At 66.1% G+C, this 57,007-nt stretch carries 50 protein-coding genes; 17 read left to right on the top strand and 33 right to left on the bottom strand.

Annotation, left to right across the window (positions count from 1 at the left end):
• Positions 1-334 precede the first annotated feature (334 nt).
• On the top strand, positions 335-2,104 hold the full coding sequence (locus A9J21_RS26340; protein WP_066740886.1) for a bifunctional diguanylate cyclase/phosphodiesterase: 1,770 nt from the start codon (positions 335-337) through the stop codon (positions 2,102-2,104).
• A complete protein-coding gene (locus A9J21_RS26335) occupies positions 2,104-3,552 on the top strand; it encodes an HDOD domain-containing protein (RefSeq protein WP_066740884.1) in 1,449 nt (482 codons plus the stop codon). Before A9J21_RS26340 ends, A9J21_RS26335 begins: the two co-directional genes overlap by 1 nt.
• A 25-nt stretch (positions 3,553-3,577) precedes the next feature.
• Here A9J21_RS26335 and A9J21_RS26330 read toward each other — a convergent pair whose 3' ends face one another.
• Entirely contained in the window at positions 3,578-4,549 is a 972-nt protein-coding gene (locus A9J21_RS26330; protein ID WP_066740882.1) for a diguanylate cyclase, read from the bottom strand.
• Positions 4,550-4,689: 140 nt separating this feature from the next.
• Positions 4,690-5,337 (bottom strand): carbonic anhydrase, encoded by a 648-nt coding sequence (locus tag A9J21_RS26325; protein ID WP_066740880.1) that lies wholly within the window; start codon positions 5,335-5,337, stop codon positions 4,690-4,692.
• A 104-nt stretch (positions 5,338-5,441) separates the two neighbouring features.
• On the opposite strand from A9J21_RS26325, the gene cynR reads away from it, so the two are divergent.
• Positions 5,442-6,347 (top strand): transcriptional regulator CynR, encoded by a 906-nt coding sequence (gene cynR / locus A9J21_RS26320; protein WP_066740878.1) that lies wholly within the window; start codon positions 5,442-5,444, stop codon positions 6,345-6,347.
• Here cynR and A9J21_RS26315 read toward each other — a convergent pair.
• The gene (locus tag A9J21_RS26315; protein ID WP_066740876.1) at positions 6,313-7,635 is read right to left on the bottom strand and encodes an MFS transporter; all 1,323 of its coding nucleotides are present in this window, start codon (positions 7,633-7,635) and stop codon (positions 6,313-6,315) included. The genes cynR and A9J21_RS26315 overlap by 35 nt on opposite strands.
• A 147-nt stretch (positions 7,636-7,782) precedes the next feature.
• Between A9J21_RS26315 and cyoA the strand changes: the two genes are divergently transcribed.
• From cyoA to cyoD, 4 genes are all read left to right on the top strand, one after another.
• Complete coding sequence (gene cyoA / locus A9J21_RS26310; protein ID WP_066740874.1) at positions 7,783-8,841, top strand: ubiquinol oxidase subunit II; 1,059 nt, start codon at positions 7,783-7,785, stop codon at positions 8,839-8,841.
• Between the two features lie 87 nt (positions 8,842-8,928).
• Positions 8,929-10,932: a cytochrome o ubiquinol oxidase subunit I gene (gene cyoB, locus A9J21_RS26305; RefSeq protein ID WP_066740872.1), complete on the top strand. Its 2,004-nt coding sequence runs from the start codon at positions 8,929-8,931 to the stop codon at positions 10,930-10,932.
• Positions 10,925-11,581, top strand: coding sequence for a cytochrome o ubiquinol oxidase subunit III (cyoC, locus tag A9J21_RS26300; protein WP_066740870.1), 657 nt, complete (start codon positions 10,925-10,927; stop codon positions 11,579-11,581). Before cyoB ends, cyoC begins: the two co-directional genes overlap by 8 nt.
• On the top strand, positions 11,578-12,015 hold the full coding sequence (gene cyoD, locus A9J21_RS26295) for a cytochrome o ubiquinol oxidase subunit IV (RefSeq protein WP_066740868.1): 438 nt from the start codon (positions 11,578-11,580) through the stop codon (positions 12,013-12,015). Before cyoC ends, cyoD begins: the two co-directional genes overlap by 4 nt.
• Before the next feature lie 44 nt (positions 12,016-12,059).
• Here cyoD and A9J21_RS26290 read toward each other — a convergent pair whose 3' ends face one another.
• From A9J21_RS26290 to A9J21_RS31180, 4 genes are all read right to left on the bottom strand, one after another.
• Positions 12,060-13,601, bottom strand: coding sequence for a methyl-accepting chemotaxis protein (locus tag A9J21_RS26290; protein WP_066740866.1), 1,542 nt, complete (start codon positions 13,599-13,601; stop codon positions 12,060-12,062).
• A 210-nt stretch (positions 13,602-13,811) separates the two neighbouring features.
• Positions 13,812-15,083, bottom strand: a complete 1,272-nt coding sequence (locus A9J21_RS26285) for an MFS transporter (RefSeq protein ID WP_066740864.1) — start codon at positions 15,081-15,083, stop codon at positions 13,812-13,814.
• Between the two features lie 154 nt (positions 15,084-15,237).
• Entirely contained in the window at positions 15,238-16,005 is a 768-nt protein-coding gene (locus A9J21_RS26280; protein ID WP_066740862.1) for a CDP-diacylglycerol diphosphatase, read from the bottom strand.
• 22 nt (positions 16,006-16,027) lie between these two features.
• Positions 16,028-16,261 carry a CDP-diacylglycerol pyrophosphatase gene (locus A9J21_RS31180; RefSeq protein WP_082926616.1) on the bottom strand — a complete coding sequence of 78 codons (234 nt, stop codon included), beginning with the start codon at positions 16,259-16,261 and terminating at the stop codon, positions 16,028-16,030.
• Positions 16,262-16,468: 207 nt separating this feature from the next.
• On the opposite strand from A9J21_RS31180, the gene A9J21_RS26275 reads away from it, so the two are divergent.
• The 4 genes from A9J21_RS26275 to A9J21_RS26260 all read left to right on the top strand — a co-directional run bounded on the left by A9J21_RS26275 (position 16,469) and on the right by A9J21_RS26260 (position 21,766).
• Positions 16,469-17,170 (top strand): DUF899 family protein, encoded by a 702-nt coding sequence (locus tag A9J21_RS26275; RefSeq protein WP_066740860.1) that lies wholly within the window; start codon positions 16,469-16,471, stop codon positions 17,168-17,170.
• 131 nt (positions 17,171-17,301) lie between these two features.
• Complete coding sequence (locus tag A9J21_RS26270; protein WP_066740858.1) at positions 17,302-18,351, top strand: phytoene/squalene synthase family protein; 1,050 nt, start codon at positions 17,302-17,304, stop codon at positions 18,349-18,351.
• Positions 18,352-18,494: 143 nt separating this feature from the next.
• On the top strand, positions 18,495-20,024 hold the full coding sequence (locus A9J21_RS26265) for an amino acid permease (RefSeq protein ID WP_066740856.1): 1,530 nt from the start codon (positions 18,495-18,497) through the stop codon (positions 20,022-20,024).
• A 62-nt stretch (positions 20,025-20,086) separates the two neighbouring features.
• On the top strand, positions 20,087-21,766 hold the full coding sequence (locus tag A9J21_RS26260) for an amidohydrolase (protein ID WP_066740854.1): 1,680 nt from the start codon (positions 20,087-20,089) through the stop codon (positions 21,764-21,766).
• 196 nt (positions 21,767-21,962) lie between these two features.
• Here A9J21_RS26260 and A9J21_RS26255 read toward each other — a convergent pair whose 3' ends face one another.
• From A9J21_RS26255 to A9J21_RS26235, 6 genes are all read right to left on the bottom strand, one after another.
• Complete coding sequence (locus tag A9J21_RS26255; protein ID WP_066740852.1) at positions 21,963-22,286, bottom strand: hypothetical protein; 324 nt, start codon at positions 22,284-22,286, stop codon at positions 21,963-21,965.
• Between the two features lie 179 nt (positions 22,287-22,465).
• A complete protein-coding gene (locus tag A9J21_RS32085; protein WP_180863029.1) occupies positions 22,466-22,603 on the bottom strand; it encodes a hypothetical protein in 138 nt (45 codons plus the stop codon).
• Between the two features lie 139 nt (positions 22,604-22,742).
• Entirely contained in the window at positions 22,743-23,489 is a 747-nt protein-coding gene (locus A9J21_RS26250) for a sulfite exporter TauE/SafE family protein (protein WP_066740850.1), read from the bottom strand.
• A 150-nt stretch (positions 23,490-23,639) separates the two neighbouring features.
• Positions 23,640-24,038, bottom strand: coding sequence for an FKBP-type peptidyl-prolyl cis-trans isomerase (locus A9J21_RS26245; protein WP_066740848.1), 399 nt, complete (start codon positions 24,036-24,038; stop codon positions 23,640-23,642).
• A 149-nt stretch (positions 24,039-24,187) separates the two neighbouring features.
• Positions 24,188-26,371, bottom strand: coding sequence for a phosphocholine-specific phospholipase C (locus A9J21_RS26240; RefSeq protein ID WP_066740847.1), 2,184 nt, complete (start codon positions 26,369-26,371; stop codon positions 24,188-24,190).
• Between the two features lie 61 nt (positions 26,372-26,432).
• Entirely contained in the window at positions 26,433-26,648 is a 216-nt protein-coding gene (locus tag A9J21_RS26235) for a hypothetical protein (RefSeq protein WP_156546197.1), read from the bottom strand.
• 449 nt (positions 26,649-27,097) lie between these two features.
• Between A9J21_RS26235 and A9J21_RS26230 the strand changes: the two genes are divergently transcribed.
• Positions 27,098-27,715, top strand: a complete 618-nt coding sequence (locus A9J21_RS26230) for a hemolysin III family protein (RefSeq protein WP_066740842.1) — start codon at positions 27,098-27,100, stop codon at positions 27,713-27,715.
• A gap of 24 nt (positions 27,716-27,739) precedes the next feature.
• Here A9J21_RS26230 and A9J21_RS26225 read toward each other — a convergent pair whose 3' ends face one another.
• From A9J21_RS26225 to A9J21_RS26200, 6 genes are all read right to left on the bottom strand, one after another.
• Positions 27,740-28,987 carry a CaiB/BaiF CoA-transferase family protein gene (locus tag A9J21_RS26225; protein WP_066740840.1) on the bottom strand — a complete coding sequence of 416 codons (1,248 nt, stop codon included), beginning with the start codon at positions 28,985-28,987 and terminating at the stop codon, positions 27,740-27,742.
• Between the two features lie 15 nt (positions 28,988-29,002).
• Positions 29,003-29,800, bottom strand: coding sequence for an enoyl-CoA hydratase/isomerase family protein (locus A9J21_RS26220; protein ID WP_066740838.1), 798 nt, complete (start codon positions 29,798-29,800; stop codon positions 29,003-29,005).
• Positions 29,797-31,323: a tripartite tricarboxylate transporter permease gene (locus A9J21_RS26215; RefSeq protein ID WP_066740836.1), complete on the bottom strand. Its 1,527-nt coding sequence runs from the start codon at positions 31,321-31,323 to the stop codon at positions 29,797-29,799. Before A9J21_RS26215 ends, A9J21_RS26220 begins: the two co-directional genes overlap by 4 nt.
• A gap of 10 nt (positions 31,324-31,333) precedes the next feature.
• On the bottom strand, positions 31,334-31,840 hold the full coding sequence (locus tag A9J21_RS26210) for a tripartite tricarboxylate transporter TctB family protein (protein ID WP_066740835.1): 507 nt from the start codon (positions 31,838-31,840) through the stop codon (positions 31,334-31,336).
• Between the two features lie 179 nt (positions 31,841-32,019).
• The gene (locus A9J21_RS26205) at positions 32,020-33,024 is read right to left on the bottom strand and encodes a tripartite tricarboxylate transporter substrate binding protein (RefSeq protein WP_066740833.1); all 1,005 of its coding nucleotides are present in this window, start codon (positions 33,022-33,024) and stop codon (positions 32,020-32,022) included.
• A 116-nt stretch (positions 33,025-33,140) separates the two neighbouring features.
• Positions 33,141-34,349: an alanine--glyoxylate aminotransferase family protein gene (locus A9J21_RS26200; protein WP_066740831.1), complete on the bottom strand. Its 1,209-nt coding sequence runs from the start codon at positions 34,347-34,349 to the stop codon at positions 33,141-33,143.
• A 250-nt stretch (positions 34,350-34,599) separates the two neighbouring features.
• Here A9J21_RS26200 and A9J21_RS26195 point away from each other — a divergent pair, with 250 nt between their 5' ends.
• Both A9J21_RS26195 and A9J21_RS26190 read left to right on the top strand, forming a co-directional pair.
• Positions 34,600-35,292: a GntR family transcriptional regulator gene (locus A9J21_RS26195; RefSeq protein WP_066740829.1), complete on the top strand. Its 693-nt coding sequence runs from the start codon at positions 34,600-34,602 to the stop codon at positions 35,290-35,292.
• Between the two features lie 77 nt (positions 35,293-35,369).
• On the top strand, positions 35,370-38,390 hold the full coding sequence (locus A9J21_RS26190) for an FAD-binding and (Fe-S)-binding domain-containing protein (protein ID WP_066740827.1): 3,021 nt from the start codon (positions 35,370-35,372) through the stop codon (positions 38,388-38,390).
• A gap of 203 nt (positions 38,391-38,593) precedes the next feature.
• Here the strand turns inward: A9J21_RS26190 and A9J21_RS26185 are convergent, their stop codons facing one another.
• The 6 genes from A9J21_RS26185 to A9J21_RS26160 all read right to left on the bottom strand — a co-directional run bounded on the left by A9J21_RS26185 (position 38,594) and on the right by A9J21_RS26160 (position 45,862).
• Positions 38,594-41,032, bottom strand: a complete 2,439-nt coding sequence (locus tag A9J21_RS26185) for a penicillin acylase family protein (RefSeq protein ID WP_066740826.1) — start codon at positions 41,030-41,032, stop codon at positions 38,594-38,596.
• A 99-nt stretch (positions 41,033-41,131) separates the two neighbouring features.
• On the bottom strand, positions 41,132-42,721 hold the full coding sequence (locus A9J21_RS26180; RefSeq protein WP_066740825.1) for a sulfite reductase flavoprotein subunit alpha: 1,590 nt from the start codon (positions 42,719-42,721) through the stop codon (positions 41,132-41,134).
• The gene (locus A9J21_RS26175; protein ID WP_066740823.1) at positions 42,718-43,743 is read right to left on the bottom strand and encodes an FAD:protein FMN transferase; all 1,026 of its coding nucleotides are present in this window, start codon (positions 43,741-43,743) and stop codon (positions 42,718-42,720) included. Before A9J21_RS26175 ends, A9J21_RS26180 begins: the two co-directional genes overlap by 4 nt.
• Positions 43,744-43,783: 40 nt before the next feature.
• Positions 43,784-44,620: a DUF4198 domain-containing protein gene (locus A9J21_RS26170; protein WP_066740821.1), complete on the bottom strand. Its 837-nt coding sequence runs from the start codon at positions 44,618-44,620 to the stop codon at positions 43,784-43,786.
• A 23-nt stretch (positions 44,621-44,643) separates the two neighbouring features.
• Complete coding sequence (locus A9J21_RS26165; protein ID WP_066740819.1) at positions 44,644-45,165, bottom strand: DUF2271 domain-containing protein; 522 nt, start codon at positions 45,163-45,165, stop codon at positions 44,644-44,646.
• Positions 45,166-45,208: 43 nt separating this feature from the next.
• Positions 45,209-45,862 (bottom strand): PepSY-associated TM helix domain-containing protein, encoded by a 654-nt coding sequence (locus A9J21_RS26160; protein WP_066740817.1) that lies wholly within the window; start codon positions 45,860-45,862, stop codon positions 45,209-45,211.
• A 370-nt stretch (positions 45,863-46,232) separates the two neighbouring features.
• Here A9J21_RS26160 and A9J21_RS26155 point away from each other — a divergent pair, with 370 nt between their 5' ends.
• The gene (locus tag A9J21_RS26155; protein ID WP_066740815.1) at positions 46,233-46,787 is read left to right on the top strand and encodes a host attachment protein; all 555 of its coding nucleotides are present in this window, start codon (positions 46,233-46,235) and stop codon (positions 46,785-46,787) included.
• 92 nt (positions 46,788-46,879) lie between these two features.
• On the opposite strand, the gene A9J21_RS26150 is transcribed toward A9J21_RS26155, so the two are convergent.
• Entirely contained in the window at positions 46,880-47,335 is a 456-nt protein-coding gene (locus tag A9J21_RS26150) for a carboxymuconolactone decarboxylase family protein (RefSeq protein ID WP_066740813.1), read from the bottom strand.
• Between the two features lie 21 nt (positions 47,336-47,356).
• Positions 47,357-47,788, bottom strand: coding sequence for a cupin domain-containing protein (locus A9J21_RS26145; protein WP_066740811.1), 432 nt, complete (start codon positions 47,786-47,788; stop codon positions 47,357-47,359).
• A 91-nt stretch (positions 47,789-47,879) separates the two neighbouring features.
• On the opposite strand from A9J21_RS26145, the gene A9J21_RS26140 reads away from it, so the two are divergent.
• Entirely contained in the window at positions 47,880-49,307 is a 1,428-nt protein-coding gene (locus A9J21_RS26140; RefSeq protein ID WP_066740809.1) for a PLP-dependent aminotransferase family protein, read from the top strand.
• A gap of 81 nt (positions 49,308-49,388) precedes the next feature.
• Here the strand turns inward: A9J21_RS26140 and A9J21_RS26135 are convergent, their stop codons facing one another.
• Positions 49,389-49,925 (bottom strand): dihydrofolate reductase family protein, encoded by a 537-nt coding sequence (locus A9J21_RS26135; RefSeq protein ID WP_066740807.1) that lies wholly within the window; start codon positions 49,923-49,925, stop codon positions 49,389-49,391.
• 100 nt (positions 49,926-50,025) lie between these two features.
• Entirely contained in the window at positions 50,026-50,628 is a 603-nt protein-coding gene (locus A9J21_RS26130) for a PAS domain S-box protein (protein WP_066740805.1), read from the bottom strand.
• A 327-nt stretch (positions 50,629-50,955) separates the two neighbouring features.
• On the opposite strand from A9J21_RS26130, the gene A9J21_RS26125 reads away from it, so the two are divergent.
• A complete protein-coding gene (locus tag A9J21_RS26125; protein WP_066740803.1) occupies positions 50,956-52,515 on the top strand; it encodes a methyl-accepting chemotaxis protein in 1,560 nt (519 codons plus the stop codon).
• Between the two features lie 248 nt (positions 52,516-52,763).
• Here A9J21_RS26125 and fliD read toward each other — a convergent pair whose 3' ends face one another.
• The 4 genes from fliD to A9J21_RS26105 all read right to left on the bottom strand — a co-directional run.
• A complete protein-coding gene (fliD, locus tag A9J21_RS26120) occupies positions 52,764-54,221 on the bottom strand; it encodes a flagellar filament capping protein FliD (protein ID WP_066740801.1) in 1,458 nt (485 codons plus the stop codon).
• 182 nt (positions 54,222-54,403) lie between these two features.
• Positions 54,404-55,309: a YkgJ family cysteine cluster protein gene (locus A9J21_RS26115; RefSeq protein WP_066740800.1), complete on the bottom strand. Its 906-nt coding sequence runs from the start codon at positions 55,307-55,309 to the stop codon at positions 54,404-54,406.
• The gene (locus tag A9J21_RS26110; RefSeq protein ID WP_082926615.1) at positions 55,303-56,124 is read right to left on the bottom strand and encodes a MetQ/NlpA family ABC transporter substrate-binding protein; all 822 of its coding nucleotides are present in this window, start codon (positions 56,122-56,124) and stop codon (positions 55,303-55,305) included. The genes A9J21_RS26115 and A9J21_RS26110 overlap by 7 nt, the downstream gene beginning before the upstream one ends.
• The coding region (locus tag A9J21_RS26105; protein WP_066740798.1) for a formylglycine-generating enzyme family protein at positions 56,117-57,007 on the bottom strand (891 nt) is incomplete at its 5' end. The genes A9J21_RS26105 and A9J21_RS26110, both read right to left, overlap by 8 nt.

The following is a 57,007-nucleotide window of genomic DNA, read 5'->3' as shown; positions in this document are numbered from 1 at the left end:
GTTCAGGCCGGAACAGGTCATGGCAGCGAGTGTCACGGATTTATGCATATTGTGTCAATCCCGACGATGTCCGGCCGCACGGCGGCCCCGGCCCCGTGTTGCAGCCGCGCCGATTCCCGCAATCCGTTTCTCCATGCGGTGTTCAGGCGGACGCTAGCTCGTATTAGAATCGCCGTTGTCGTCACGTCCGGTCCCGTTTCAAACCAGAGGTCATGTTCCAGGTTGGATATCCCACCCGGACTGGTTTTGTCCCACGGGCAACCGGCGCTTTAGTTTCACAAGAATCCATCCGATATCTGTCCTGCGTCCACGGGACTTCGGGCATAACAGATACATGACCGCGCTTGCATACGATGTCGCCCTGGCACCCGAGCCCGCCGATCGCCGGCTGGCCGGTGCCACCCCTGCCGGGGACGAGGCCTGGGCGTTGCTGGAGGCTTCCGGCGCGCTGGCCATGCGGGTCGACACCCAGGGCCGCATCCTCGAAGCAACCGAAACCACGGCCGACCTGCTGGTCTATCCGCTGGACTACCTGCTGCACACCTCCGTACTCGACCTGATCGCGCTGGAATCGCGCGAACGCGTGGCGCGCATGCTGCAGGGCTGTGCGCAGGATCACGCCGCCCGGCGCGAGCGTGTGCGGGTGGTGGGCGGCGGCGGCCCGGGCTGGATCGACCTGCGCGTGAGCCATCATCGTGCCGCCGGTGGCGTGGCCAGCCTGCTGCTGTTCGGCCACGACATCACCGACTGGGTGGAGTCCGAGCGGCAACTGACCGAGCGTGCCTTCCTGGATCCGTTGACGGGCGTGGGCAACCGCGCCTTCATCCGCAAGCGGATCGAGGAATACACGTCCGGCCCGGCGTCCCGGCAGTCGTTCGCGCTGGCACTGATGGACCTGGACGGGTTCAAGAACATCAACGACTCCCTGGGCCATGAATTTGGCGACGCGCTGCTCAAGGAAGTGGGCGGGCGGCTGCAGGACACCGTGCGCACGCACCATAGCGTGGCCCGCCTTGGCGGCGACGAGTTCGTGCTGCTGATGGACGGCCTGGAGTCCGAGGCCGACGCCGTGCGTATCCTGGAGCGCGTGATTCACGTATGCCGCCAGCCGTTCCTGCTGGGCGGCTGCCATGTGCGGATCACCACAAGCATCGGCCTGGCGTTCTCGACCGAAGCCCCGCAGAGCGAATCGCAATGGCTGCGCCGCGCCGACCTGGCAATGTACGAGGCCAAGGCGCTGGGCAAGAACCGCTACTGCGTCTATTCGCCCGAACTGGATCGCCGGCTCGACGAGCAGTTCCGGATCGAGCAGAGCATGTTCGAGGCGGTGCAGAACGGCGAATTCCTGCTGCATTACCAGCCCATCGTGTGGCCGGCCTCCGGCGAGATCTGCGCGGTGGAGGCGCTGATGCGCTGGGAGCACGCCGGCGAGTACATCCGTCCCGACGTGTTCATCCCCGTGGCGGAGAAGAACGGCCTGATCAAGCATCTGGGCGCGTGGGCACTGCGCTGCGCCTGCGCGCAGCTGGCCGCCTGGGATGCCCAGGGTATCCGCGTGGGCCATATGTCGGTGAACGTATCGGCCGTGCAGTTCCTGCACCCCAACTTCTACGACAGCGTGCGCGGCGCGATCCAGGACGCCGGCATCAGCGCCGACCGCCTGGTGCTGGAAATCACCGAAAGCGCGCTGATGACCGACCCGCAGGCCGCCGAGCGCCTGCTGCTGTCGCTGCGCGCGCTGGGTATCCGCTTTGCCGTGGACGACTTCGGCACCGGGTATTCGAGCCTGTCCTACCTGCGGCGCTTCCCGCTGTCCGCGCTCAAGGTGGACCGCAGCTTCGTGGCCGACATGCTCGACTCCCCGCACGCGCGCACCATCGTGTCGGCGGTGCTGTCGCTGGCCCGCGAGCTTGGCCTGGTGGCAATTGCCGAGGGCGTCGAGACCGACGCACAGGGCGCGTTGCTGGCCGCGCAGGGCTGCGACTTGGTGCAGGGATGGCGCTATGCGCGCGCCCTGAGCCCGTCCGACTTCGAAAACGCGGTGCTGGACGGCAAGCTCATCATGGGCCACGGCGAAGTGTTCACGCAGCGGGTGGCGTCCTGATGTCCAAGACGGAGTTCTTCGAGACCCTGTGGGCACGGATGGCGCAGCAGGGGGATTTCCCCACGCTGCAGTACTGCGTCGACAACATCTTCAAGACGCTCAACGCCGACCTGACCGTCGGCGAGATGGCAACGAGCGTGCTGTCCGACTTCAGCCTGTCGCAGAAGGTGATCCGGCTGGCCAACTCGGCCATGTACCGGTCTTTCGGCGGCGAGGTCACCACGGTCTCCCGCGCCATCCTGGTGCTGGGCGTGGAAGCCATCAGCCACCTGACGCTCGGCATCCAGCTGCTGGACTACTTCCACGGCGTGGCGCCCAAGCGCCCGCAGGCGCTGAAGGCCTTGCAGCGTGCGCTGGTGGCCGGCGAGATCACGCGTGCGCTGACCCAGGCGCGCGGCATCAACGAGGGCGAGGAAGCGGTGGTCTGCACGCTGATGCACCACATGAGCCGCCTGCTGCTGGTGTTCTACTTCCCGGACGAATGGGAGCGCGTGGAGGCCATGTGCGCCGCGCATCCGATGACCGAGAACGAGGCCGCGCTGGAGGTGCTGGGGGTGTCGCTGGAAGACATCGCCGAGGCGGCAGCGCGCAAATGGCGGCTGCCGGGCCTGATCGCGCACGCCATGAAGCCGCGCACGCTGTCCGCCGACACCGTGCTTGAAACGCATTCGGACTGGCTGTCGGCCATCGCCCATGTGTCGGCGGAAGCCGCCGTCACGATGGTGCGCGAGGGTAACGAGGCGTCCGTGGAGACGCTGCTCAACACGCATGCCAAGATGCTGGGCCTGAATCCCGGCGATGTCAGCGTGGCCGTGCGCCAGGCCGAGGCACTCAGCACGTCGATCACCGAATCGGAAGCCGCCACGCCGACAGACGGCGGTGCCCCGCACGGCCCCCAGCCGGTAAACGTCCTGGAGCGGTTGCAGGCGGGTCTGGCCGAAGTGCGACGCGAAGGCGCCGGCCTGACGGTCTCGCAGCTGGCGCCGATGGTGCTCGAAACCAGCATGCGCGCTCTCGATTTCTCGCGCTGCTTCCTGATGATGCTGAACCCCACCACGCGGCGCTTCCATGCGCGCCTGGGCTTTGGCGACGGCATGCGCGAGGCGCTGCCCGCATTGTCATTCGAGGAAGGCTTCGTGCCCGACGTGTTCCACTTTGCCGGACTGTCGGCAAAGCCGCTGCTGATCGAGGATACGTTCGACGCGGAGATGGCGCACCGCATGCCGCGCTGGTATCGCGATGCACTGCCCGACGCCCGCACGGTGCTGCTGGCTCCGGTGAAGATCCGCAACCGCTGCATCGCCATGATCTATGGCGACTGGGGCGCCGCACGCATGCCGGTGGTGATCGGCGAGGCCGAACTCGAAGCCATCGATGCGCTGACCGGCGAGATCGCCGCCGGCGTCATGCGCGCAGCGCCCGACCGCACCCCGCCGCGCCCGCGCTAATCCTGCGCGCCCACCCTGTCCGCTGTCAGTGGCGCTGTGCCTTGCGCGCGGCCTTGTTGGCATACATGGCCGCGTCCGCCTCGGCCAGCAGGTCTTGGATATTGCCGTGGCGCAGATGGTCGAAGGCAATCGCCCCTGCGCTGAACTGCAATGCATACCCCAGGGGGTTGCGCGCGTTCCAGGCATCGAGCTGCAACTGAAGCCGGGCCAAGGCATCCTGGCAGCCGTTCTCATCGGCATTGGTCAGCAGCACGGCGAATTCGTCGCCGCCGATACGCCCCACGACATCTGATTCCCGAAACGCGGCACGCAGTTCCGCGCCAAACGCGCACAGCGCGCGGTCGCCCTCGGCGTGACCGAAGCGGTCGTTGATCGGCTTGAAGCCATCCATATCGAAGAACACCAGCGTGGCGGGCCGCCCTAGGCGCCGGCACAGCTCGATCGCGTGCTGGCCCAGCACCGTGAAGCCGCGCCGGTTCGACAGCAGCGTCAGCTCGTCCATGGTAGCCATGTGCACGGCCGCCAGTTCCTGCTCGGCCATCTGCGCCAGATCGTGCAGCAACGCGCGGTCTTCGTCGTCGAAACCGCGCGGCTTGCGGTCGATCAGGCACAGCGTGCCGATCTTGGCGCCATTGGGCGCCGATAACGGCCGGCCGGCATAGAAGCGGATATGCGGCTCGCCGGTGACCAGCGGGTTGTCGTGGAAGCGCAGATCCTGCGTGGCATCGGGGATCAGCAGGATGTCGTCGCCACAAATGGCGTGACCGCAGAACGATGTGTCGCGCGACGCTTCCGAATCATCGAGCCCTTCGCAGGACTTGAACCACTGGCGATTGGCATCGACCAGGCTGACCACGGCGATGGGCACGCCAAACAGGCGTTTGGCAAGGCGCGTCAGGCGGTCGAAACGTTCCTCAGGCGGGGTGTCGAGGACGTTGAGCGACCGCAATGTCGCCAGGCGGATCGCTTCGTTGGCGGGAATCGGGGGCAACTGCATAAGCTTGTCGACCGTTTCTGGTTTCTGTCTTCGTTGATGACCACATTAACGGCAAATCCGCGCAATCGTGCACCGTGTACTGTTTGTTTCACTTTTGTGGCCGTTGCGCGAGGCCTGTCATGCAACGATGCGACGGACCTTCATGCGGCCATCTCCGTGGCGTTGGCTTCAGGATGCTCGGCCAGCGGCACGAAGCGGCCAGACTTGCCGTCCAGCGCGTCGATTGCACCGGTGCCGATGTCGTAGTACCAGCCGTGCAGCGCGATGCGCCGCTCCGCCAGCGCCTGGGCCACGCACGGATGGGTGCGCAGATGGCCCAGCTGCTCGATCACGTTCTGGCGCACCATGTCGTCCACGCGCTCGCGATCCGATGCATGGGGCCGTGCCAGGCTGATCTTGCGGGCGCCGCTGGCATGTTCAAGCCATTCCGCCACCGATGGCATGTGGTCCAGGCACTGGCACATGGCCACCGCCGTCATCGCCCCGCAATTCGAATGGCCGCAGACCACGATATCGCGCACCTTGAGACCGGCCACCGCATACTCGACACTGGCCGATACGCCACCTGGCTGCACCGCATGGGCCGGCACGATATTGCCGGCGTTGCGGATCACGAACAGCTTGCCCGGCTCGCTCTGCGTCAGCAGCGCGGGCTCCACGCGGCTGTCGGAACAGGCAATGAACAGCGTGCTGGGACTCTGCTGCGTCGCCAGCTCCTGGAACAGCGCGGAAAGCTTCGGGAACTCCTCGCGCTGGAATTTGAGAATGCCTTGAATCAGGTCTTTCACGGTAATCCCCCCATTTGAACCGTTAGCATGTCGAACCGCGCGCCATTGGTCAAAGACGGGATTATTATGCCAACCATTGGCAACACCAATAGCTGACCCACTCCATGCTGCTGCGCCACGTTCGCTACTTCCTGGCCGTTGCCGACGCCGGCAACTTCACGCGTGCCGCCGAGACGCTGCACGTCTCGCAACCCACGCTGTCGCAACAGATCCGCCAGCTCGAAGACACGCTGGGCGCACCGCTGTTCGACCGCAGCGGCCGGTCGGTGCGGCTGACCGATGCGGGTCAGGCCTACTACGTACATGCGCGCCGCGCACTGCAGGACCTGGAGGCCGGGCAGCGCGCCATCCATGACGTGGGCGAACTCACGCGCGGCAACCTGCGGCTTGCCATGACGCCGACGTTCACACCCTACCTGGTGGCGCCGCTGATCGTGGCATTCAATGCGAAGTACCCGAACATCACGCTCAGCCTGCGCGAGATGCCGCAGGAGCGCGTGGAGCCGCTGCTGGCCGACGACGACATCGACATCGGCATCGCCTTCGACGATATCCACCTGCCGGACCTGGAAGCCACGCCACTGATCGACGAACCGCTGGCCTACATGGTGGGCGCGTCGCACACGCTGGCGCGGCGCCGCACCGCATTGGGCGCGACGGCACTGGCCGGTGAATCGATGGCGATGCTGACGCGGGAATTTGCCACGCGCGGCTATATCGCGCGCTATTTCGGCGGCCTGGGCATCGAGCCGCGCATCACGTTCGAAGCCAACTCGGTGAGCGCGGTGCTGGATGCCGTACGCAGCGGCCGCCACGCCACGGTGCTGCCGGCGGCCATCGCAGCAGGCCAGCCGGACCTGCGCGTCCTGAAGCTGGAGCGCCCGCTGCCGCCGCGCCATGCAGCGCTGCTGCAAAGAAAAGGCGCGTACCGCACAGCCGCGGCTCGCGCCTTTGTGGACTTCGCGCTGAGCGAATTCAAGCGTCGTCGGGCGTCCCCAGCGCGCGATTGATCCGCAGCGCAATCAACGTGCCCACCACCCCAGACAGCAGGTACAGCGTAACGGCCACCAGGCCGAACAGCGACGACAGCCCCAACGCCACCAGCGGCGCAAATGCGGCGCCGAACAGCCAGCCGAAGTCCGTGGTCAGCGCGGCGCCCGTGTAGCGGAACTTGGTGTCGAAGTTGGACGTGACCACGCCTGCCGCCTGCCCGTACGACAGGCCCAGCAGGCCGAATCCCACCAGGATGAATGTGTCCTGGCCCGACGCGCCGCCGTCCAGCAGCCACGGCGCGGCCAGGCTGAACAGGCCGATCAGCACCGCCATCGTCGCCAGCGTGGTGCGCCGGCCGATGCGGTCGGCCAGCCAGCCCGAGATCAGCGTGCCAATGAACGCAATGGCCGCACCGACGATCTGGATCGCCAGCACGTCACTGATCTCCTGCGTCTTGTGCAGGCTGACCCAGGACAGCGGAAATACCGTGACCAGGTGGAACAGCGCATAGCTGGCCAGCGAGGCAAAAGCACCGAGGAAGATGTTGAAGCCCTGCGCATTCACCATCTGGAGCGTGCTGATCGGCTCCAGTTCATCCTCTTCCAGCAGCCGCGTGTACTCGTGCGTAACCACCAGCCGCAGCCGCGCGAACAGCGCCACCACGTTGATGGCAAAGGCCACGTAGAACGGATAGCGCCAGCCCCAGTCGATGAATTCCGCCGGGGTCAGGCTGACGTACAGGAACAGGAACAGCCCGCCCGCCACCAGGAAGCCGGTTGGCGCGCCAAGCTGGCCCACCATCGCGTACCAGCCGCGTTTGTGCTCGGGCGCGTTGAGCGCCAGCAGCGACGGCAGCCCGTCCCACGATCCGCCGAACGCAATGCCCTGCAGGAAGCGGAACAGCGCCAGCAGATAGATTGCCGTACTGCCGATCGACGCGTACGCAGGCAGGAACGCGATGCCCACCGTGGCGGTGCCGAGCAGGAACAGCGACGCCGTCAGCTTGACGCCACGCCCCCAGCGGCGCTGCACTCGCATGAACAACCCCGTTCCAAACGGGCGTCCGATAAACGCAAACGAGAAGATCGTGAAGCTGTAGAGCAGCCCGGTCAGTTCGCTGGCAAACGGGAAGAAGACCGTGGGAAAGACCAGCACCGAGGCGATGCCGTACGTGAAGAAGTCGAAGTACTCGGAAGCCCGGCCGATCACCACGCCAGTGGCGATTTCGGCAGGTGCCACCTCATGGTGGCCGGGCGCCGGAGGTGCAGTCGGCGACGCGCGATGCTGGTGGGACAGACTGGCCATCGTGGAGTCTCCATCGAGTGCGGAAGGAATGTCGTACTGCACTTAAAGTCCCGCAGTAACAAGAATAGCGCCTAAACTGCCATTGGAAATCGAAAGATTGCGGCGTCAGTCAGCCGTCGACGTTAATCAAACGCCACTTCCAACACCATGCCACGCTTCGAAGCTGCAGTGCCTACGTTTCGTGTGACGGGAAAGATGCTTTTGCGAAGTGCCGCAATCGCCATGCTTCTGGGCCTTGCGGGATGTAGCAACGCCGTACTGCTTTCGCCCTCCGGGGACATGGCCGTGCGGCAGCGTGACCTGATCATCATCGCCACCTGCCTGATGCTGCTGATCATCGTGCCGGTGATATGCCTGACACTGCTGTTTGCGTGGCGCTATCGCGAAAGCGCCAAGGACGCGCCCTACAACCCCGAGTGGGACCATTCCACGGTGCTGGAACTGGCAATCTGGGCCGCGCCGCTGCTGATCATCATCGCGCTGGGCGCGGTGACCTGGGTCAGCACCCACCAGCTTGACCCCTACCGCCCCCTGACCCGCATCGACGAACACCGCCCGGTACCGGCCGAAGTGAAACCGCTGACCGTGGAAGTGGTGGCGATGGACTGGAAGTGGCTGTTCCTGTATCCCGAACAAGGCATTGCCACGGTCAACGAACTGGCAGCGCCGGTTGACCGGCCTATCGCATTCCGGATCACCGCCACGTCGGTCATGAACACGTTCTTCGTGCCATCGCTGGCCGGCATGGTCTACGCGATGCCGGGCATGCAGACCCAGCTGCACGCGGTGATCAACAAGCCCGGCGTCTACGAGGGCATGTCGGCCAACTACAGCGGCGCGGGCTTCTCGCACATGCGCTTCAAGTTCCACGGCATGTCGAACGAGGACTTCGACCGCTGGGTGCAGCAGGCGAAATCCTCGGGCACGCCGCTGTCAAAAGACACGTACCTGAAGCTGGCAAAGCCCAGCGAGAGCGACCCGGTGCAGCGCTATGCCAGCGTCGAGCCCAACCTCTACAAGCTGATCCTGAACCGCTGCGTGGAGGGCGGGACATGCATGGCGGACACCATGGCACAGAACCAGAATCGCAACCGTGCCAGGTTCGACCCGTCCGCGGAAATCTGCACCGCGAGCAACACACCGGACGTGGCGCCGGTGTTCGCGCCGGATGCCGCGATCAATGACGCCAGGCAGGTGTTGCGCTGACGCGCAACACGGGTCCACCCCCTTCACGAATCCGATTTCGCCAATCATCATTGGCCAGCATTGGTCAATACAGGCCCAGGTGACAACATGCCCGAGCGCTCAGAACTCGCCAACATGATCTTTGGCCGGCTGTCGTGGGAGTCCATCCCACTGCACGAGCCCATCCTTATCGGCACCTTCGCCGTCGTCATCCTGGGCGGCATCGCCCTGGTGGCATTGCTGACCTACTTCCGCGTATGGGGCTACCTGTGGCACGAGTGGTTCACCAGCATCGACCACAAGAAGATCGGCATCATGTATATCGTGCTGGGCATCGTGATGCTGCTGCGCGGCTTTGCCGACGCGGTGATGATGCGGTTGCAGCAGGCCGTCGCGTTCGGCGACAACCTCGGCTACCTGCCCCCGCACCACTATGACCAGATCTTCACGGCGCACGGCGTGATCATGATCTTCTTCGTCGCCATGCCGCTGGTCACGGGGCTGATGAACTTCGTGGTGCCGCTGCAGATCGGCGCACGCGACGTGGCCTTTCCGTTCCTGAACAACTTCAGCTTCTGGATGACCACCGGCGGCGCCATCCTGGTGATGATGTCGCTGTTCGTGGGCGAATTCGCACGCACGGGCTGGCTCGCCTATCCGCCACTGTCGGGCATCCTGCACAGTCCGGACGTGGGCGTCGACTACTACATATGGGCGTTGCAGGTGGCCGGGGTCGGGACATTGTTATCAGGGATCAACCTGCTCGTCACCATCGTCAAGATGCGCGCGCCAGGCATGACGCTGATGCGCATGCCGATCTTCACCTGGACGTCGCTCTGCACCAACGTGCTGATCATCGCCGCATTCCCGGTGCTGACCGCTGCCCTGGCCCTGCTGTCGATGGATCGCTACGTCGGCACCAACTTCTTCACGGCGGACCAGGGCGGCAGCGCCATGCTCTACGTGAACCTGATCTGGATCTGGGGCCACCCCGAGGTCTACATCCTGGTGCTGCCGGTGTTCGGCATCTATTCCGAAGTCACCGCCACCTTCTGCCGCAAGCGCCTGTTCGGCTACGCGTCGATGGTGTACGCCACCGTGGTGATCACCGTGCTGTCGTACCTGGTGTGGCTGCACCACTTCTTCACCATGGGCTCCGGCGCCAGCGTGAACTCGTTCTTCGGGATCACCACGATGATCATCTCGATACCCACCGGGGCGAAGATCTTCAACTGGCTGTTCACGATGTACCACGGCAAGATCAAGTTCGAGGCCCCCATGCTGTGGACGGTGGGATTCATGGTGACGTTCGTGATCGGCGGCATGACGGGCGTGCTGCTGGCAGTGCCGCCGGCCGACTTCGTGCTGCACAACAGCCTGTTCCTGATCGCCCACTTCCACAACGTGATCATCGGCGGGGTGCTGTTCGGGCTGATGGCCGGCATCTACTACTGGTTCCCGAAGGCGTTCGGCTACCGGCTGGTGGCGTCGTGGGGCAAGGCTTCGTTCTGGTTCTGGCTCACCGGCTTCTACTTCGCGTTCATGCCACTGTACTGGCTGGGCCTGCTGGGCGTGACCCGGCGGGTGAACCATTTCGACGATCCGTCGCTGCAGATCTGGTTCCTGATCGCCGCATTCGGCGCGTTCCTGATCGCGTGCGGCATTGCCTGCTTCATCATCCAGCTCGTGGTCAGCTTCATGCGCCGCGAGGAACTGCGCGACACCACCGGCGACCCCTGGGACGGCCGCACGCTGGAGTGGTCCACATCGTCGCCGCCGCCGCAGTACAACTTCGCGTTCACCCCGGTGGTGCATGACACCGACGCCTGGTGGCAGATGAAGCAGTACGGCTACAAGCGGCCGATGGAGGGCTTCATCCCGATCCACATGCCAAAGAACACGGCGGCGGGCATCGTGCTGGCGGGCCTGTGCACGCTGATGGGCTTCGCGCTGATCTGGCACATCTGGTGGCTCGCGGCGGCATCGTTCGCGGCCACGATCATCGCGGCAATCATCCATACCTTCAACTACAAGCGCGACTACTACATCCCGACCGACGAAGTGGTCCGGACCGAAGCGGCACGCACCCAACTGATGACAGGCCATGGCTGATACGACCATTTCCCTCCAAGCGCACAGCACCGCGGCCGCCGACGACATACCGCCGGGCGGCTACCAGTTCTACCTGACCGAGGAACACCACCCGCAGAACGGCACGCTGCTCGGGTTCTGGCTCTACCTGATGAGCGACTGCCTGATCTTCGCCTGCCTGTTCGCCGCCTATGGCGTACTGGGCCGCGAATACGCGGGCGGGCCTACCGGCGCCGAACTGTTCGAGTTGCCGCTGGTGGCGCTGAACACGTCCTTCCTGCTGCTGTCGTCGATCACGTATGGCTTTGCCATGCTGCAGATGCAGCAGAACCGGGTGGCCGGCACGCAGATCTGGCTTGCCATCACGGGCGTGTTCGGCGCGGCGTTCCTGTTCGTGGAACTGTACGAGTTCGCGCACCTGATCCACGAGGGGGCGGGTCCCACGCGCAGCGCGTTCCTGACGTCGTTCTTCTCGCTGGTCGGTACGCACGGGCTGCACGTGACGTTCGGCATGGTCTGGCTGATCGTGCTGATGCTGCAGGTGGGCCGCCACGGTCTGGTTACCGCCAACAAGCGCCGGCTGATGTGCCTGTCGATGTTCTGGCACTTTCTGGACGTCGTCTGGATCGGCGTCTTTACCTTTGTCTACCTGATGGGAACGCTGCCATGAGCGCGCAAGACCATGCGATGAACGGCCATGGCCACGATCACGAACATGGCCACCACGAAGAAGAAATCGGACCCCACGCCACGCTGGGCGGCTACCTGACGGGCTTCGTGCTATCGGTATTCCTGACGGCGGTGCCGTTCTGGCTGGTGATGGGCAAGGTGTTCGACAAGTCGTCGACCACGGCCGTCGTGATCCTGCTGATCGGCGCGGTGCAGATCGTCGTCCACATGATCTACTTCCTGCACATGAACGCGAAGTCGGAGGGCGGCTGGAACATGCTGTCGCTGATGTTCACGCTGACACTGGTGGTGATCACGCTGTCAGGGTCGCTGTGGGTCATGTTCCATCTGAACAGCAACATGATGCCGCAGATGGAACACGCCCGCGAGGCCGCGCAGTCGGGCGGCACGATCGTGCCGCCCAGAACGAAGTAACGGGCCGGAGCCAGGACTGGAGCAGGGGCCGCAAGGCCCCGGAATCAGGCGGCCAGGCGGAAGGTCGCCACGGCCTCCTTGAGCCGCTGGGCCTGCTCTTCGAGCGAGCCCGCGGCTGCCGCGGCCTGTTCCACCAGCGCAGCGTTCTGCTGCGTCACGGTGTCCATCTGCGTGACAGCCTGGTTCACCTGCTCGATGCCCGAACTCTGCTCGGCCGATGCCGCGCTGATCTCACCCATGATGTCGGTCACGCGCTTCACGGCGCTGACGATCTCTTCCATGGTCTGGCCGGCCTGGGCCACCAGTTCCGAACCACGCTCGACGCGATCCGCCGAATCCCCGATCAGCGACTTGATTTCCTTGGCGGCCGTGGCGCTGCGCTGCGCCAGGCTGCGCACCTCGCCGGCCACCACGGCAAAGCCACGGCCTTGCTCGCCGGCACGGGCGGCTTCCACCGCCGCGTTCAGCGCCAGGATGTTGGTCTGGAACGCGATGCCTTCGATCACCGAGATGATGTCCACGACCTTGCGCGACGACGAATTGATTTCGTCCATCGTATGCACGACCTGGCCCACCACATCGCCGCCCTGCGTGGCTACCTCGGACGCATTCACGGCCAGCGCGCTGGCCTGCTTGGCGCTGTCGGCGTTCTGGCGCACGATGCTGGTCAGCTCTTCCATGCTCGACGCCGTTTCCTGCAGCGACGACGCCTGTTCCTCGGTACGCTGCGACAGGTCGGTGTTGCCGGCGGCAATCTGGCTGGTGCCCGTGGCGATGGCCTCGGTGCCGTTGCGCACTTCCTTGACGATGCCAAGGATGTTGTCGTTCATCTCGCGCAGCGCTTCCAGCAGCTGACCGGTCTCGTCGGTGCTGTCCACCTCGATGCGGCTGGTCAGGTCGCCCGACGCCACGGTGCGGGCAAAGCCCACGGCGCGATGCAGCGGACGCGTAATGCCAATCGTCAGCCACCAGGCAAAGGCCACGCCGATTGCCAGTGCGATCACGCCCAGCGTGATCAGGCCGTTGCGGGCGCTGTCATAGATATTGTTGATCTGCACCGCCGTGGCATCGATCGACGCACGCTGGATATCGAGCAGCTTCTGGATCTCGGCCAGGTAAGCGTCGCCAGCCGGCACGAATTCGGTCTCCAGCACCTTGTTCGCGTCGTCGGTCAGGCCCTCGGCCTTGAGCTTGGTGATCTTGTCGCGCGAATCGTTGTACGGGTTGCGCACCACCTGGATCTTCTTGAACGCGGCCTTTTCTTCGTCCGTGGACAGGCGCGGTTCGATCTTGTCGCGCAGTTCGGCAATCGCCTTGACCGAATAGGCGGTCTCGGCCGCAAAGAATGCGCCCAGCGACGGATCGCCGCTGCGTGCCACGGCCGTGGTACGGCGCACGCTCGCGTACATCAGTCGATACCAGTCGCTGACCAGGCGTTCCTTCGCCAACGGCTCCTGCATCATCGCGTGCGTGCGGCCCGCAACTTCCTGCAGACGCACCACGCCGAGCACGGTCATGAGCGTAGACAACACCAACACCACGCCAAAGCCGATGCCAAGGCGTACACCAATACCAAGATTTTTCATTGCTTCTACCTGATCCATTGGTTAGTGGCAGACCGAGTCGCGTGTTGCCCCCCGGCCGCTCCTCCTGCGTCAGCCGTACATCTACATGTACGCACGGACAGACATTGGGAGTCCTAACGGTCAGTCGTAGTAGAAACTTGAGTGAAAAATAAGGGAAAACGCGAATTGCGGGCGCAGATTCGTGTTGAAAGCCAACTGTAATGTTGGCGTCTATTTGTGGTGCGCGGGCGCCGAGGTCGGGCTGAACCAGTAGGGCAGCAGCGACAACGCCACCACGGCCACGGCCGAGAAGAAAATGGCCGAGTAGGTATTGGCGACGGGCCAGTCGCGCAGATGGCCCACGTTGGCAATCAGCCCAAAGCCCCACGACGTCAAGGCAGAGCCCAGGAACACAAAGGTATTGAGCAGCCCGAGCCCGCGCCCGCGCTTGGCGGGCGGAATCAGTGAGCGGCCCTGCGCCATCACCAGCGGATGAAGCATGCCGATGGTCGACAGCAGCGCCATCAGGCCAACGCCAGGCACCACTCCGGTATCGGGCCAGATCGTCAGCACGATGCCGCCCACCATCGACAGGCAGGCCCAGCCGCCGATGGTGTGCTTGAGCGTGCTACGCCGCACCAGCACCGGCAGCAGGAACGCGGTGGCAAAGCCCGCCAGGCTCAGCAGCGTCAGCGCCACGCCGCGCGTGCCGGCCTGCAGGCCGAACACATCGGCCAGGTACGGCCCGCTCCAGGCATTGCGGAAACCCGTGCCGGCCGCCATGGCGACACACAGCGGAATCAGTGTCCAGAGCGGCCACATGCCGAGCAGCCTGGCGCTTTCGGCCAGCATCGCGCCCATCGGCGCCTGGCGCGCCTGTGCATGACCGCTATCGCGCACGTGGCGCCATACGCCATAGCAGGCACCCACCATGCACAGCGCCGAAATGGCCAGCGCGGGGCGCCAGCCGAAATGCTGCGAAAACCAGCCAAGCGGGGCCGTGGCGCACAGCGCGCCGATCATGCCCATGGCGTTCGAGCGGCTGACCACGCGCATGTACTGCCGATCGGAAAGCTGTTCCGACGCATAGTGCAGCAGCCCCATGAACACGGGCGCGCAGGCCAGGCCGAGCCCGGCCTGCGCCAGCATGGCGAGCGTGCCGCTGGGCGCCAGCACGAAACCCACGGCGGATACCGCGCCCACGCCAAGCAGCCACGCGGTGGGACGCCCCACGCCATAGCGGTCGAAGGCAATGCCAACCGGAATCTGCGCCACCGCGAACGACAGGAAGAAGCACGACGACAATGCACCGAAGCCTGCCGGCGACAGCCCGAAATCGTGCTGCAGCTCGGGGGCGATCACCGCCAGGCAACTGCGATAGAACTGGCTCAGGATGAACGCGAACGTGAGCAACGCAATGCCGCGTGCGGCGGTGCTGTCGTCAATCTCGGAGGTAGTCTGGGGACGCCGGTCTGCTGCCGGTTCTGTTGCCGGGGTATTCATTGATACGCGTCGTGGATGTGGCTCGGGGCCTGTGTTTCGCGATCATTCTACGCGGCCAGGCACGCCGCACCTGCCCGTCGGCGCGGAAAACGCATAAAAGCGGTCGATCACCGCGCAGCGGCACGGAAGGTTCCGCCTGGTGAAATCTGCGAGGCTACTGCCCGGCTGGCAACGCGCGTCCCAGTTTGCAGCCCCGGTCGAGGAAATCGCTGGCGTGGCCGTTGCCGCCGTTGGCCTTGTCCGCCGGCGCGTCGATCACGACAAACCCGGCGGCACCGCCGGCCGGCTTTACGTAGGCGACGAACACGCCACGGTCGCCCATGTCCCCGCCCACGTCCTGCCGCACCAGCGCGAACGGATTGACGGACAGCGCGGGCTGCTCCGCAGGCACCAGCATCGCGCGCACCGGCTTGCCATCGAACTTCAGGTCACGCCATTGCGTGCCGATATCGCTGCTAGCCAGGAATTCGCGTGCGTGTGCGCTGATGCAATCGAGATGGATGTGGAGCTGGTCCTGGCTGCGCGAAGCCCGGGCGTTGATCGCCAGGCCCAGCAGCGTGTCGGGCAGCGGGCGGCCCACGGCCTTGCCGACGATCTCGCGCGCCTGCCATCCGAACGCCCAGGCATTGTGCTGGCCGTCACGCCAGACACGCGGGTCATCGACACCGGCCACGGCCTGGTCGGGAATGACCAGGTAGTGCGACGCGCCGATCATGTCCTTGTAGAGCACGAAGCCCTGCGCGCGATCGACGATCGCGCAGTCTGCATGCGTCGGCGTGGCCGGCACCAGACAGCGTTCCTGCACATTCTTCCAGAGCGAGTCGCGCGAAAAGCCACCGACGATGCGTTCGAGCAGGCCGGCGTCGGCACAGGCGGGCCCCGCCACAACCAGTGCCAGACCACACAACAGCCAATGCTTCATTACGGTGCGCCGACGCTGCGGTTCAGCGCGCGGTGCGACCGCCGTAGTATGTGCCGTTGCGGGGATTCGAAACCATGTAGTGATGATTGCGCGCCCAGCGTTGAGCGGCAAGAAAAGCATCGGGTTCACGCTGACTCCATGCACTGACCATCAGCGGCGAAGCATCTTCCTCGGTATTGAGGTAGACCGCCGCCCGATGCAGTGGGCCCTGGCTGTGGGATCCAGGAATCGTCGTGGTTCGAATCGTCACGCGCATCAGATCAAATCTTGAAGCCCAGATGCCACAGATTATGCATAACCCGGCATGACATGGGAATGACTGCGCATTGACCGGGGTGCGTATGTGGACAGTTCTTTTCCTATGCTGGTCAAACGGCCGCGCCAATCCGGGCTTTCCGGGCAGGTGCGGGTCTTCCCCAGCGTGGCGCGCACGCCACGGATTCGAATTTCAGGAGGCAAGACGATGACGCAATCGTCCACATTGACCCCGGCCAAGGCATTGGCTGAACGCAATCGCGCGCATTTTCCGAATGAAGACGCCGCGTACCGCAAGGCCCGCAATGCGCTGCTGGCCGAGGAAATCGAACTGCGCCGCCACATCGAGCGCGTGGCCGAGATGCGACGCCAACTGCCCCCGGGCGGCGAAGTGAAGCAAACCTATCACTTCACCGGCGAGAAGGGCCCGGTCACATTGGCCGACCTCTTCGGCGACAAGGACACGCTGGTGGTCTACAGCTATATGTTGGGCCCGCAGCGCGAGAAGCCCTGCCCGATGTGTACATCGCTGATGGGGTCGTGGGAAGGCAAGGTCCCCGACATCGAGCAGCGCGTGGCGCTGGCCATGGTGGCGCGCTCGCCCATCGACCGCCTCAAGGCCGCCAAGGCCGCGCGCGGCTGGACGCAGCTGAAGGTGTACGCCGATACCGATGGCACATTTACGCGCAACTATGTCAGCGCCGAAGACGCCGACATCCCCGGCTACACCGTCTTCACGAAACGTGACGGCAAGATCCGCCATTTCTACAGCGGCGAGATGAGTGGCGCCATGGCCGACCCCGGCCAGGACCCACGCGGCGCGCCCGACCCCGATCCGCTCTGGACGCTGCTGGACACCACGCCCGAAGGGCGCGGCGGAAACTGGTATCCGAAGCTTCAGTACGATTGAAACCGCCGCGTGGGTATCCCGGTTTTCTCCCTCGGCCCTCTCCCACTGGCGGAACAGGGGAGCCTCCTGGCGACATTGGCAAGCGCCATCAACGGCTACAATGCGCGGTTCATCGATGTCATGACCGCGCCATGCCAAACCCCAACCGGGCCTTCCTGCTCGGCCCGTTGCTCAAGGGTGTTTCCCGTTCGTTCTACCTGACGCTGCGCGTCCTGCCCGCGGGCATGCGCGACCCTGTCGGGCTGGCCTATCTGCTGGCGCGCGCCGCGGACACCATCGCCGATACATCGCTGATCCCGCCCGCGCAGCGTCTCGACCTGCTGCTGGCGCTGCGCCAGCGCATCAATGGCGATGACGATGGCGGCGCGCTCGCGCGCCGGCTGGCCGTCGAAGTGGCCGGGCAGCAGACGGTGTCCGACGAGAAGGTGCTGCTTGAATCGATCGCCCCCGCGCTGGACGTGCTGGCGCAACTTTCCCTATCCGACCGCATCGCCGTGCAGGGTATCGTCACCACGCTGACAGAAGGCATGGAGTTCGACCTGCAGACCTTCCCCGACGAACGCTCGGGCCAGGTTGCCGCCCTGCCCGGGCTGGCCGACCTGGACCGCTATACCTACCTGGTGGCGGGCTGCGTCGGCGAGTTCTGGACCACGATGACCGACGCGCATCTGCCCGGCACGCTCAAGGACCCGCTCGACGCGATGCTGCGTCGCGGGGTGCGATTCGGCAAGGCGCTGCAGATGGTGAACGTGCTGCGCGACGTCGGCAAGGACCTGCGCATCGGCCGCTGCTACCTGCCCGCCGAAGTGCTCGACCGCCATGGCCTGACCGTGCCGATGCTGCTCGATCCGACGAATTCGCGGCGTGCCCGGCCCATGCTGCATGAACTGGTGCGCCTCGCGCTCGACCACTTTCGCGAGGCCATGGCCTATACGTTCGCACTGCCGCGCACGGCCATCCGGCTGCGGCTGGCGTGCCTGTGGCCGATCCTGATCGGCCTGGAGACACTGGCACTGCTGGTGGAAAACGATGCGTGGCTCGATCCCGACCGTGTGAGCAAGGTCAATCGCAACAGTGTGTATCGCGTGCTGTGGCGCAGCACGGCGCTGGTCATGTCTGACACCGCGCTGCGCAACTGGATGAACGGCCTCGTCGCCCGCATCGACAAAAGCTTGCGCTGAAGCCGCCTGCTCCGGCATTTCCCGCCTTTTCCCGGCCCCTGTTTTCTCTTATGATGCCGCCCACCATGCCGGCCCGTGGAGAGGAGACTGCTGGCCGGCGAACTCCGCCCGGGGCCTCACAAGGGCCCGGACGCATGTCTTATATGTCCAATCAATCGAATACAAAAGAAGGCGCACACGCGCCCGGGCTGCGCCGCACCCTGCGCGCACGCCATCTCACCATGATCGCCATTGGCGGATCGATCGGTACCGGCCTGTTCGTGGCGTCAGGCGCCACCATCGCGCAGGCCGGTCCCGGCGGGGCCCTGGCGGCCTACATCCTGATCGGTGCGATGGTCTACTTCCTGATGACCAGCCTGGGCGAGCTGGCCGCCTACATGCCGGTATCGGGCTCGTTCGCCACCTACGGCGCGAAGTACGTGGACGAAGGCTTCGGCTTCGCGCTGGGCTGGAACTACTGGTACAACTGGGCCGTGACCATCGCCGTAGAGCTGGCAGCCGCGCAGCTCGTCATGCAGTACTGGTTCCCCGATACGCCGGGCGTGCTGTGGAGCGCGTTGTTCCTGGGGCTGATGTTCGCACTCAACGCGATCTCGGTGCGTGGCTTCGGCGAGGCCGAGTACTGGTGCGCGCTGATCAAGGTAGTCACCGTGATCGCGTTTATCGTGATCGGCACGCTGATGATCTTCGGCGTCATGCGCGGCGATTTCGAGCATGTGAACGGCCTGGCCAATCTGACCACCGGCGATGCCCCGTTCGTGGGCGGACTCCCGGCACTGATCGGCGTGGCGATGATTGCCGGGTTCTCGTTCCAGGGTACCGAGCTGATCGGCGTGGCGGCAGGTGAATCGGCCGATCCCGCCAGGAATATCCCGCGCGCCGTGCGCCAGGTGTTCTGGCGCATCCTGCTGTTCTACGTGCTGGCGATCTTCATCATCGGCGTGCTGATTCCGTACACCGACCCAAGCCTGCTCAAGACCGATGTGGAAACCGTGGGCGTCAGCCCGTTCACCCTGGTATTCCGCCATGCCGGGCTGGCGTTCGCCGCCGGCGTGATGAACGCGGTGATCCTGACCGCCGTGCTGTCGGCCGGCAATTCGGGCATGTATGCGTCCACGCGCATGCTCTACAACCTTGCCACCGAAGGCCGCGCACCGCGCGTGTTCGCGCAGCTGACGCGCAATGGCGTGCCGCTGATGGCACTGCTGGCCACCACGGCAGTCGGGGCGCTGTGCTTCCTGACATCGATGTTCGAGAGCAAGTCGGTGTACCTGTGGCTGCTGAACCTGTCGGGCATGACCGGCTTCATCGCCTGGCTGGGCATCGCGGTCAGCCACTACCGATTCCGCAAGGGTTTCGTCGCGCAGGGGCTGGACCTGAACCGGCTGCCCTATCGCTCGCCGTTCTTCCCGTACGGCCCGATCTTCGCGTTCGCGCTGTGCATGATCGTGACGCTGGGCCAGAACTACCAGGCGTTCACCGAAGGCAAGATCGACTGGGTGGCCGTGACCGCCACCTACGTCGGCATTCCGATCTTCCTGCTGATCTGGATCGGCTATCGCATCGCGCGCAAGTCGCATTTCGTGCGCTATGCGGACATGCAATTCCCCGAGCTGCCAGCGGCCGAAGCCGACGCCCCTGCGCGTGGCATGGCCCAGGCATCCGGCGAATAAGGGCGCCATTCCCGGGCGTCTTCTACAACACTAAAAACAGGCACAACGACCAAGGAGTCATCTTGAAGAAGTCCATTCGCACGAGCCTGCTGGCACTGGCCGCCATGGCGGCGCTGCACGCACATGCCGCACCCACGCTGGTGGAATCCGTCCAGGGCTACACGCTGCAGAACGACAAGGTCACGCAGTTCAGCGGCCTCGTGTTCGATCAGGGCAAGGTGCTGGCCACCGGCGACGCCGCCGCGCTGCGCGCCAAGTATCCCGATGCAAAGCGCATCGACGGCCAGGGCAAGACGCTGCTGCCGGGCCTGATCGACGCCCACGGCCACGTGTTCCGCCTGGGCTTCAAGACCACCGAGATCTCGCTGTCGGGCACGAAGGACCTGCAGGAGGCTCAGGGCATCATCCGCGCCTACGGCCAGAAGAACCCGCAGCGCAAGTGGCTGCTCGGCTATGGCTGGAACCAGGTGAACTGGAAGCTGGGCCGATTCCCGACCGCCGCCGAACTCGACGCCGCCGTTTCGGATCGCCCGGCCCGCCTGGTGCGCGTGGATGGTCACGCCGCGTGGCTGAACACCAAGGCGCTGCAGGCGGCCGGCATCACGCGCGACACCAAGGACCCTGCCGGCGGCCGTATCGAGCGCGACGCCAACGGCAACCCGACCGGCGTGCTGGTCGACAAGGCCATGGCGCTGGTCAACGACATCATCCCGCCGTACACCGACGACGACCGCCGTGCCGCGCTGGCCGCCGCCATCGCCCATATGAACGCGCTGGGCCTGACCGCCGTCGGCGATGCCGGCGTCACGGTGACCGACGACCGCATCTATCGCGAATTCGCCGACCAGGGCAAGCTGACCACGCGCATCTACGCAATGATTCGCGACACCGGCGACGACTTCAAGGCGCTGTCCGCCAAGGGCCCCGTGATCGGCTACGGCAACGACCGCTACTACCTGCGCGCCGTCAAGCTGTACGGTGACGGCGCCCTGGGCAGCCGCGGCGCCGCGCTGATGGAGCCGTACACCGACGACCACGCGCACAGCGGCCTGCTGTTCATGAGCGACGCCGCGATGCAGGCCGCCGTGAAGACCGCCATCAAGGCCGGCTACCAGGTCAACGTGCACGCCATCGGCGACAAGACCAACCGCCAGGTGCTGGACGCCATGGAAGTGGCCTACAAGGAAGTGGGCGGCCGTGAACTGCGCAACCGCATCGAGCACGCACAGGTGGTGTCGATGCCGGACATCCCGCGCTTCAAGAAGCTGGACCTGATCGCGTCGATGCAGCCCACGCACGCCACCAGCGACATGAACATGGCCGAAGACCGTATCGGCCATGACCGTATCAAGGGCGCCTATGCCTGGCAGACGTTCCTGAAGCAGGGCACGGTCATCGCCGGTGGCTCGGACTTCCCGGTGGAATCGGCCAACCCGTTCTACGGCCTGCACGCCGCCGTGACGCGTACCGACCACGAAGGCCGCCCGATCAAGGGCTGGCATCCGGAGGAAGCCATGACGCTGCCGCAGGCATTCCGCGCCTTCACGCTGGACGCCGCCTACGCCGAGCACCAGGAAAAGACGCTCGGCTCGCTCGAAGCCGGCAAGTGGGCCGACTTCATCGTGGTGGACCGCGACCTGTTCAAGGTGCCCGCCGCCGACATCTGGAAGATCCAGGTGCTGGAGACCTGGGTAGCCGGCGAGCGCGTGTATGCGAAGGGAGATCAGTCGGCGCAGCGCTGAGTTCCACGAAAGCCGATAGCGCGTTATCGCGCTAGCCCTACCAGGCGAAAGCCCCACTGAACGCAAGTTCAGCGGGGCTTTTTCTTTTCGCAAAGCGCGGAATCGAAGCGCTGCAGATTCAAGAGTTCTGTGATTTCACAAATTGACAGAACTGAATAGTGTCGCGTGTTGGGACCTGAGGGCCGGATGGAGCCGATTACTGCTGTGCCGTCGGCGCCTTCTTGTGAGACGTCGACTTGCCCGACGACTTCTTGGTGGTCTTGCTGTCGGTCAGGGCCGAAGCCGTGTTCTGGTTCGCACCCTGGGTATACGGATCGAACTTGTCGCCCGAGCGGGCCGTGTCCGGTACGTAGCCGTCCTTGTTGGTGGCGCGAGCCGGATCGGGCACGTAGCCGTCCTTGTTCGTGGTACGCATGTTGTAGTCGTAGCGATCGGCAGGATTGGCCGGGCCAGCCGCCATTGCCAGACCGGGAACGCTAACCGCCGCCGCCACCGCCACCGCCATCGTGAATGCTTTCATCGGAATTTCCCCTGCGCAGACTGTTGAATAGATCATCGTGCGGCAGATTCCGCACGGGCCACAGTCAAGGGTAGACGTCAGACATCGAAAGCGCCATCACGGGCAGCGTATGGCGTGCACGTCACCGTGCGAATCGGCAAAGCGCCGCCCTGGCACCAAATGCAGGCGGCCCGGGGAGGTCAGGGACGCAACAGGTCGAAGCCCGCCAGTGCCACCACACCACTCAGCACGTCGGTCGACATGGCGCCGTCACCGATGATCAGGATGGCGGCGGCAGCCCACGTGGTAGCGCAGAAAAGGTAGAAACGCTTGTTCATGATGCGGGGGAAAATGCTGGATGACCGGCAGCGGTCGGCAGGGATGGACGTCAGTATAAACCCTGATAACGACCAATGCCGGCTGCTTTGCAGCCGTCCCATACCAAGTCGGCAATGCAGCACTTCAGACCCGGGGCGATCAGGCCAGTACCTTGGGTACCGACGCCGCCAGCATCGCCAGACCCGAGCAGGTCAGCAGTGTCAGCACGATTCGCCGGAATGCCAGGTCGCTGATGCCGATATAGACGCGCGTGCCGATCAGCGTCGGAATCAGCATGGCCGGCGCCACGATGGCGAACATCGGCAGCATGTCGCGCGTGATGATGCCGGTGCCCACATAGACGCCCATCGTCACGATCAGCGCGCCCAGGTTGAAGTTCTGGATCACCACGCGCTGCTTGTCCTTGTCGAAGGCGCGCAGCGTGCACCAGAGCGTGGGCGCGATACCCGTGAACCCGCCTATGCCGCCCATGATGCCACCGACAACGCCGACGATGCCATCGGCCACGCGGCCGCCATGGCGGATCGGCGGAATGCGGGCCGAGAACAGCATGATCGGGCACCAGATCACCAGGATCATGCCCAGGCACAGCTTGAACAGGTTGACGTCGAGCCGTGGCAACAGGCTCACGCCGATGGGAATGCCGACGATGCCGCCCAGCAGGAACGGCAGCACCGTGGAAAGGTGAAACTTGCGCCGCACCGTGAAAGCCGCCAGCAGCTGGCCGGTCAGTGCGCCGAATACGGACATCGCCGCGGCCATGCGCGGCTCCACGCCCCAGGCCCAGAACGACATGGCGACCATGCCGAAGGCAAATCCGGAGAGCCCCTGGACAAACCCGGCGACGATGGCGCCGAGCGCAACGACGATAAACACGGAATCCACGCGGATCCTCTTCTCGTTATGGAGGGTGCCCCGTCCTTATGAAGGGACGGATGGGGAGGACGAGATGCATCAGCCGCCGTTTAACGCGCTGGATGCTTTCGCCCGTTTCCCCGGCCCCTCTCCCGGCAGGCGGGAGAGGGGAGAAATCCATCAGCCACCGATGCCCAGCAGTTCCACTTCAAAGTTCAGCGTCGCGTTCGGCGGGATCGTGCCCGGTACGCCGCGCGCGCCGTAGGCCGTCGATGCCGGGCAGGTCAGCTTGACCTTGCCGCCCACCTGCATCTTCTGCACGCCTTCGGTCCAGCACGGGATCACGCGGTTCAGCGGGAACGAGATCGGCTGGCCGCGCTTGTACGAGCTGTCGAATTCCGTGCCATCGGTCAGCGTGCCGCGATAGTGGACCTTGACCGTGTCCGACGCCTTGGGCGACGGACCCGTGCCCTTGGTCACGGTATCGACGACCACGCCCGAAGGCAGCGTTTCGGCAGCGGCGGCCAGGCCCGAAGCGGTCAGCGCAACGGCTGCGAGGAGCAGGGAGATTTTCTTCATGAGATTCTGTGTCGTATGACGTGTGTCGTGGGTCCGGTTTTTCAGGAGCGACACCGGTCCCGGCAAATCGGGCCAGGTGCCAGCCGGCAAGTGTACACGCCATGCCGGCCAGCCCCTGTGTCATGCCCGATGCACGGGGACGCCCGCGATTACGACGCCTGACCCATCGCCGGATCGCTGACCGAATCCTTGCCGGTCTCGATACGGCCCGCGATACGGCGACGCAGCGACGGCGCCAGGTCGCAGCCGATCTCGAAGTCGTACCAGTTGCCGCTGTCGCCCAGCGTCCAGCTCAGTTCGCCCACCTGGCCCGGCGCCACGGTCTGCGTCCAGGGCCCGTCGGTGCGGTATGCCCTGGCCGATGCCGTGAACGTGCACGCCTTGTCGCCGCGGTTGTGCAGCTTGACCTGCAGCTTTGCCGGATCGCACAGCTCGTAGCAGACCTGGATTTCTGCCGACGGCTCGGACACATCGCCAACGAACGCGCGGTGATAGCCGTTCGGGCCCAGCACCCACAGGTTGTACTTGCCGTTGTCGGCCGCCACGCTCCACACGCCATCCAGATGCTTGCCGGCTTCCACCACGTAGCGGCGCGGAATGGCATCGAGGTGCAGCTTGTCGTAGACGTGGAAGACCGCCCCGGCCGATCCGCCACTGACAAAGCTCAGCTTCACGGTCTTCGCGCCCGCGTCGATGTGCGATGTGGTGTGCAATTCGTAGGGCAGCGCACGCGACGGCCGCGTGCCGGTTGCCTGCGGCGGCAGCACGGCGGTGGTCGGCACCGGAATGGCGGCCGATGCCTTCTGCGTCAGAGCCAGGTTGTCGACCGTCACCTTGGTGCTGCGGCCGGCCAGTGTCGGCAGCGCGTCAGTGTTCGGATTGACGAAGTTGAACGCCGACGTCAGGTCGCCACACACTGCACGGCGATAGGCGCCAACCTGCGGCTCCTTCACGCCGAAACGCTTTTCCAGGAAGAGCAGCGTCGACGTATGGTCGAACACCTGCGAGTTGACCCAGCCGCCACGGCTCCACGGCGACACGATCCACATCGGCACACGCGGGCCCGGGCCGTAGGGCTTGCCGTCGATGGCCGACTGGTTGGCCGTTGCCGGCGTGTAGTTGTGATACTCGAAGGCCATGTCGGCGTCGCTGAGCGTGCTGCCACCGGCCAGCGACGCATCGGCGTTGCGCGACGGGGCCGACGGCGGCGGCAGGTGGTCGAAGAAGCCATCGTTCTCGTCGTAGTTGATCAGCAGCACGGTCTTGCTGAAGACCTCGGGATTGGCCGTCAGCGCGTCCAGCACCTGCTGCACGTACCAGCCGCCCTGCGCCGGGCTCGACGGCCCGGGGTGTTCGCTGTAGAGCGACGGCGGGATGATCCACGAGATTTCCGGCAGCGTGCCGTTCTGCACGTCGTCGCGGAACGACTGCAGCAGGCCGTCGGGCATGGTGTTGGCAAAGCCCTTTGCCAGCGGGCTCAGCGCATCGTCGATCGACGGATCGTAGGCCGGCGAGACGGCCGGCAGCGCCACCGGACGGCGCGCCACGGGCATCGACTCCATCGCCACGCGCCAATGCTGGAAGCTCATCATCTCGTTGCAGCCGTAGTTGTCGGCCAGGCTCTGGTAGACCTTCCAGCTCACGCCGGCATCCACCAGGCGGTCGGCATAGGTCTTCCACGTCCAGCCCTGGGTTGACGGCCCCACGTCATTGCCACCGTTGAACTCGTTGACCATGGCCGCCACGTTGGCACCGCTCGGGCCATTCGTGCCGGTCCAGTAGAACAGGCGGTTCGGGATCGTGCCCGTGTGCATCGAGCAGTGATAGGCATCGCACAGCGTGAAGGCATCGGCCAGTGCGCGCTGGAACGGCACCTCTGGGGTGTCGTAGTACGACATCGACAGGCGGTTCTTGGCGACCGGCCAGCGGTTCATGCGGCCGTGGTCCCAGGCGTTCTGCGCGTCGGGCCAGGTATGCGGCGTGCTGCCGGCGCGTTGCGCGTTGCCCAGCGAGCCATCCAGCCGGTATGGCGTGATCGTGGCGTTGGTGGCGTCGGTCTGGAAAAACGCGTTCTGCCCGTTTGCCAGCGGAATCGCAAAGCGGTCGCCATAGCCACGCACGCCCTTGAAGGTGCCGAAGTAGCTGTCGAACGACCGGTTCTCCAGCATCAGCAGCACCACGTGCTTGACGTCCTGGATCGTGCCGGTGACGTTGTTGGCCTCGATGGCGAGCGCACGGCGGATGCTGGGCGGGAACGATGCGAGCGTGGCGGCAGCCGCAGCGGTGCCGAGCGTGTTGCGCAGGAACTTGCGCTTGGATGGATTGAATGTCATGCCGGGTCGGTGTCTGTTGTGTGAGGGCGCGCGGTTCTGCCCGGAGGCGGTTCGCGGTGGATCAGGGGGCCGGCGCGCAGTGCGCCGTGGTGCAGGCGGCCGGCGTGGTGCCGCCGTTGCCGCCATTGCCACCGTTGCCACCACCCGTGGCAGGGGGCGTCGAATTGTTGTTGTTGTCGTCGCCACCGCAGGCGCCGAGCAGCAGGGCCAGGCACAGCACACCGGCTCCAAGCACCGGCCTGCGCATGCGCGAATGAACAGCTTTTGTGGTTGTCATGGTTCGAGGTCAGAGAATTTCAGGTGACGGTTCGGGCGTCAAATGTCCGGATGCCCGTGCGCGTTCCCCGCCGCCCTTGTCTCCCAATGTCTTGATGTACAAGGCTTACCCCACCTAAGGAGGGTGTCTGCGGGCGAGAACTGAAGTCTGGACGCTTGTTATGTCAACGATGTGACCAACACGATACCGATCGCGCGTTTGAGCGAATGCCTGTTGCGAATGAACATGGCAGCCCAGGCGCTGCAACGCTTCGGGCGGCGGCCGGACTTGATGGCGCGCCCGTCGACCAGGCCTTGCCGGGTTGGCACGGTGGGCAACTTAAAAGGTAACCGCGCACTCAAGCATTGCCTGTCGATGAAATAACCCTGCTTCTGCAGGCATTGACCCTTGTTCCGTCGCGATCCATGCCACAATGCCCGCTGGCCAACTACGCAGACGGAGCATTCGGGATGTATCGCGGGGAACGGTTCAACGGCTACAGTCACCTGGCTGGCGCGGTGCTTTCCGCGGCTGGCATGGCGGTGCTGGTCACCTCGTCGGCGCTTTATCACGACGCCTGGAAGGTGGTCAGTTCCGTGGTCTACGGCACCACGCTGGTGCTGCTCTACACAATTTCCACCGTCTATCACAGCGTGCGCGGCCCGGCCAAGGACATCTTCCGCCGGCTCGACTATTGCGCGATCTACCTGCTGATCGCCGGCAGCTATACGCCGTTCGCACTGGTCACACTGCGCGGGCCCTGGGGCTGGACACTGTTCGGCATCAACTGGGGCCTGGCCGCCATCGGCATCATCCAGGAACTCTGGATCGGCCATCGCACCCGCGTGTTATCGCTGTCCATCTACGTCATCATGGGCTGGCTGGTGCTGATTGCCTTCCAGCCGCTGGCGGCGGCGCTACCCACCGCAGGCCTGTACTGGCTGGTGGCCGGCGGCACGATCTACACCGCCGGCATCGGCTTCTTCCTGTTCGACGAGCGCGTGCGCCACTTCCACGGCGTCTGGCACCTGTTCGTGCTGGGTGGCAGCATCTGCCAGTTCATCAGCATCCTGTTCTACGTCGACTGACGCGCCGGGCCTTGCCGGGCCCGGCTACACTTCGGACACGGCCGCCACCGGCGCGGTCGATTCCGACACCACGCCCGCCTCCAGCAGGGCCGCGATCTCCGCCTCGCCGTAGCCACATTCCGCCAGCAGCGCACACGTATGCTCGCCCAGCCGGGGCGACGGACGATGATATTGGGCGGGCGTTTCGGAGAGCTGGATCGGCAGGCCCAGCGTACGGATCGGTCCCGCCTCGGCATGCTGCTGGCGCACCACCATGCCTCGCGCCAACGTTTGCGGGTGATTCAATGCCTCGCCGATCGAATGCACGGGCCCGGCCGGCACGCCGGCGGCATCGAAGGCATCGAGCCAGTGGGCCGAGGGGCGCGTCATCAGGATTTCCGCCATCTGCGGCAGCAGCGTCTCGCGATGCCGCATGCGGTCGGCATTGAGCCGGTAGCGCGGATCGTCGATCCACTCGGGATGCCCCAGCGCCTGCGCAATGCGCGCCCAGTTCTTTTCGTTGGCGCCGCCCACGATGATATGGCCGTCCTGCGTCGGAAACGCCTGATACGGCGCAGCCAGCACGTGCGCGGATCCGCTGGGCCCCGGCGATTCCCCGGTGGCAAAGTGGATGGCCGCGTGCCAGTACAGCTGCTGCAGCCCGGCCTCGATCAGCGAGGTCTCCACCACCTGCCCGCGCCCGGTCTTCTGGCGGTGCTGGTACGCGGCCAGGATGCCGAACGCCGCAAGCAGCCCGGCGTTGATATCGGCAATCGAATTGCCGGTGCGCAGCGGCGGGCCGCCCTCCTCGCCCGTGATGCTCATCAGCCCGGTAAAGCCCTGCGCAATCAGGTCGAAGCCGCCCTTGTCGGCATAGGGGCCGCTGCGCCCGTAGCCCGAGATCGCGCAATAGATCAGGCCCGGATTCTCCTGCGACAGCGTGTCGTAGCCCAGTCCCAGCTTTTCCAGCGTGCCCTTGCGGAAGTTCTCGATCACCACATCGGCGTTGCGCACCATGCGCAGGAACACCTCGCGGCCCTCGGGTTTCTTGAGATCCAGTGCGATGCCCCGCTTGTTACGGTTCAGCATCAGGAACGGTGCCGACACGCCATTGATCGCCGGCTCCTTGTAGCCGCGTGCATCGTCGCCGCCGTCGATCTTCTCGATCTTGATCACGTCGGCGCCCAGGTCGGCCAGCATCATGCCGCAGGTGGGGCCGGCCATGATCTGGGCGAGTTCCAGCACACGCAGGCCGGCCAGCGCGCCGGGCTGCATGGATGTGAAATCGGACATTGGTCTCCTCCGAAACTAGCGTCCGGCAAACTTCGGCGTCTGCTTGGACAGGAACGCGCGATAGCCAGCGCGGAAATCCTCGGTATCGAAACAGTCGAATGCGGCATCAAGGTCGGCCGCCGACAGCGGCATGCCCGCCGCCAGTTGCCGTGCGAAGCGCTTGTGCCAGCGCGCCACCAGCGGCGCGCCCGACGCAATGCGTGCCGCCGTGGCACGCGCTTCGTCGGCCACCTGGTCGTCTGGCACCACGCGCGACACCAGCCCCATCGCATGCGCCTCGCCGGCGCCGACGATCCGGCCCTCGAACAGCAGTTCCAGCGTGCGCGACGTGCCGATCAGCCGGATCAGCGGCGCCATCTCGGCGTGCGCCATCACCAGCCCCAGGTTCTTGATCGGCGCGCCAAAGCGGCTGCCTTGCCCGCAGATGCGGATATCGGCCATCGCCGCCACCTCCAGCCCGCCGCCCACGCAGATGCCGTGGATCTGCGCCACCACCGGATGCGGGCAGTCCTGCATGGCCTGCGCCGTGGCGTGCATCACCGCGCCATAGGCCACGGCCTGCTGCTTGTTGGACCGCGTGGTCTCGAACTCGCCGATGTCGTTGCCGGGCGAGAACGCCTTGTCGCCAGCGCCGCGCACGATCACGCAGCGCACCGAGTCGTCGGCCGACAGCGCACGGAACGCATCGCCAAGCTGGCGCCACATGTCCAGCGTGAAGGCATTCAGCTTGGCGGGCCGGTTCAGCACGATGGTGGCCACGGCGTCGTCGCGCGTGACCAGCAGGGTGCCCTGTTCGATCAGTCCTTCGCTCATTCCGCTGCCCCCTCGTGCGCCGATACCATCTTGCGGCGCCTTGTCTTTTCCAGCAGCCCGCCAAACACCGGCCAGACCAGGATCACGACGGCCAGCGCCATGATCGTGCCGACCAGCCCGTTGGACCAGAACACGTTCATCTCGCCCTGCGACATCAGCATGGTCTGCCGGAACGCGTCTTCGGCCCGGTCGCCCAGCACCAGGGCCAGCACCAGCGGCGCCAGCGGATAGTCGAGCTTCTTGAGCACGTAGCCGACCACGCCGAAGATCAGCATCAGCCAGACATCGAACATGGCGTTATGCACCGTGAACGCGCCAATCGCGCAGACCACCAGGATCAACGGCGCGATGATCGCGAACGGAATGCGCAGGATGGCGGCGAACAGCGGCACCGTCGACAGCACCACGATCAGCCCGGCCAGGTTGCCCAGGTACATGCTGGCGATCAGGCCCCACACAAAGGTCTTCTGCTCGGTAAACAGCAGCGGCCCCGGCTGCAGGCCCCAGATCATCAGCCCGCCCAGCAGCACTGCCGCCGTGGCCGAACCCGGAATGCCCAGCGCCAGCATCGGCAGCAGCGCACTGGTCCCGGCGGCGTGCGCGGCGCACTCGGGCGCGATCACGCCCTCGACGTTGCCCTTGCCGAATGTCTCGCGCTTGCGCGAGAAGCGCTTGGCGACGCCGTAGCCCATGAACGATGCCGCCGTGGCACCGCCCGGCGTCACGCCCAGCCAGCAGCCGATGATCGACGAGCGGATCAGCGTCATCCAGTAGCGCGGCAGTTCGGCCCACGTCTTCAGCACCACCTTGAGATCGATATTGGCGCGCTTGCCGCGGAACGCGACACCTTCCTCCATGGTCATCAGGATCTCGCTGATACCGAACAGGCCGATCACCACCACCAGGAAGTCAAAGCCGCGCAGCAGTTCGGTGGAGCCGAAGGTCATGCGCAGCGTGCCCGACACCGTGTCCATGCCCACCGCAGCGAGCGCAAAGCCGATGCACATCGCGATCACGATCTTGGCCTTGGCTTCCTTGCCCATGCCGATAAAGCTGCAGAACGTCAGGAAGTAGACCGCGAAGAATTCCGGTGGCCCGAAACGCAGCGCGAACTTTGCCACCATCGGCGCCAGGAACGTGATCAGCAGCACACCGGCCAGCGCACCCAGGAACGACCCCGTGAACGCCGACGTCAGCGCACGGCCGGCCTCGCCCTGCTGCGCCAGCGGATAGCCATCGAACGTGGTCGCCACCGACCAGGCCTCGCCGGGGATGTTGAACAGGATCGACGTGATGGCCCCGCCAAACAGCGCGCCCCAGTAGATGCACGACAGCATGATGATGGCCGACGTGGGCTCCATCGAGAACGTCAGCGGCAGCAGGATCGCCACGCCATTCGGGCCGCCCAGGCCCGGCAGCACACCCACCACGATGCCGAGCAGGATGCCCACCAGCATCAGCCCGACGTTGTGCCACGACATCGCCACGGCAAAGCCGCCCATCAAAGCATTGAGTTCTTCCATGCTCGCCCCCTCAGAATCCAAAAGCCGCTTCGAGCGGCCCCTTGGGGAGCGGCACGCGGAACTGCATTTCAAAGATCCAGAACAGCACCACGTTGATGACCACGCCGGTCAGCACCGCGCGCCACCATGCAAACTTGCCGATCGCCAGCATGAACCCGGCAATGAAGATGGCCGATGCCACGTAGATGCCCAGGAAGGCGATCAGCGCCACGTACACGGTCAGCGGCACCAGGATCACGGCCACCTGCTTGAGCTGGGGCCAGGTCACGAACACGGCATCGTTCGGTGTGCGCAATGCCTGCCACAGTACGACCAGGCACGCCAGGAAGATCAGCGCACCGATGCGCAACGGAAAATAGCCGGCCTCCGGGCCGTCGGGCGCCCAGCCGGCGCCGATCTGGTAATTGCTGACCATCACCACCACCGCGCCAATGGCGATCAGGATGGCAACGCCGATTTCGGCAGCGCGCACCGTGATCGCCGCCGGCGCGGCAGCGTCATGTGTTGGATTGCTCATTGGGTGTCTCCCCCGTTCTGTTTTCGGCTCCCCTTTCGCACTTGTGGGAAAGGGGTTGGGGGAAAGGGTGTGGGGTTCTGCCTGCCGGGTATGCAGTCCGAACCGATGCGCCCTCTCCCCCGGCCCCTCCCCCGCCACGCGGGAGAGGGGAGCAAACCATCAGCCAACAGCTAGCGCAACTACTTCGCCGCCACGAATCCCGCTTCCTTGATGATGTCCTTGTGGCGCGTTTCGTCGGCCGTCAGGAATTCCACCAGCTTCGGGCCTGCGATGAAGTCGTTCTTGAGCGCGTTCTTTTCGAGGTATTCCTTCCACTCGGGCGTAGCCACCACCTTCTGCATCAGGTCCACGTAGTACTTCTGCTGGTCAGGCGTGACACCGCCGGGCAGCATGAACACGCGCAGCATCTGGTATTGCACGTCCAGGCCCTGCTCCTTGCAGGTGGGGATGTCGTGCCAGCTCTGCGTGCCCGTGATCCTGGAGGTGTATTGCATGCGTTCGGGCGCATAGACGCACAGCGCGCGATGCTCGCCAGCCCGCCACTGGCCGATCGATTCGGACGGGTTGTTGACGTTGGAGTCGATATGCTTGCCCGACAGTTGTGTCGCGGCCTCGCCGCCGCCCTTGTACGGGATGTAGATAAAGCGCACGCCGGCCTTGCGCTCGGTCTGCGCGGTGATGATCTGGTCTTCGCGCTTCGAGCTCGTACCGCCCATCTTGAACTTGCCCGGTGTCTTCTTCACTTCGGTCAGGTAGTCGGACGGCGTCTTGTACGGGGCCTCGGCGTTGGTCCAGAGCACAAACTCGTCCATGGCCACCATCGCCACCGGCGTCAGGTCGCGCCAGTTGAACGGCAGCTGGCTGATCATCGGCACCGTGTAGAGCGCCGACGATGTCACCAGCAGCTTGTGCGCATCGCCCTTCGACGCCTTGGTATCCATCAGCCCTTCCGCGCCGCTGGCACCGGCCTTGTTCACGACGATCATCGGCTGGTTCATCAGCTTGTGCTTGGCGATGATGCCCTGGATCGAACGTGCCATCTGGTCCGATGCGCCGCCGGCGCTGAACGGCACGACCACTTCCACCGGTTTGGTGGGCTCCCATGCAAACGCCGGCGCGGCGGCCAGCGCGACACCAAACAGCGGGGCGCACGCGAGCGCGCGCGCAGCATAACGAAACGTCATGGTCTGTCTCCTTTGGGTGGCGGCCGTGCGCTCTGGCGGCGCATCGGCCTGTTGTCGGAGCGGCCTCTGCGGGGCCGCCTCTGTCTGCTACATCGGTTGGGTTGCCGGGGTCCGGGTCAGGCTGCGCGCAAGGCTGGCTGCGTGCTGGCCGCGTTGCGCAGGCTTTCCATCGCCGCCAGCACTCCACCGGCGCGATGGGGCACGCCAGCCAGCGCCAGCCCCATCTCCACCCCGGCCAGCGTGCCCATCAGCGTCAGGTCGTTGAAGTCGCCCAGGTGGCCGATGCGGAAGACCTTGCCGGACAGCTTCGACAGGCCCTGCCCCAGCGACATGTTGAAGTTCTCGAGCACGGTCTTGCGGAACGCATCGGCGCTATGGCCATCGGGCATGACCACGGCGGTCAGCGCCGGGCTGTATTCGGCCGGGTTCTGGCACAGGATCTCCAGCCCCCAGGCCGTCACGCAGGCGCGCGTGGCCGCAGCATGGCGCTGGTGGCGCGCGAACACGTTCGGCAGGCCTTCTTCCAGCAGCATGTCGCACGCCTCGGACAGGCCGTAGAGCAGGTTCGTGGCCGGCGTGTACGGCCAGAAGCCGTTCTTGTTCGATTCGAGGATCTCTTCCCAGCCCCAGAACGCCTTCGGCAGCTTCGCCTTGGCCGAGACAGCAATCGCCTTCTGGCTGACCGCGTTGAACGAGATGCCCGGCGGCAGCATCAGGCCTTTCTGCGAGCCCGATACCGTGACGTCGACACCCCACTCGTCGTGGCGATAGTCGACCGAGCCCAGCGACGAAATCGTATCCACGAGCAGCAGCGCCGGGTGATTGGCGGCGTCGATGGCACGGCGCACGGCCGCCACGTCGGACGTGACGCCCGTCGACGTCTCGTTGTGGACCACGCAGACCGCCTTGATCTCGTGGTTGCGGTCGTCGGCCAGCCGCGCGCCGATGGCCGCCGCGTCCACGCCATGGCGCCAGTCGCCCACGATGAATTCGGGGTTCAGGCCAAGCTTGTCGGCCATCTTCTTCCACAGCGACGCGAAATGGCCGGTTTCGTACATCAGCACCTTGTCGCCCGGCGACAGCGTGTTGACCAGCGCCGCCTCCCACGCGCCGGTGCCCGACGCCGGATAGATCACCACGGGCTGTTCGGTCTGGAAGACCTTGCGGATATCAGCCAGAACTTTCTTGCCGAGCTGCTGGAACTCGGGGCCACGGTGGTCGATGGTCGGATAGTCCATCGCGCGCAGCACGCGGTCGGGCACGTTGGTGGGTCCCGGAATCTGCAGGAAGTGCCGGCCGGCGGGATGGGAATTCAGTCGGATCATGTCGCCTCGTGTCCTCACGTTTGAATTTTGTATTCAAAAAACAGGGATGCACTGCAGCGCCAGCATGCGGGATAATGTTGGCAGGCATGTACGCTCGCCGTTCCGCTAAAAAGCCTTATAAATCAACAACTAGAAGGCCTTGATGCCAGTCGTTGCATGGTTCCGGGTGTCAAAAATCGCACCGGAACGTGATTCGTGCTTGCCCCAGAGTAGGTTTTGAATACAATACTGTCAAGCCACACGATCCCTGATGAGCACTTCTCCGACCCTATCCCCGCAAGCCGTCGACCGCCAGATCCTGCATGTGGCGGTGGCCCAGCGCCTGCGCACGATGATCATGGAGGGCGATCTGGCGCCAGGCACCAGGTTGAACGAGCGCGTGCTGTGCGACCTGCTGCAGGTATCCCGCACACCGTTGCGCGAGGCCTTCAAGGTGCTGGCCGCCGACGGGCTGGTGACGCTGCTGCCGAACCGGGGCGCCGAGGTGGTGGTGCTGTCGACCGACACCGTCAATCACCTGTTCGAGATGATGGGCGCGCTCGAAGCCATGTCGGGCGAACTGGCCTGCCAGCGCATCACCGAGGCCGAGCTCAACGAGATCCGCGCATTGCACTTCGAGATGCTGGCGTGCCACGCCCGGCGCGACCTGCCCAACTACTACGCGCTGAACCGGCGCATCCACGACGCCATCAACGCGGCGGCGCGCAATCCGATTCTTGAGGAGACCTATCGACGCATCAACCTGCGTATCCAGGCGCTGCGTTTCCGCTCGAACTTCGACCACGACAAATGGGACATGGCCGTGCGCGAGCACGGCGAGATGCTCGATGCCCTGGCGAAGCGCGACGGTGCGGCCCTGCGTGACATCCTGCGCGCGCACTTGGAGCACAAGCACGCCGCGCTGATCGCCGAACTAGAACGCGCACAGAACGTCGCCGCCTGAACCGAAGCGCCCGCAGCGGGCGCCCCCGGGGCCATGACGGCGACTTCGAGTGTCCGCAACCGGAGACATCCCCGCTCATGGCCTTGCCTGTCACCCCTACGCCGCCCGGCGTGCAACCGCTGCGCTTCATGCCCGGCGCCGTGTCGCCGTCCGCCCTGCAATCGCCGCTGTACCGGCGCCTGGCCGCCGAGCTGCGCGGCGACGTGCTGTTCGACACCGCCAGCCGCGGCCGCTATGCCACCGACGCGTCGATCTACCAGATCATGCCGCTGGGCGTGGTGGTGCCGCGCGACGAAGCCGACGCCCGGCTCGCGCTCGATATCGCCCGCGACCTGAAGGCACCGCTGCTGCCGCGCGGCGGCGGCACCAGCCAGTGCGGCCAGACCGTGGGCGAGGCGCTGGTGATCGACAACAGCAAGTACCTGAACCAGGTGATCGACTTCGATCCCCAGGCGCGCACCGTCACCGTGCAGCCCGGCATCGTGCTCGATCACCTGAACGCGTGGCTCAAGCCCCATGGCCTGTGGTTTCCGGTGGATGTCTCCACCGCCGCGCAATGCACGATCGGCGGCATGACCGGCAACAACTCGTGCGGCTCGCGCTCGATCCAGTACGGCAACATGGTGCACAACGTGCTGGGCGTGCAGGCCATCCTGGCGAATGGCGACGACGTGCGCTTCGACGCACGGTGGCCGGACGACAACGCACCCCACCGCGCCATTGCCGACGGCGTACGCCGCATTGCCGAGCGCGAACGCGACGCCATCGCGCAGATGTACCCGAAGGTGCTGCGCCGCGTGGGCGGCTACAACCTCGACATCTTCCACCCCCAGAACGAGCGGCCCTATACCGCCGACGGCAGCGTCAACCTGGCGCACCTGCTGGTGGGCTCGGAAGGCACGCTGGCGTACTTCCGCCAGATCACGCTGCAACTGGCACCGCTGCCCACGCACAAGACGCTGGGCGTGGTCAATTTCCCCACGTTCTACCAGTCGATGGACCTGACGCGCCATATCGTCGGGCTCAAGCCGGCTGCCGTGGAACTGGTCGACCGCACGATGATCGACCTGGCGCGCAGCAATCCGGCCTTCCGCCCCGTCATCGACAAGGCGCTGATCGGCGAGCCCGAGGCCATCCTGCTGGTGGAGTTCGCCGGTGAAGACCGCGACGCCACGTTGCGCGGCCTGCGCCAGCTGGTGGAACTGATGGCCGACCTGGGCCTGCCTGGCTCGGTGGTGGAGATGCCCGATGCGGCCCCGCAGAAGGCGCTGTGGGAAGTGCGCAAGGCTGGCCTGAACATCATGATGAGCATGAAGGGCGATGGCAAGCCGGTGTCGTTCATCGAGGACTGCGCGGTACCGCTCGAACACCTGGCCGAATACACGTCGCGCCTGACCGAGGTGTTTCACAAGCACGGCACGCGCGGCACCTGGTATGCACACGCCAGCGTCGGCACGCTGCATGTGCGCCCCATCCTCGACATGCGCCGCGACGGCGCAGGCAAGATGCGCGCCATTGCCGAGGAAGCCGCCGCCATGGTGCGCGAATACAAGGGCGCTTACTCTGGCGAGCATGGCGACGGCCTGTGCCGGGGCGAATGGGTGGCGTGGCAGTTCGGCCCGTCGCTGGCGAACGCGTTTGCCGAGGTCAAGGCGCTGTTCGATCCCGACAACCGCTGCAACCCCGGCAAGATCGTGCGCACGCCGAAGATGGACGACACGGCGCTGTTCCGCTTCCCGCCCGGCTACACCGTCAAGCCGCTGCAACCCGCGCTGGACTGGTCGGCCTGGAACGTCACGCGCAACCCCGTGACCGAGGCGGAAAGCGCGCCGGGCACCGGGCTCGATCCCGCCAACGGCCTGGCTGCCGCCGTGGAGATGTGCAACAACAACGGCCACTGCCGCAAGTTCGACGCCGGCACCATGTGCCCGAGCTATCGCGTCACGCGCGACGAGCAGCACCTGACCCGCGGGCGGGCCAACACGCTGCGGCTGGCGCTGTCCGGCCAGCTCGGCAGCGAGGGCCTGCTCGATCCCGCCGTCAAGGACACCATGGACCTGTGCGTGTCCTGCAAGGGCTGCAAGCGCGACTGCCCGACCGGCATCGACATGGCGAAGATGAAGATCGAGGTGCGCGCCGCCAACGCCCGCGCGGGCCGGCTGCGCCTGCGCGACAAGCTCGTGGCCTTCCTGCCGCGCTATGCGGGCACCGCCAGCAGGCTGCCCTGGCTGTTCAACCTGCGCGACCGCGTGCCGGGGCTGCCGCAACTGGGCGAACGGCTGCTGGGGCTGTCGGCCAGACGCTCGCTGCCGCGCTGGCAGCCGGCCTTCCTGCGCGACGACTATCAGGCGCAGGCCGCGGGCGGCAAGGACGTTGTACTGTTCGTCGACACCTTCAACAACCATATGGAGCCCGGCAACGCACGGGCCGCCCAGCGCGTGCTGGAGGCGGCCGGCTACACCGTGCATCTGTCGGGTGTGCCTGGCGAGCGTCCGCTGTGCTGCGGCCGCACGTTCCTGGCAGCCGGTCTGGTCGATGAAGCCAAGGCCGAAGCGAAGCGCGCGCTCGACACGCTGCTGCCATTTGTCTCGCGCGGCGTGGCGGTGGTGGGGCTTGAGCCGTCGTGCCTGCTGTCGATGCGCGATGAATTCCTGCAGTACGGCTATGGCGACGCCGCACGGGCACTGGCGGACAACGCCTTCCTGTTCGAGGAGTTTCTGGTGCGCGAACATGCGGCTGGCCGCTTCGCCCCGGCGTTGAAGCCCATCGACCACAAGCAGGCGCTGCTGCACGGGCACTGCCACCAGAAGGCATTCGATGCCGTACGGCCAGTGGAACAGGTGCTGGGATGGATTCCGGAGCTCAAGACCGCGCTGATCGAATCGTCATGCTGCGGCATGGCCGGCAGCTTCGGCTACGAAGCCGAGCACCATGAGGTGTCGATGCGGATGGGGGAACTGTCACTGCTGCCAGCGGTGCGCAAGGCCGACGCCGGCACGCTGGTCGTGGCCGATGGCACGAGCTGCCGGCACCAGATCCACGACGGCGCCGGCCGCGAGGCATTGCATGTGGCGCGAGTGCTGGAGATGGCGCTGTAGTGAAGTAGAGGCCTGCCCTCTCGCACGCCCCTCTCCTGCACGCGGGAGAGGGACGAACACAGACGGTATTCGCTATGCCGTTGTGTGGGAGCGCGGAGCAAACAGACGGTATTCGCTATGCCGCTGGTTTCTCCCCTCTCCCGCCTTGCGGGAGAGGGGCCGGGGGAGAGGGCCGGTGCCTCAATGGCCCACGACGCCCCGCATCACTGCGGCACCAGCTCCACGCGTTCCTTGCTTTCCTTTTCCACCGCCTTGCGCGAATACACCAGCGGGAAGTACTCGCCCTTGGCCCACAGCGGCGCCAGGTCGCGGTAGTGCGGGCTGGCCGGGTTGCCGGACTGCCCCGGCGTGTTGACCACGCGCGAGGCGTCCCAGTTGCCCACGTCGAGCACCATGCGGAACGACGCCCCGGCCGTCAGCTGGTAGTCGCTGTTGCGGTAGCTGGTGTTCATCGGCGTAAATGACGATCCGCCAATCGGGCCCGCATTGACGTCGAACTGCTGGCGCTGCGCCGGGTCCAGGATCGGGTCCAGCGGATGGCTGAACACAGCCGTGTGCAGCTTGCCCCATTGCCAGGCCCTGGGGTCGGTGCCGAGCTTCTTTTCGACCTCGACCATCGCCGACTTCAGCGTGGCGGTCATGATCTCGTTGCGCTTGTCCACCGTCATCCACGTATCGGGCCGCTCCAGCACGGCGATCACGCGGCTGGCATCGCCGGGCCCGACCAGACGCGCGCCCTCCGGCGACAACGCGGCACGCACCACGGCCGTCCGCAGGTACTTGGTGAACCAGACCTCGAACAGCGCGGCGGCGGCGCTGTCGGCGCGCTCGTTGCCGTCCCAGTTGCGCAGCAGGTCCAGGCCGCGCTGCACCTGGGCATCGCTGCTGTTCAGCGGCTTGACCAGCGCCACCACACGCTGCGCGGGCAGCGATACCGTGTCGCTCTGCCACGCCATCGAGTCTTCCAGCGAACTGCGCGGATTGGCCGCCACCACTGCCTTCAGGCGGCGCGCCCGCGAGCTGTCGCTCCACTCGTAGCCCACGCCGATCTTCGCGGCCGGATGATTGGGCGGGATGTTGTTCTCGTTGGCCGTCACCACGTAGCCGGGCGCCGGGTTGAATGCCCACGGCAGCTCGTCCATGTTGCGATAGCCCGCCCATTCGTAGCGGCCATCGCCGGGCACCGGCATCAGGCCGTCCCAGTTGGGACGGTTGACGGTCAGCCCGCCCGGAATCCAGCCGATATTGCCGCTACGGTCGGCATAGACCTGGTTTTCGCCCGGCGCGCCCCAGCGGTTCATGGCGGCGCGGAACTGGTCCCAGTTCTGGGCGCGCATATAGTCCATCGAGCCGAAGTACGGTGCCATGCCGTAGTCCAGCCAGGCCGCTCGCAGCGCGTAGGCGCGGCCGGTCTTGGCATCGGCGAACAGCACCGGGCCATGCCGGGTGTAGTCGATCGTCACCTTGCGCGGCGTGGCTTCGCCGCGCACCGCGATCTGCTCGGTGACGGTTTCCATCGGCTCCCAGCGGCCCTTGTAGCGGTATTCGTGCGCCTGGGCCGGGTTGGTCTCGTAGACGTAAAGGTCTTCCTGGTCCATGTAGAACCGGGTCAGGCCGAAGGCAATCGTGCCGTTGTGACCAATCGAAATGCCGGGCAGGAACGGTTCGCCCGCGCCGATCACCGACAGCCCCGGCGCATTGAGATGGCTGATGTAGCGCAGGCTGGGCGCGCCATGGGCACGGTGCGGATCGTTGGCCAGGATCGGGCGGCCCGTGGTGGTGCGGCTGCCGGCGATCACCCAGTTGTTCGACCCCAGGCTGCGGCCGGTGTCGCTGTTCGCGTCGACGGTGGCATAGAGCTGCTCCACCGGGATGTTGCCGGCCTTGCTGACGCCCTGCGACCACCATTCCTTCGGAAAACGCGGTGCAGCCGTGGCAAGGTCGTAGGCGCGGCGCAGTTCGGCAGCCGGCACGGCGCAGGTGTCGAGACCCTCGGGCACCTTGGGCTCGACCGCCGGATCAAGCTCGCGGCGCACCCAGTCGGCGCGTACGGCGTTGGGCTTCACGTAGCAGAAGATCTGCGCGCGATCGATCTCGCCCGTGAAGTTCAGCGTCAGGCCATGATGGCGGATGCGCACGATATCTTCGGCGCGCCAGCGCGACGGCTTGTAGTTGAGGATCCTGAACTCGGGCGGCAGCAGTTCCGGATGCGCCTCCACCTGCGCCACATAGGCATTCACGCCAGCCACAAAGGCCTCGGCCACGCGCTTGGCATCGGACCCATAGGCCAGCCATTCGCGATACATGTCGCCCCGGAACAGCACGGCACGCGCCATGCGGTCGCCTTCGACATAGGCCGGGCCGAAGTCCTTCGCCATCTCGCCCAGCCCGCGCTTGCGCCACAGGTCGATCTGCCAGAGCCGGTCGCGTGCGGCCATGAACCCCTGCACATAGAACGCGTCGTAGAGCGTATTGGCGTAGATATGCGGCACGCCCCAGCGGTCCACCAGCACCGTGGCTGGCTTTTCCAGGCCGGGTACCGCGAACTTGTCCGGGCCGGCGGCCTGGACGGGCAAGCTGGCGGCGGCCAGCCAGAAGGCGGCGACGGCTGCGCGGCGCCAGGGGCGGATGGAACGGGGCATCGGGACTCCTCGACGGAAACTGACAGCGAGGATAGCGGAATGTGATCGCGGCGGCGATCCTGCGCCGCCGCAAAACGCGCGTTGGCGCAGGGGGCGTGGCTAGTAGACGTCGCGCCGGTAGTGGCCCGTGCCGATCATCTGCTGCAGGCGAGCCTCGCCCAGGATATCGGCCAGCGCCGCGTGCACGCCGCCGGCCATGCCCTGCAGGCTGCCGCAGACGTAGATGGCTGCGCCTTGCGCCACCCAGTCGGCGATGTCGGCCCCCGCCGCCCGCACAGCGTCCTGCACATAGTGCGGCGCCCCGCCATCGCGCGACCACGCACGGTCGATACGCGGGAGCACGCCCTGCTCGCGCCACGCCGCGAGTTCTGCCCCGTGGAAGTCGTCATGCGCGGCAGAGCGTTCGCCAAACAGCAGCCAGTTGCGATGCCGGCCCTGGGCGGCGCGGGTCTTGATCAGCGCCCGCAGCCCGGCCAGCCCGGTACCGTTGCCGATCAGGATCAGCGGCCGGTCGTCGTCGGGCGCATGGAAACTGCGGTTGCTGCGCACCCGCAGCGAGATATGCGCGCCTTCGGCGGCGTACCGGGTCAGCCAGCCCGACGCCAGCCCGAGCTTGCCATCGGCATGCACCGTCTGTCGCACCAGCAGTTCCAGCCGGCCATCGGCGGGCAATGACGCAATCGAGTATTCGCGATGGGGCAGGGCCGGCAGCGCATCGATCAGCGCCTGCGGCGCCAGGCCCGCCATCGTCGCCATATGGGCATCGGGCAGCGGCAGCCGCGTGGCCAGTGCTTCGGCCAGCGTCATCGGTCGGCTGTCGCAGCGGACCCTCATCGATCCATCCATTGACAGCTTGTCCAGCAGCCGCGCCACGGCGTCGGGCGGCTGGCAGGGCCCGACTTCGGCGATATCGCCAGCCTGCCATGCCAGATCGTCGGCGGCTTCCGGCTGCAGCGCCAGATGCCAGGCGGGCTGACCCACGCTGCCGGGGTTCAGCAGCCGGCGCTCCACAAGCTGCCAACGCCCGTAGCGCGGACGCTCCCAGTCCGCGATCTCGGCGCCGCCGCTCAGCGCGGACAGATGGTTCTGCCAGTGCCGCAGCGCGCCGGGGTCGCCATTGTCGACTTCGACCATGTCGAACAGCGGCTCGGCCTGATGGCGCTGCAGCCAGCCAGACAGCGCATGGCCGAACGCACAGAAGCGCGCGTAGCTGCTGTCGCCCAGCGCCAGGATGCCGTAGCGCAGTGGCTTCAGCGCGTCGGGCGAGGTGCCCGACATCAGCTTGCGCGCAAAGCCCGATGCCGTGTCCGGCGCATCGCCCTCGCCCGTGGTGCTGACCAGGAACAGGGCTTGCCCGCACGCGGCCAGATGCCTGCCGTCGAGATCGGCAAACGACAGCAGCTGCACCGGCATGCCCGCGCCCTGCAGCGCCCGCGCGGTCTGCGTCGCCAGTTGTTCGGCAAACCCGGTCTGGCTGGCATAGGCCACCAGCGTCGGCTTGCGCTGGCCGTCTCCAGGCGCGGACAGCGCATCGCGTGCCGCACGGCGACGCCGGTGTGCGCCGATCACGCCGGCGCAGAATGCGAGATAGGCGATGACCACGCCCGTCGCCATGAACGTACGGCTATGCGCCAGCATGGCAAGCGCCCCACCGGCCGCGAAGACGATGCCCCACAGCCAGCGCGTCATGACAGCATCGCCGCAAAGGCCGGCGTGGCGAGTTCGTCGAAGCCGTCCGGCGTGCGCACCAGGAATCGCGCCGCCAGCGCGTGGCGCTGCGCGAAGGCCATGCCGGCTTGCGGGCCGAGCACGGTCAGCGCCGTGGACAGCGCATCGGCCAGCATGCAATCGCGGTGAATCACGGTGACCGACGCCAGCGCATGCGCGGCCGGATACCCGGTGCGCGGATCGATCGTATGGGCAAAGCGCTGCCCGCCGTGTTCGAAGTAGCGGCGATAGTCGCCCGAGGTCGCCACTGACAAACCCAGCAGCGCGATCATCGTTCGCGCGGGCGCCGTGCCATCGGCCGTGGGCGATTCCAGTTCCACCCACCACGGCATGCCGTCGGGCCTGAGTCCCTGGCCGCGCAGCTCGCCGCCGATTTCCACCAGATGGTGTGCCATGCCTTGCGCATCCAAATAGCGCGACACGGCGTCGACCGCGAAGCCCTTGGCGATGGCACAGAAGTCCAGCGAGACACCGCCCGGCTGGCGCACGCAGCGCTGACCGGCGTCGACATCAAGCCGCTGCCAGCCGCAACGCTCGCGAACACGCAGCACATCGTCCACGGAGGGCGCCGCGATACGGCGCCCGGCCGGCCCGAAACCCCACAGGTCCACCAGCGGGCCTGCCGTGGGGTCGTAGGCGCCTCCGCTGTCGTGCGCCGTCTGCAACGCGGCCTGCAGCACCGTGAAGCAGTCGTCCGGCAGCGTCACCCAGCTACCGGCGGCGGCACGGTTGAAGCGCGACAGGTCCGACGTGTCAGACCAGTTGCTCATCTGCGCGATCACGGCGTCCAGCACGGCGCGGATGCCGGATTCGATGCCTTCAGCCTGATTGGCTGCCTGATTGGCAGCCTGCCCCGGCGCCAGCACCGCGCGGGCCGACCACGTGGTGCCCATCGTCTCGCCGGCCCATTGCCGCACCTGCCCATGCGCGATGGGCGGCGGCGGGGGCGCGGACAGCGCGACGGGGATCAGCACGCGGTTCATGGGTGTCCTGGGGGCCTGGGGCGTTCTGCCGGCGGTTGCCTTATTGCGGCAGCACTTCCACGGTCACTGCGTACGTGGCGCGGCGCGCCTTGGCTTCCTTGATCGACGTCTTGTCGTCACGCGTCTCGGCTTCCATCCAGTACATGCCCGGGGCCGGATACTTGACGCTGAACTTGCCGTCGGCGTCGGTCGTGGCCGCGATCTCGTTCAGGCGGTCGCGGTAGCGGATGCCGCCCGGCACCACCGACACCTTCTGGTTGGCCGCGGGCTTGCCGTCGAGCAGCAGGCGGAAGCTGGCCGTTTCACCGGCGATCAGGTCGTTCGGATGGGTGATGGGCGCCAGTTCCAGGCCCTTGCCGGTGGTGGTCAGCACCTGCTTGGTCGGACGGCCGTTGGTGACATAGGTCTCGACGCGCCCGGCAATTTCGTTCACCTGCAGGTCCTGCGCGCCGGCCGGCACGTTGCTGGCAAACGTATCGGCAGCACCGCGCCAGCGCCTGGTCTGGCCATTTTCCTTCCAGCTCGCGAACACGCCCTGGTTGACCACGGCCACGCGATAGGTGCCGGGCTGGGTCAGGTGCAGGTCGAACGTGCTGCGGTACTTGCCGGTCGATGCGTTCTCCGCCGGCACGGCGGTCTTGCCGTCGGGCGCGGTCACGGCCAGGTTGTCCAGCCGCATCGGCACATGTTCAAAGTAGAACAGGTCGTTGGACACCGCGGCGTCCACGGTCACCCAGGCGTCCTTCTCGGACAGCACGGTGGCCGAGGGCAGCAGCCATTGACGGTGCGCGTGGGCGGCCAGAGGGGCCAGGGCGGCCAGCGCCAGGACGGCGAGGCGGGCAGAAAAACGGGGGGAGAAGCGGGCAGGCCTGGTCATCGTCGGACTCCGTTCGGTTCGCATCAAGGTTTGACTTCGACGGTCACGCCGCCGAGTTCGTGTTCGCCTTTGGCACTGGCGGTCTGGGCGGCCCGGGCCGGCCACGAGAACGGCACGCGCACCAGTTCGCGCCCGCCCACTTCGCGGGCGGCTTCCACCACAAGCTGGTAATCACCGGCCGGCAGCTTGCCCAGTGGGGCCTTGCCGTCCTGGAAGCTCAGGGTGTGCTCGCCCGGAGCGCGCGTGGCGCCGGACACGCCGTCGGCTGGCATCTGCATGTCGCGGCCAGCCTTGCGCCACCACTGGCGCATGTCCTTGAGCCACTTGGTGCCTTCGCCCTCCTTGTTCCTGGCGTCGTACCAGACCGCCAGCGTCTGCACCGGGCTCTGGTCGGCGCGCTCGATCCACATCGCCACGTACGGGCGGTGGTATTCGGCAACGTTCAGGCGGGGAATCTCCACCTTGACGTTCAGGTCGGCGGCCATGACGGGCGCCAGCGGCGCGGCGGCAATGCCGGTCAAGGTGACGGTCAGGAGTCGGCGCATTGTCAAAACTACCTTTCTCGATGGAATGGGAAGGGAAAGCGGATCAGTGGATATACAGGATGGCGAGCAGCAGCGGAATCACCAGCCCGGCGCCCACCAGCGGCCAGGTGGCGATGCGGCCCGCCGCATGCAGCTTCAGCAGGAACAGGCCCGTCACGCTGAACACCAGGCAGGCCATGGCGAACACGTCGATAAACAGGCTCCACGCCCGACCGGTATTGCGGCCCTTGTGCAGGTCGTTCAGGTACGAGATGGCGCCACGCGAGGTGGATTCGAACTGCACCTCGCCCGAATCGAGCGCCACGCTGACCCAGGCATCGCCGCCGGGACGCGGCAGGCCCACGTAGATTTCGTCGGCCGACCATTCGGCGTCGCGCCCGGATGCGTCAACGTCGAGCGTGCGGGCCAGCCAGTCCGCCAGCACCGGCGGTACCGGCCCCTTCTGGTTCTTCGTGTCGGCGCCGGCCGGCATGGCGCTGCGCAGCGCACCAACCACATCGCGCGGCGCGGTCTCGCTGCGCGTGACCACTTTCGGCCGCGCCTCGATCTGGCCGGCGTGGTTGAGCGTGAATCCGGTAATGGCGAACATCAGCATCCCGATCAGGCAGATCGCGGAACTGATCCAGTGCCACTGGTGAAGATGCTTGAGCCAGAACGCGCGGCGCTGCTGGCCGGAAACTGGCGCGGTGTCGGTCATTCAGGGTGCTTGAGACGATGCGCGGGGTGCGCCGGACGGCGCGTCATCCGCTGCGGAGCTGGCGATGACATCACAAAATCGCCGCGAGCCGAAGGATGATAATTGTTCTCATTTGGTGCGGCAACCCGTGGACCACGCTGCGGCCAGCCGTTTTGGTTACGGTTGATTACGCTGGCGAAGGGCCGTTGCCGCGCCAGGCCGCCGTGTCGGCAATTCTTGCGCCGCTGCCGGTCGAACCTGCAATTGGTGCCGCCCCGGCTCCGCATATCGGGCGTGAACGCCCGGAACCTGTCGGGCCAGCCGGGTGGCGTGGCGTTTGCAGGCCCTGATTTCATGGGCCTGATTCCCAGGCCGCAATCGGAGACGTCTCATGAAAACAGTCTGGATCCTTGTTGCGGACGAGGGTGTTGCGAGGATAGTTGCCGCGCGGGGCGACAACGCGCGCCTGGAAGAGGTCGAGAAGATCACGGATGCCGGCGCCCATGCGGACAATGCCGACCTGCGGCGCGATGCCTATGGCCGGCGGGCGCAGGCGTCCGTGCAGGGCGATGCCGGGCACCCCGGCGCGCATGCCGGCCGCATGGCGACGGTCGTGTCATCGGCGGGCGAGGACGAAATCCACCAGGAAGCGCAATTGTTTGCGCGCCGGGTGGCGAAGATGCTCGAGGACGCCCGCAACAAGCAGCGCTTCGACGAACTGGTGGTGATCGCACCGCCCCGCTTTCTGGGGCTGCTGCGCAAGGCCTTGCCGCAATCCGTGGGCGACACCGTGACGCGGGAACTGGGCAAGGACTATTGCCAGCTTCCCGATCAGGACCTGCAGCAGCGCATGGCCGATGATGGCATCGTGCCGGCACGCCGCGATCCGCGCATCGGCACCGGGCAGGGTGGCGGCAATGCCATTGGCAACCTGCCGATGCGCTAGGCGCCCGGCAGGAACGCCAGCCGCTGGCGCATGAGGCGCGTCCCGGCGGGCGCGCCTGGTGCAACGGGCCTCAGATGCCAGGGCCCAAGGCGTCAGGCTTCGGCAGCCTGGGCCGAATCCGGTCCACGGCGGAAGCTGATGGCGAGCCGGTTGAAGGCGTTCATCAGGCCGATCGCCATTGTCAGGTCGGCCAGTTCCTTCTCGCTGAATGCTGCTGCGGCCACCGCGAAATCGGCGTCGGGTACATGGGTGTCCGCCACGCGCGTCACCGACTCGGCCCAGCGCAGCGCAGCCTTTTCGCGGTCGCTGAACAGCGCGCCTGCCTCGTGCCAGGCCTGTACCAGCGCCAGCTTCTGCGGCGATACCCCCTTCTTGATCAGGTCGCGCGTATGCATGTCAAGGCAATAGGCGCAGTTGTTGATCTGGCTGACGCGCAGATAGACCAGGTCGACGAGCACATCCTCCAGCCCGGACTGCATGATGTAGCCATACACGCCGCCGAACGCCTTCACGCCATTCGGCGCTGCCTTGGTGTAGTCCAGTCTCATTTCAAGCTCCTTGGTGCGGGATTACTGCTCGTAGGTCGTCAGGTTCGTGTCGCCGGTGTCGACGACAAACACGGCCAGCAGCTTTGCCGGCCGGGTCTTGCTTGCATTGCGGCTGACGGGGTGCCGCGAGCCAGGCTCCTCGTAGAACGATTCGCCAGCCTTGTAGACGCGCTCGGGCCCGTCGTTCACCTTGCTGGCAATGCTGCCCGACACCACGTAAGCGTAGATGAACGCCGATTTGGCATGCACATGCGGCTTCGACGCGCCACCCGGCGCATAGTCCACCTCCACGGCGACCACCGACTTGCCGGGAATATTGGGAATGGCGTGCGAGAAGTTCGGCTTGACGCTTTCGGCCGCGCCATGGTCCGAAGTACCGTGCGCAAAGGCGGCGCCGCCGAGGGCCAGCCCGGCTGCGGCCAGGACGGATACCAAAATGCTTCTGGATTTCATGATGCATCTCCTTGTTGATGGATAGAATCATGGACGCTCGGTGGTGCATTCAAAAGAACCAAAAACCGAAAATCCCGCTGTACCAGACCCCATGACGCCCCTGCTCGACCTGAAGCTCGACCTGAAGCTCGACCGCCAGTCGCCGACCTCGCTCGCCGAGCAGATCCGGCTGGGCATTGCCAGCGCCATCGAAAACCGGGTGCTGCTGCCCGGCGCCCGGTTGCCGTCATGGGTGGATCTTGCGACACAACTCGGCGTCGCGCGTGGCACGGTAAAGGCCGCCTACGAGCGGCTGGTGGATGCGCAATGGCTGGTTTCATCACGCGCCGGCGGCACGCGCGTTGCCGATCTGACGCCGGCATCGCGCAGCGTGGCGGAGCCCGGACGCCCGGTGGAATCCGATCTGCAATCGGCGCTGTACCAGCACTTTCTGCCCGGCCCGGCGGTGTTCCAGATGGGGGTGCCGGCGTCGGACTGCTTTCCGGCCACATTGTTTGCACGGCTGCGTGCGCGGGCGGCGCGCGACGAAATCGAGGCGCCCGCGTCGTATCCCGACCCGCGCGGCGAACATGCGCTGCGGCGCGAGATTGCCGCCCACCTGGCGCTGGCGCGCGGTATCGCCTGCCAGCCGTCGCAGATATTTATCGCGGCCGGCTTTACCGGCGCACTGGGGGTGGCCTTGCGCGTGATCCAGGCGCCGGGACGCCAGGCATGGGTCGAGAACCCGGGATTCCTGCTCAGCCGCAACGCGCTGGCCATCGCCCAGCTGACGCCGGTACCCGTGCCCGTGGACGAGGACGGCATGGACATCGCCCAGGGCGAACGCCTGGCCCCGCATGCCGCGCTTGCCATGGTCACGCCCGGCCAGCAGGCGCCGCTGGGCCCCACGCTGTCACTGGCGCGCCGGATGCAGCTGCTCGACTGGGCCAGCCGCGCCGACGCCTGGATCATCGAAGACGACTACCTGGGCGAACTCCAGCTCAGGCGCCGTGCCGCGCCAGCACTGGCATCGCTGGATCGCGACGGCCGCGTGATCCATATCGGGTCATTCAGCAAGACCATCAGCCCGACGCTGCGGCTTGGCTTTGCCGTGGTGCCGGCCGCCCTGGGGGCGCGGTTCGAGGAAGCCGTGGCGTGCCTGGGTTCCGCGCCCGGCCCCGCCGTGCAGATGGCGACCGCCGCCTTTATGCACGACGGGCACTACCTGCGGCATCTGCGGCGCATGAAGCGCATTTATGCAACCCGGAGCCAGACGCTGCTGGCCGCGCTGGCGGCACGGCAGTTCCATGCCTACCCGGCTGGCCTGGCCGTGGTGGTGCAACTTCCCGATGGCGCGGACGACCGGCGCATCGCCCGCGAAGCTTATGCCTACGGCCTGGCGCCTGCGCCGCTGTCGGCGTTCTACTGTTCGCCCGATACGCAGCGCGCCGGGCTGCTGCTTGGTGTAGCCACCGCGATCGAGCACCAGGTGCCGAATGCCTGCGATCGGCTGCAGCAGCTGATCCGCAAGTTCGCCTGACCACTGCAGGCGGGGCGCGCCATTCACCTGGCGACGGCTTGCGACCGGGTGATCGATGGCAGCGGTGTCCCGGGTCGTTGCCTAGCGCAGCACGCGCCAGGTCGACTGCACCAGCCCCGACGGAAAGTGCCGGCTTGATTCGAGCGCCAGGCTCACGTCGCGCGGCAGGGCGCCAAACAGCCGCTTGCCCGCCCCGATCAGCACCGGCACCGTGGTAACCACCATGTCGGCGATCAACCCATCGCGCAGAAACGACTGGATCAGCTGGCCGCCATCAACGTAGACGCGGCGCACGCCCTGCGCCGCCAGTTCGGCCATGGCCTCGGATGGGCTGTGCCCGGAAAACCGGACCTTGCCCTGCAGAGGCGCGGGCACCGGCTGGCCCGCCAGTTGCCGGGACAGGACGAGCACGGGGCGGTCGTAGAACCAGTCGCCCATGGTCAGCACTTTCTCGTAGCAGCCCCGGCCCATGACGATCATGTCCTTGTCCGCGATGAAGTCGGCATAGCCGTGGTCTTCAGCGGGATCGTCCCGCTCCAGCAGCCAGCCGATGTCGCCATCGGGCCGCGCGATGTAGCCATCCAGGCTGGTGGCAATGAAAACGTGTCCGCTGATCATCAAGGGTCTGTGGTCCTGTCTGGTGTGGGGTGGGCTCGCTTCGCGCGATGGCGTGGATGGCGCGGGTGCCACGGGTGCCGCAGGCCGGCGGCGCCGGTGGTCAGGCTTCGACCGGCGCTTCCAGTCCGCGCAGGCACAGGCTCATCAGGCCCAGACGGCCCGGCACGCCCAGCTTGCGAAACACGCTGAGCACCAGCGCCTGGGTCCTGGCCGGACCAAGGTCCAGCCGGCTGGCGATCTGACTTTCCGATGCGGCGGTCAGCAGCAGCACCAGCACGTCGCGCTCCACGGGTTCCAGCACGCCAAGCAGCTCTGGCGCCAGCAGATGCGCGCAGGCCGGCTGCCGCAACGCCGTCACATCACGCGCAAAGCCCATGCGCAACTGATGCGCACCGAGCCAGTTGGCCTGCCATGCCAGATAGATCGCCCGCCCATCGCGATGCTGATAGCGATTTTCGAATCCAACCCGGTCCCGCCCGGCCAGCACCTGCGCCGCTTCCTTCAGCGTGCGGTCCCGGTCGCCAGGCAGCACGAGTTCGATGATGGGTTGTCCGATGACGTCGGACGGCGCAAAGCCCAGCGTCTCGGCGCAGTGTGCATTGACATAGCGAACGATGCCACCCCGGTCCACCAGGAATACGGTTTCCGGCGCTTCGTCCGCCAGGGTGAGGATGGCGTCTTCGGTCAATTGCTCCGTGCCCATGTCCACTCTATCCGCTCTGCCCACTCTTTGTCCGCTCGCGATCCGCACCGTTTGGCCCGGCTACGTTGTGCCGATCCGCAGTCCCTGCGTCAGATTCGACGATTCTGGAGATACTGCCATAGCCAGACACCGCCCGGGAGGTCATTGGCGATGCAGATACTGCCTCGCGGATCGTGCCACCGCCGTAAAGCGGCGCCTTCTTCACTATTCCCATATTGGTAGCAATCCCAATCAAGTTTCCGCCGTGGACGGCCGTTAGCGCCGCTCATAGAGAGGACGTCTCGAAAAGCGCCCCGACGATCAACGAAGCGAAATGGAGGAGATGGGATGTTGCAAGAATTGAGTCTGAGAAAGAAGCTCATGCTGCCGCTGGTGCTGAGCTGGGTCTGCCTGCTGGCCATCACGCTGTGGAACGTCTGGCAGATGCGCGAGCAGCGCCTGCAGGATCGCAAGGTCGCCCTGGAGCAGGTTACCGACACCGCCAATTCAGTGGTTGCCGAATACGAGGCCATGGCCCGTGCCGGCAGGATCAGCGCCGAAGACGCACAGAAGCAGGCCATCGACCGCGTGCGCGCCATGCGCTTTGGCGCCGACGGCTACTTCACCATCATGCGCTCCGACACCGTGGTGCTGATGCATGCCATCAAGGCCGAACTCAACGGCAAGAACATGTCCGACATGAAGGATGCCAACGGCATCTACCTGTTCCGCGACATCGCACAGATCGGCAAGACCACCGGCAAGGGATTCATCGAATACCTGTGGCCCAAGCCGGGTGCCGACGCCCCGCAGCCCAAGCTCAGCTACGCGCTGAACTTCAGGCCGTGGGACTGGAACTTCATTGCCGGCCTGTACCTGGACGACATCCAGGCCGAATTCCGCACCGCACTCTGGAAGGCACTGGGCTGGCTGGTTGCCGTGGGCGCGCTGATGAGCGTGGTCATGGTGCGCATCTCGATCAGCCTGCAGCGGCAGCTTGGCGGCGAGCCGGCACTGACCTCCAGGATCGCCGCGCGTATCGCCGACGGCGACCTGGGCACCCATGTGGAGACCGCACCCCACGACCGCGACAGCGTGCTCTACAACATGCAGCAGATGCAGGCGCGCCTGACCGGCGCCATCGGTCAGATTCGCGGATCGGCCGACTCCATTGCCGGCGCCGCGCGCCAGATCGCGGCCGGCAACGTCGACCTGTCGCGCCGCAGCGAGGAACAGGCTGCCTCGCTGGAAGAAACCGCCGCCAGCATGGAGGAACTGACCAGCACCGTACGCCAGAGCGCCGATAACGCACGCCAGGCCGCCCACCTGGCCGAGGGCGCATCGGACATCGCCGTGCGCGGCGGCGAGATCGTGCACAAGGTGGTGGAAACCATGGGCGAGATCAAGGCCGCATCGGGCAAGGTGGTGGACATCATCGGCGTGATCGAAGGCATCGCATTCCAGACCAATATCCTGGCGCTGAACGCCGCCGTGGAGGCCGCCCGCGCTGGTGAACAGGGCCGCGGCTTTGCCGTGGTGGCCGGCGAGGTGCGCAGCCTGGCGCAACGCTCCGCCACCGCCGCCAAGGAGATCAAGGCCCTGATCGACAATTCCGCGCAGCGCGTGGAAGACGGCGCCACGCTGGTGGAAGGCGCCGGCAAGGCCATGGAGGAAATCGTCGGCGCCGTGAAGCGCGTGACCGACCTGATGGGCGAAATGCGCGCGGCCACCGAAGAACAGACCGGCGGCATCGAGCAGGTCAACCAGGCCGTATCCCAGATGGACCAGATGGCACAGCAGAACGCCGCACTGGTGGAGGAAGCCACAGCGGCTGCGGCATCGCTGGAAGACCAGGCCGATGCCCTGCACCGCGCGGTAGGACAGTTCCGGTTGGCGGGTGCGTTGTAGGAAGAGGGAAGTCCGAAGAGAAACGCGTGACAGCGTTATAGCAATCTAGCCAGACCTTCCGGCCCGCAGCGATGCGGGCCGTTTTGTTTGATGTGCGGAGGGTGGGCTATTTCGATGGCGTCGGGAAGTCGGCCGGGGTGGATCGACGCTTGGCACAAAGCCACCCTCTCCGCTCGGCCGACCCAAAACAAAAGGGCGATAGCCGAAGCCATCGCCCTTCCCCGCCCCAGGCGCGAGCCTGAAGTGTCTTACTTCTTCGCGTTCGTCAGTGCCTGGAACTGCTGCGTCAGGTAGTTCTTCGTGTTGTTCATCTGCGCCACCGCCAGGTCCAGCTGCGTGAACTGCTTGCGGTAGCGTTCGATCTTTGCATCGATGCGGACGCTCATGTCCTCGTAGCGCTTCTCGATGTCCTTCATGCTGCGCTCGATGCCGCTGGTGACCGAGCCGATCGGGCCGCTCTCGCCCGTCATGCGGTCCACCGCGTCGGACAGCCGGCGGCCGAAGCCACCAGTGGTGCCGTCGCCCGCGAACAGCTGCGTCACGGTGGGCAGGTTGTCCTTCAGCGCGGCGTCCAGCTTCTTGCTGTCGATCGCCATCGTGCCGTCCTTCTGCATCGACACGCCGATGGCGGCCAGCATGGTCGGGGCCTTGTCCGGCATACCCGCCTCAGGCGTGTTCAGCACGGCGCGGATGGTCGTCTGGATGCCGCGGATCGAGGTGTCGCCGTTGAGCGCGCCCTTGGTCAGCGCCTTGGTGTCGAACGCCGTCAGCGACTTGATCGTCGACTGGATGTTGTTGTAGGCGGTCACCATCGCCTGGATGGAGTTCTTGATGCTGTCGGTGTCCTGCGTCATCGACAGCGACGTGGTGCCCGTCTTCTTGAGCGTCATGGTCACGCCCTGCGCGGCGTCGACCACGGTGTTGCTCGTGCTGGTGATGGCAATGCCATTGACCGTCAGCGCTGCATTGGTGGCGCGCAGCGTCTCCTTCATCGCGTTCGAACCCGGCGTGGTCGGGTCGTAGCCCGCCACGCCCTGCAGTTCGGGCGACGAGCCCGTGATGCGCATGCTCATCGTTTCGCCGGTCTTGTCCGACGTGAGGATCAGGCGGTACGGCGTGGCGCTGCCATCGTTGATGATGCTCGCCTTGACACCGATGCCGGCCTTGTTGATGGCATCGCGGATATCCTGCAGCGACCCCTTGCCCGGCTCGATGGTGACCGTCCGGGGGTTGGGCACGTCCGTGGTGGCCGCATTGGGGTTGAACCCGGGGCTCAGATAGGTGCCGCTGGCTTCGTCCCAGCCGGTGGTGGTGCCGAATTCGAACGTCAGCGTGCCGGAGCCGATCTGCACGTCCTGCTTGGCATATCCGTTGCCGGCCAGCGACTGGGCCTGCGCAAGGCGCGTCACGTTGACGCTGAGGTCGCTGGGGACGGCATTGGCGCCGGTGGTCACCGTCATGATGTCGGTGTTGCCCACGGCGGACTTGACCGCGCCGAACGTGTCCCGGTTCATCAGCGCCTTGGCCGTGGCCTGGAAGCTGGTGAGCATGCTCTTGACGGTGCCATAGGCGGTCAAGCGCGTCTGGAACGCCGAGTGCTGGTTGTCCAGCGACTTCAACGGCGCGCGCTCGGCCTCGGATAGCTTGTCCAGCAATGTGGACAGCTCGAGGTTGGCCCCAACCCCGAGGGAGGAAATCGATGCCATGTTTTGTGCCCTTCTTCTTGTTCGTTTCTTTGTCACCCAGGCGCTGCGTCGCCTGAATGTCCTGACATCCACGTTTACGTCGGCCAAAAGTGGTTCTTTAGGCTTTTTGGTACAGAAACGATACAAAGACGATACGAAGAGGGGCTACATCCGATACATGAGCCTTATGCGGCACAAAACTGTCAGTGCGCCAGACGTTGGGCCAGCGCGGACAAGGCGGTGTCGAATTGCCGGAGTTGCGCTGTCATCGGTTTGTCATCGGCGCGGCGCCGGGCCAGCGCGGCGTTGACCGACACGGCAATCAGCTGGCGCTGGGCCGCGATGAAGCCCAGGCAACGGGCGCGCGCCTCGGGGCCGTCATCGGCCAGCACGGCCAGCACCGGCACCAGTGGCAGCGTCCGGTATCCGGCAAACGGGACCGATTCGATGCCGCGCGACGGGCCCAGCAGTTCGGGCGTCAGCAGGCGGTACACGGCATCGCCCCAGTGGTGCTTTTCCTGGGCCTCGTCATCGCGGCGCCGCGACAGGGCCGTCGCGTATTCGGGGTTGGCAACCGCGCCTGCCGCAACCAGCGGGATCGCGTCAGGCGGCAAGGGGACCTGCGGCATGATGGACACGCAGTCGGCGCCGATATCGTGCTCGCCGCCCCGTCGCTTGGCGGCCAGTGACACGACCTGGAGCCGGTCCGGCACCCATGCATCGAGCGGCACCATGGCGCAGGTGGAAGGCCGCGCGGCATGGATCGTGCAGCGGCCATCATCGGCCAGCGCCGGACAGCGGCCGTGCGACGGATAGTCGATGGCCTGCGTGGCGATCATCAGCGTGTTGCCATCGGGCAGCGGATGGCCCTGGCGGCGTGCCAGCGCGGCAAACGCCGCCACGTCGTCGGCGGTGACTTCCACGATATGGCCGTCCACCACGTGCCGCGTGCCGGCGCGGGGCGGCCGCACGCGCCGCAGCGACAGCGCGCCGACAAAGCGGCCGGCATGGCGGAACAGCTCGTCCACGCTCATCAGCGGCGGGGAATTGCAGCACTTGCCGCACGCGGTGCAATGAAAGCCGGCCGCGACGGGCGCCCGGTCTACCATGGCCGGCGTACCGAATCGTTGAAGCGTGTCAGGATGAACGACTTCACCGCCGGGGAATGCAGCGCCTTCACCGTCGGCGCCACCCAGTCCGCCCGGCAATCGGCCGCACGTACCGCCAGCACGTTGGCCCACGGTACACGGGCATCCTCGATGCCCAGCGCGTCGCGCGCAGGCGCCAGGCCCGCGGCATCCGCCGCCGCATAGGGCAGCGCCACCAGCGCGCTGCGGCGCAATGCGGCGGGCAGCCGCTGAACCGGCAGGCGCTCGAACCGCAGCTTGCGCGGATTGTCGACGATGTCACTGACCTGCGGCTGCAGGCCAGCCTCGCCATCGATGCGGATCAGCCCATGGTTTTGCAGCAGCAGCAGCGCGCGCCCCTGATCGGCACGGTTCGCCGGGATGGCGATGACCGCGTTGACAGGCACCTGGCGCAGCGCCGCGATCTTGTCCGCGTACAGTCCCATCGGATAGGTCACCGTGTACGCCACCGTGCAGGCCGATGCATCGCCCGCCAGTGACTGGCCGTCGTCCGCAATCGACGCATCGATGCGTCGTGCATGCAGCGCCTTGCGTACCTCGGCAATCCCGGGCAACGAGATGGCCTGCAGTTGCACGGTACCGCCCTCGTTCGATGCCGACGCGGCTTCCACAAGTTCTCGGTCACCTGGCGTCACGACCCCGATGCGCACGACACGCCGTGTATCGGCCTGGGTTCCAGCCCGGGTTTCAGGCGTTGTCCCGGCCCACACCGGCAGTTGCAGCGCCCAGGCGCAGGCCAGTCCCAGTCCCAGCCCTCCCAACAGCGTCTTAACCATCGCGCAGCACCGTCCGGAAGCCGATATGCGATGTCGGCAGGTCGCGCTCGGCGGGTTCGCGCGCCGATGCCCGGTAGCGCACGCAGAAGTCTGGCGCGCACAGGAACGAGCCGCCCTTGATGACAGCCATGCGCGTATCGCGCGGCTGGCCCCATCGGCCGGACAATGCCGCCACGAATGCGGTATCGCCATTGGCGTGCGACTGGCGCGGCCCGGTGTAGGGATCGGCAGTCCATTCCCACGCGTTGGCAATCATGTCGTAGAGGCCGAAGGCGTTTGCCGCATAGCACCCGACCGGCGCCAGGCCTTCGAAGCCGTCGCGGGCACTGTTCAGCACGGGAAACACGCCTTGCCAGTAGTTGGCCGTGGGTGTGCCGTCCGCGCTGCTGGGTGCGGTCTCCAGGGCCGCACCGGTCTGCCCGGCCTTGGCTGCGTACTCCCATTCATCCTCGGTCGGCAGCTCGCGGCCCAGCCACTGCGCGTAGGCGCGCGCATCGGCCTGCGTCACCAGCGTCACCGGCTGGTTGTCCTTGCCATCGATCGTGGACGCCGGGCCCGACGGATGCCGCCAGTCGGCCCCACGCACCATCGACCACCACGCATAGGGCCGCTGCTGCAGTTCATCGCCCGTCGGCTTGTGGAACACCACGGCCTCGCCGGCGCGCTCTGCGTCGGTGCGATAGCCAGTGGCCTGCACAAAGGCGGCGAACTGCGCGTTGGTCACCTCGGTGCGGTCGATCCAGAAGCTGCCCACGCGCGTCTTGCCCGCGGGCCGCTCGTCCGGATAGCCAAGCGTGGTACCCGGCACGAACTCGCCGCCGCGCACGTGCGCCATGCCTGCCGTGCCCTGCTTGCGCCAGTCGTCGGGCAGACCCGTGTAGGC

It is taken from the genome of Cupriavidus sp. D384, assembly GCF_001652915.1.
In the GTDB taxonomy this organism is placed as follows: Bacteria; Pseudomonadota; Gammaproteobacteria; order Burkholderiales; family Burkholderiaceae; genus Cupriavidus.
Note: the sequence above shows the minus strand (reverse complement) of the source record. Positions and strands in the feature narration are given on the sequence as shown.

Coding starts and splice junctions, on each gene's coding strand:
- A9J21_RS26285 (WP_066740864.1), bottom strand. CDS start 15,083: ATGAATACCCCGGCAACAGAACCGGCAGCAGACCGGCGTCCCCAGACT.
- A9J21_RS26110 (WP_082926615.1), bottom strand. CDS start 56,124: ATGGTTAAGACGCTGTTGGGAGGGCTGGGACTGGGACTGGCCTGCGCC.
- fliD (WP_066740801.1), bottom strand. CDS start 54,221: ATGGCATCGATTTCCTCCCTCGGGGTTGGGGCCAACCTCGAGCTGTCC.
- A9J21_RS26175 (WP_066740823.1), bottom strand. CDS start 43,743: ATGAACCGCGTGCTGATCCCCGTCGCGCTGTCCGCGCCCCCGCCGCCG.
- A9J21_RS26190 (WP_066740827.1), top strand. CDS start 35,370: ATGGCCTTGCCTGTCACCCCTACGCCGCCCGGCGTGCAACCGCTGCGC.
- A9J21_RS26205 (WP_066740833.1), bottom strand. CDS start 33,024: ATGACGTTTCGTTATGCTGCGCGCGCGCTCGCGTGCGCCCCGCTGTTT.
- A9J21_RS26195 (WP_066740829.1), top strand. CDS start 34,600: ATGAGCACTTCTCCGACCCTATCCCCGCAAGCCGTCGACCGCCAGATC.
- A9J21_RS26225 (WP_066740840.1), bottom strand. CDS start 28,987: ATGTCCGATTTCACATCCATGCAGCCCGGCGCGCTGGCCGGCCTGCGT.
- A9J21_RS26240 (WP_066740847.1), bottom strand. CDS start 26,371: ATGACATTCAATCCATCCAAGCGCAAGTTCCTGCGCAACACGCTCGGC.
- A9J21_RS26230 (WP_066740842.1), top strand. CDS start 27,098: ATGTATCGCGGGGAACGGTTCAACGGCTACAGTCACCTGGCTGGCGCG.
- A9J21_RS26170 (WP_066740821.1), bottom strand. CDS start 44,620: ATGACCAGGCCTGCCCGCTTCTCCCCCCGTTTTTCTGCCCGCCTCGCC.
- cyoC (WP_066740870.1), top strand. CDS start 10,925: ATGGCTGATACGACCATTTCCCTCCAAGCGCACAGCACCGCGGCCGCC.
- A9J21_RS26255 (WP_066740852.1), bottom strand. CDS start 22,286: ATGAAAGCATTCACGATGGCGGTGGCGGTGGCGGCGGCGGTTAGCGTT.
- A9J21_RS32085 (WP_180863029.1), bottom strand. CDS start 22,603: ATGAACAAGCGTTTCTACCTTTTCTGCGCTACCACGTGGGCTGCCGCC.
- A9J21_RS26235 (WP_156546197.1), bottom strand. CDS start 26,648: ATGACAACCACAAAAGCTGTTCATTCGCGCATGCGCAGGCCGGTGCTT.
- A9J21_RS26135 (WP_066740807.1), bottom strand. CDS start 49,925: ATGATCAGCGGACACGTTTTCATTGCCACCAGCCTGGATGGCTACATC.
- A9J21_RS26155 (WP_066740815.1), top strand. CDS start 46,233: ATGAAAACAGTCTGGATCCTTGTTGCGGACGAGGGTGTTGCGAGGATA.
- A9J21_RS26185 (WP_066740826.1), bottom strand. CDS start 41,032: ATGCCCCGTTCCATCCGCCCCTGGCGCCGCGCAGCCGTCGCCGCCTTC.
- A9J21_RS31180 (WP_082926616.1), bottom strand. CDS start 16,261: ATGCGCGTGACGATTCGAACCACGACGATTCCTGGATCCCACAGCCAG.
- A9J21_RS26245 (WP_066740848.1), bottom strand. CDS start 24,038: ATGAAGAAAATCTCCCTGCTCCTCGCAGCCGTTGCGCTGACCGCTTCG.
- A9J21_RS26210 (WP_066740835.1), bottom strand. CDS start 31,840: ATGAGCAATCCAACACATGACGCTGCCGCGCCGGCGGCGATCACGGTG.
- A9J21_RS26145 (WP_066740811.1), bottom strand. CDS start 47,788: ATGAAATCCAGAAGCATTTTGGTATCCGTCCTGGCCGCAGCCGGGCTG.
- A9J21_RS26130 (WP_066740805.1), bottom strand. CDS start 50,628: ATGGGCACGGAGCAATTGACCGAAGACGCCATCCTCACCCTGGCGGAC.
- A9J21_RS26115 (WP_066740800.1), bottom strand. CDS start 55,309: ATGGTAGACCGGGCGCCCGTCGCGGCCGGCTTTCATTGCACCGCGTGC.
- cynR (WP_066740878.1), top strand. CDS start 5,442: ATGCTGCTGCGCCACGTTCGCTACTTCCTGGCCGTTGCCGACGCCGGC.
- cyoD (WP_066740868.1), top strand. CDS start 11,578: ATGAGCGCGCAAGACCATGCGATGAACGGCCATGGCCACGATCACGAA.
- A9J21_RS26290 (WP_066740866.1), bottom strand. CDS start 13,601: ATGAAAAATCTTGGTATTGGTGTACGCCTTGGCATCGGCTTTGGCGTG.
- A9J21_RS26340 (WP_066740886.1), top strand. CDS start 335: ATGACCGCGCTTGCATACGATGTCGCCCTGGCACCCGAGCCCGCCGAT.
- A9J21_RS26335 (WP_066740884.1), top strand. CDS start 2,104: ATGTCCAAGACGGAGTTCTTCGAGACCCTGTGGGCACGGATGGCGCAG.
- A9J21_RS26125 (WP_066740803.1), top strand. CDS start 50,956: ATGTTGCAAGAATTGAGTCTGAGAAAGAAGCTCATGCTGCCGCTGGTG.
- A9J21_RS26200 (WP_066740831.1), bottom strand. CDS start 34,349: ATGATCCGACTGAATTCCCATCCCGCCGGCCGGCACTTCCTGCAGATT.
- A9J21_RS26330 (WP_066740882.1), bottom strand. CDS start 4,549: ATGCAGTTGCCCCCGATTCCCGCCAACGAAGCGATCCGCCTGGCGACA.
- A9J21_RS26270 (WP_066740858.1), top strand. CDS start 17,302: ATGCCAAACCCCAACCGGGCCTTCCTGCTCGGCCCGTTGCTCAAGGGT.
- A9J21_RS26280 (WP_066740862.1), bottom strand. CDS start 16,005: ATGAAGCATTGGCTGTTGTGTGGTCTGGCACTGGTTGTGGCGGGGCCC.
- A9J21_RS26275 (WP_066740860.1), top strand. CDS start 16,469: ATGACGCAATCGTCCACATTGACCCCGGCCAAGGCATTGGCTGAACGC.
- A9J21_RS26165 (WP_066740819.1), bottom strand. CDS start 45,165: ATGCGCCGACTCCTGACCGTCACCTTGACCGGCATTGCCGCCGCGCCG.
- A9J21_RS26140 (WP_066740809.1), top strand. CDS start 47,880: ATGACGCCCCTGCTCGACCTGAAGCTCGACCTGAAGCTCGACCGCCAG.
- cyoA (WP_066740874.1), top strand. CDS start 7,783: ATGCCACGCTTCGAAGCTGCAGTGCCTACGTTTCGTGTGACGGGAAAG.
- A9J21_RS26160 (WP_066740817.1), bottom strand. CDS start 45,862: ATGACCGACACCGCGCCAGTTTCCGGCCAGCAGCGCCGCGCGTTCTGG.
- A9J21_RS26315 (WP_066740876.1), bottom strand. CDS start 7,635: ATGGCCAGTCTGTCCCACCAGCATCGCGCGTCGCCGACTGCACCTCCG.
- A9J21_RS26265 (WP_066740856.1), top strand. CDS start 18,495: ATGTCCAATCAATCGAATACAAAAGAAGGCGCACACGCGCCCGGGCTG.
- A9J21_RS26220 (WP_066740838.1), bottom strand. CDS start 29,800: ATGAGCGAAGGACTGATCGAACAGGGCACCCTGCTGGTCACGCGCGAC.
- cyoB (WP_066740872.1), top strand. CDS start 8,929: ATGCCCGAGCGCTCAGAACTCGCCAACATGATCTTTGGCCGGCTGTCG.
- A9J21_RS26180 (WP_066740825.1), bottom strand. CDS start 42,721: ATGACGCGCTGGCTGTGGGGCATCGTCTTCGCGGCCGGTGGGGCGCTT.
- A9J21_RS26150 (WP_066740813.1), bottom strand. CDS start 47,335: ATGAGACTGGACTACACCAAGGCAGCGCCGAATGGCGTGAAGGCGTTC.
- A9J21_RS26215 (WP_066740836.1), bottom strand. CDS start 31,323: ATGGAAGAACTCAATGCTTTGATGGGCGGCTTTGCCGTGGCGATGTCG.